Annotated in this window: 43 protein-coding genes and 11 pseudogenes (1 of these 54 running past the window's edge); 9 read left to right on the top strand and 45 right to left on the bottom strand. The window is 34.0% G+C overall.

What is annotated here, in order from left to right:
- From AC1DKZ_RS25395 to AC1DKZ_RS25315, 17 genes and pseudogenes are all read right to left on the bottom strand, one after another.
- Nucleotides 1-682, bottom strand: the 5' portion of a protein-coding gene (locus AC1DKZ_RS25395) for a methyl-accepting chemotaxis protein (protein ID WP_476997304.1). The gene continues 137 nt to the left of window position 1, outside the view; the window shows 682 of its 819 coding nt (coding positions 1-682); its start codon is at nucleotides 680-682; its stop codon lies beyond the left edge, outside the window.
- Between the two features lie 150 nt (nucleotides 683-832).
- Nucleotides 833-877 (bottom strand): annotated as a pseudogene (locus AC1DKZ_RS25390) (hypothetical protein); the annotation flags it as partial.
- A complete protein-coding gene (locus tag AC1DKZ_RS25385; RefSeq protein ID WP_476997295.1) occupies nucleotides 874-1,845 on the bottom strand; it encodes a cache domain-containing sensor histidine kinase in 972 nt (323 codons plus the stop codon). The pseudogene AC1DKZ_RS25390 and the gene AC1DKZ_RS25385, both read right to left, overlap by 4 nt.
- Before the next feature lie 296 nt (nucleotides 1,846-2,141).
- Nucleotides 2,142-2,870, bottom strand: coding sequence for a C39 family peptidase (locus AC1DKZ_RS25380; RefSeq protein WP_431182338.1), 729 nt, complete (start codon nucleotides 2,868-2,870; stop codon nucleotides 2,142-2,144).
- 43 nt (nucleotides 2,871-2,913) lie between these two features.
- A complete protein-coding gene (locus AC1DKZ_RS25375) occupies nucleotides 2,914-3,735 on the bottom strand; it encodes a transporter (protein ID WP_219300281.1) in 822 nt (273 codons plus the stop codon).
- Between the two features lie 236 nt (nucleotides 3,736-3,971).
- Nucleotides 3,972-5,222, bottom strand: coding sequence for a sensor histidine kinase (locus AC1DKZ_RS25370; RefSeq protein ID WP_476997294.1), 1,251 nt, complete (start codon nucleotides 5,220-5,222; stop codon nucleotides 3,972-3,974).
- The gene (locus tag AC1DKZ_RS25365) at nucleotides 5,219-5,890 is read right to left on the bottom strand and encodes a response regulator transcription factor (protein ID WP_113937945.1); all 672 of its coding nucleotides are present in this window, start codon (nucleotides 5,888-5,890) and stop codon (nucleotides 5,219-5,221) included. The genes AC1DKZ_RS25370 and AC1DKZ_RS25365 overlap by 4 nt, the downstream gene beginning before the upstream one ends.
- A gap of 212 nt (nucleotides 5,891-6,102) precedes the next feature.
- A complete protein-coding gene (locus AC1DKZ_RS25360; RefSeq protein WP_219300285.1) occupies nucleotides 6,103-6,807 on the bottom strand; it encodes a metallophosphoesterase family protein in 705 nt (234 codons plus the stop codon).
- A gap of 419 nt (nucleotides 6,808-7,226) precedes the next feature.
- Nucleotides 7,227-8,603 carry an ABC transporter substrate-binding protein gene (locus AC1DKZ_RS25355; RefSeq protein ID WP_404448655.1) on the bottom strand — a complete coding sequence of 459 codons (1,377 nt, stop codon included), beginning with the start codon at nucleotides 8,601-8,603 and terminating at the stop codon, nucleotides 7,227-7,229.
- 27 nt (nucleotides 8,604-8,630) lie between these two features.
- Nucleotides 8,631-9,452 carry a carbohydrate ABC transporter permease gene (locus AC1DKZ_RS25350; protein WP_113937864.1) on the bottom strand — a complete coding sequence of 274 codons (822 nt, stop codon included), beginning with the start codon at nucleotides 9,450-9,452 and terminating at the stop codon, nucleotides 8,631-8,633.
- A pseudogene (locus AC1DKZ_RS25345) lies at nucleotides 9,449-10,382 on the bottom strand (carbohydrate ABC transporter permease). The gene AC1DKZ_RS25350 and the pseudogene AC1DKZ_RS25345 overlap by 4 nt, the downstream one beginning before the upstream one ends.
- Entirely contained in the window at nucleotides 10,382-11,479 is a 1,098-nt protein-coding gene (locus tag AC1DKZ_RS25340) for an ABC transporter ATP-binding protein (RefSeq protein ID WP_476997293.1), read from the bottom strand. Before AC1DKZ_RS25340 ends, AC1DKZ_RS25345 begins: the two are co-directional and overlap by 1 nt.
- A pseudogene (locus AC1DKZ_RS25335) lies at nucleotides 11,476-12,041 on the bottom strand (glycerol-3-phosphate responsive antiterminator). Before AC1DKZ_RS25335 ends, AC1DKZ_RS25340 begins: the two are co-directional and overlap by 4 nt.
- 307 nt (nucleotides 12,042-12,348) lie before the next feature.
- The gene (locus AC1DKZ_RS25330; protein ID WP_404448661.1) at nucleotides 12,349-13,029 is read right to left on the bottom strand and encodes a GNAT family N-acetyltransferase; all 681 of its coding nucleotides are present in this window, start codon (nucleotides 13,027-13,029) and stop codon (nucleotides 12,349-12,351) included.
- A gap of 170 nt (nucleotides 13,030-13,199) precedes the next feature.
- On the bottom strand, nucleotides 13,200-14,072 hold the full coding sequence (locus tag AC1DKZ_RS25325; protein ID WP_002029673.1) for an ankyrin repeat domain-containing protein: 873 nt from the start codon (nucleotides 14,070-14,072) through the stop codon (nucleotides 13,200-13,202).
- 289 nt (nucleotides 14,073-14,361) lie between these two features.
- Nucleotides 14,362-14,865, bottom strand: coding sequence for a nitrous oxide reductase accessory protein NosL (locus AC1DKZ_RS25320; RefSeq protein WP_044444442.1), 504 nt, complete (start codon nucleotides 14,863-14,865; stop codon nucleotides 14,362-14,364).
- A 136-nt stretch (nucleotides 14,866-15,001) separates the two neighbouring features.
- Nucleotides 15,002-15,256, bottom strand: a complete 255-nt coding sequence (locus AC1DKZ_RS25315) for a hypothetical protein (protein ID WP_088038393.1) — start codon at nucleotides 15,254-15,256, stop codon at nucleotides 15,002-15,004.
- A 254-nt stretch (nucleotides 15,257-15,510) separates the two neighbouring features.
- Here AC1DKZ_RS25315 and AC1DKZ_RS25310 point away from each other — a divergent pair, with 254 nt between their 5' ends.
- The gene (locus AC1DKZ_RS25310; RefSeq protein WP_044444440.1) at nucleotides 15,511-16,815 is read left to right on the top strand and encodes a CitMHS family transporter; all 1,305 of its coding nucleotides are present in this window, start codon (nucleotides 15,511-15,513) and stop codon (nucleotides 16,813-16,815) included.
- Nucleotides 16,816-16,884: 69 nt separating this feature from the next.
- On the opposite strand, the gene AC1DKZ_RS25305 is transcribed toward AC1DKZ_RS25310, so the two are convergent.
- From AC1DKZ_RS25305 to colA, 7 genes and pseudogenes are all read right to left on the bottom strand, one after another.
- Nucleotides 16,885-17,577 (bottom strand): response regulator, encoded by a 693-nt coding sequence (locus AC1DKZ_RS25305; protein WP_016101865.1) that lies wholly within the window; start codon nucleotides 17,575-17,577, stop codon nucleotides 16,885-16,887.
- Entirely contained in the window at nucleotides 17,577-19,187 is a 1,611-nt protein-coding gene (locus AC1DKZ_RS25300) for an ATP-binding protein (protein ID WP_431182336.1), read from the bottom strand. Before AC1DKZ_RS25300 ends, AC1DKZ_RS25305 begins: the two co-directional genes overlap by 1 nt.
- Nucleotides 19,188-19,495: 308 nt before the next feature.
- Nucleotides 19,496-20,314: a methyl-accepting chemotaxis protein gene (locus AC1DKZ_RS25295; RefSeq protein WP_369811976.1), complete on the bottom strand. Its 819-nt coding sequence runs from the start codon at nucleotides 20,312-20,314 to the stop codon at nucleotides 19,496-19,498.
- 120 nt (nucleotides 20,315-20,434) lie between these two features.
- Nucleotides 20,435-21,472 (bottom strand): annotated as a pseudogene (locus AC1DKZ_RS25290) (HAMP domain-containing protein); the annotation flags it as partial.
- Between the two features lie 262 nt (nucleotides 21,473-21,734).
- Nucleotides 21,735-23,309: a flotillin family protein gene (locus tag AC1DKZ_RS25285; RefSeq protein WP_088038384.1), complete on the bottom strand. Its 1,575-nt coding sequence runs from the start codon at nucleotides 23,307-23,309 to the stop codon at nucleotides 21,735-21,737.
- 12 nt (nucleotides 23,310-23,321) lie between these two features.
- On the bottom strand, nucleotides 23,322-23,870 hold the full coding sequence (locus AC1DKZ_RS25280; protein WP_088038382.1) for an NfeD family protein: 549 nt from the start codon (nucleotides 23,868-23,870) through the stop codon (nucleotides 23,322-23,324).
- Nucleotides 23,871-24,116: 246 nt separating this feature from the next.
- Nucleotides 24,117-27,014, bottom strand: coding sequence for a collagenase ColA (gene colA, locus AC1DKZ_RS25275; protein ID WP_476997292.1), 2,898 nt, complete (start codon nucleotides 27,012-27,014; stop codon nucleotides 24,117-24,119).
- A 270-nt stretch (nucleotides 27,015-27,284) separates the two neighbouring features.
- Between colA and opuD the strand changes: the two genes are divergently transcribed.
- Nucleotides 27,285-28,835: a glycine betaine transporter OpuD gene (gene opuD / locus AC1DKZ_RS25270; protein ID WP_000591600.1), complete on the top strand. Its 1,551-nt coding sequence runs from the start codon at nucleotides 27,285-27,287 to the stop codon at nucleotides 28,833-28,835.
- Nucleotides 28,836-28,965: 130 nt separating this feature from the next.
- On the opposite strand, the pseudogene AC1DKZ_RS25265 reads toward opuD, so the two are convergent.
- The 3 pseudogenes from AC1DKZ_RS25265 to AC1DKZ_RS25255 form a co-directional block, all read right to left on the bottom strand.
- Nucleotides 28,966-29,829, bottom strand: a pseudogene (locus AC1DKZ_RS25265) (GNAT family N-acetyltransferase).
- 156 nt (nucleotides 29,830-29,985) lie between these two features.
- A pseudogene (locus AC1DKZ_RS25260) lies at nucleotides 29,986-32,931 on the bottom strand (leucine-rich repeat domain-containing protein).
- A gap of 128 nt (nucleotides 32,932-33,059) precedes the next feature.
- Nucleotides 33,060-33,212 (bottom strand): annotated as a pseudogene (locus AC1DKZ_RS25255) (sporulation protein YhbH); the annotation flags it as partial.
- Nucleotides 33,213-33,673: 461 nt separating this feature from the next.
- Between AC1DKZ_RS25255 and AC1DKZ_RS25250 the strand changes: the two are divergent.
- Nucleotides 33,674-34,441, top strand: a complete 768-nt coding sequence (locus tag AC1DKZ_RS25250) for a polysaccharide deacetylase family protein (RefSeq protein ID WP_476997291.1) — start codon at nucleotides 33,674-33,676, stop codon at nucleotides 34,439-34,441.
- A gap of 131 nt (nucleotides 34,442-34,572) precedes the next feature.
- Here AC1DKZ_RS25250 and AC1DKZ_RS25245 read toward each other — a convergent pair whose 3' ends face one another.
- Complete coding sequence (locus AC1DKZ_RS25245) at nucleotides 34,573-34,785, bottom strand: alpha/beta-type small acid-soluble spore protein (RefSeq protein ID WP_078177088.1); 213 nt, start codon at nucleotides 34,783-34,785, stop codon at nucleotides 34,573-34,575.
- Nucleotides 34,786-35,067: 282 nt separating this feature from the next.
- Here AC1DKZ_RS25245 and AC1DKZ_RS25240 point away from each other — a divergent pair, with 282 nt between their 5' ends.
- Nucleotides 35,068-35,562 carry a YndM family protein gene (locus tag AC1DKZ_RS25240; RefSeq protein ID WP_476997290.1) on the top strand — a complete coding sequence of 165 codons (495 nt, stop codon included), beginning with the start codon at nucleotides 35,068-35,070 and terminating at the stop codon, nucleotides 35,560-35,562.
- Between the two features lie 28 nt (nucleotides 35,563-35,590).
- Here AC1DKZ_RS25240 and AC1DKZ_RS25235 read toward each other — a convergent pair whose 3' ends face one another.
- The 3 genes from AC1DKZ_RS25235 to AC1DKZ_RS25225 all read right to left on the bottom strand — a co-directional run bounded on the left by AC1DKZ_RS25235 (nucleotide 35,591) and on the right by AC1DKZ_RS25225 (nucleotide 37,412).
- Entirely contained in the window at nucleotides 35,591-36,106 is a 516-nt protein-coding gene (locus AC1DKZ_RS25235) for a DUF3231 family protein (protein ID WP_476997289.1), read from the bottom strand.
- A 303-nt stretch (nucleotides 36,107-36,409) separates the two neighbouring features.
- Complete coding sequence (locus tag AC1DKZ_RS25230; RefSeq protein WP_002130371.1) at nucleotides 36,410-36,622, bottom strand: alpha/beta-type small acid-soluble spore protein; 213 nt, start codon at nucleotides 36,620-36,622, stop codon at nucleotides 36,410-36,412.
- Nucleotides 36,623-36,848: 226 nt separating this feature from the next.
- Entirely contained in the window at nucleotides 36,849-37,412 is a 564-nt protein-coding gene (locus AC1DKZ_RS25225) for a spore coat protein (protein WP_088099767.1), read from the bottom strand.
- 129 nt (nucleotides 37,413-37,541) lie between these two features.
- Here AC1DKZ_RS25225 and ku point away from each other — a divergent pair.
- Nucleotides 37,542-38,365, top strand: a pseudogene (gene ku, locus AC1DKZ_RS25220) (non-homologous end joining protein Ku).
- 21 nt (nucleotides 38,366-38,386) lie between these two features.
- Here the strand turns inward: ku and AC1DKZ_RS25215 are convergent.
- The 6 genes and pseudogenes from AC1DKZ_RS25215 to AC1DKZ_RS25190 form a co-directional block, all read right to left on the bottom strand.
- Nucleotides 38,387-39,166, bottom strand: a complete 780-nt coding sequence (locus AC1DKZ_RS25215; protein ID WP_476997288.1) for a DUF2935 domain-containing protein — start codon at nucleotides 39,164-39,166, stop codon at nucleotides 38,387-38,389.
- 995 nt (nucleotides 39,167-40,161) lie between these two features.
- Entirely contained in the window at nucleotides 40,162-40,821 is a 660-nt protein-coding gene (locus AC1DKZ_RS25210) for a hypothetical protein (protein ID WP_476997287.1), read from the bottom strand.
- Nucleotides 40,822-41,055: 234 nt separating this feature from the next.
- Nucleotides 41,056-41,346: pseudogene (locus AC1DKZ_RS25205) on the bottom strand (recombinase family protein); the annotation flags it as partial.
- A 450-nt stretch (nucleotides 41,347-41,796) separates the two neighbouring features.
- Complete coding sequence (locus AC1DKZ_RS25200) at nucleotides 41,797-43,365, bottom strand: recombinase family protein (protein WP_476997286.1); 1,569 nt, start codon at nucleotides 43,363-43,365, stop codon at nucleotides 41,797-41,799.
- Nucleotides 43,362-44,816 carry a recombinase family protein gene (locus AC1DKZ_RS25195; RefSeq protein WP_476997285.1) on the bottom strand — a complete coding sequence of 485 codons (1,455 nt, stop codon included), beginning with the start codon at nucleotides 44,814-44,816 and terminating at the stop codon, nucleotides 43,362-43,364. Before AC1DKZ_RS25195 ends, AC1DKZ_RS25200 begins: the two co-directional genes overlap by 4 nt.
- Nucleotides 44,817-44,871: 55 nt before the next feature.
- Entirely contained in the window at nucleotides 44,872-45,003 is a 132-nt protein-coding gene (locus AC1DKZ_RS25190) for a hypothetical protein (RefSeq protein WP_020063003.1), read from the bottom strand.
- Nucleotides 45,004-45,043: 40 nt separating this feature from the next.
- On the opposite strand from AC1DKZ_RS25190, the gene AC1DKZ_RS25185 reads away from it, so the two are divergent.
- Entirely contained in the window at nucleotides 45,044-45,421 is a 378-nt protein-coding gene (locus AC1DKZ_RS25185; RefSeq protein WP_390219721.1) for a helix-turn-helix domain-containing protein, read from the top strand.
- A 94-nt stretch (nucleotides 45,422-45,515) separates the two neighbouring features.
- Here AC1DKZ_RS25185 and AC1DKZ_RS25180 read toward each other — a convergent pair whose 3' ends face one another.
- Nucleotides 45,516-45,683, bottom strand: coding sequence for a hypothetical protein (locus AC1DKZ_RS25180; protein ID WP_476997284.1), 168 nt, complete (start codon nucleotides 45,681-45,683; stop codon nucleotides 45,516-45,518).
- Nucleotides 45,684-45,805: 122 nt separating this feature from the next.
- Here AC1DKZ_RS25180 and AC1DKZ_RS25175 point away from each other — a divergent pair, with 122 nt between their 5' ends.
- Together AC1DKZ_RS25175 and AC1DKZ_RS25170 are read left to right on the top strand one after the other, a co-directional pair.
- Nucleotides 45,806-47,353 carry a recombinase family protein gene (locus tag AC1DKZ_RS25175; RefSeq protein WP_476997283.1) on the top strand — a complete coding sequence of 516 codons (1,548 nt, stop codon included), beginning with the start codon at nucleotides 45,806-45,808 and terminating at the stop codon, nucleotides 47,351-47,353.
- 286 nt (nucleotides 47,354-47,639) lie between these two features.
- On the top strand, nucleotides 47,640-47,843 hold the full coding sequence (locus AC1DKZ_RS25170) for a DUF1657 domain-containing protein (protein ID WP_476997282.1): 204 nt from the start codon (nucleotides 47,640-47,642) through the stop codon (nucleotides 47,841-47,843).
- Between the two features lie 557 nt (nucleotides 47,844-48,400).
- Here AC1DKZ_RS25170 and AC1DKZ_RS25165 read toward each other — a convergent pair.
- From AC1DKZ_RS25165 to AC1DKZ_RS25140, 6 genes and pseudogenes are all read right to left on the bottom strand, one after another.
- Nucleotides 48,401-49,622: pseudogene (locus AC1DKZ_RS25165) on the bottom strand (phospholipase D-like domain-containing protein).
- Between the two features lie 352 nt (nucleotides 49,623-49,974).
- Nucleotides 49,975-51,395: pseudogene (locus AC1DKZ_RS25160) on the bottom strand (IS4 family transposase).
- A 428-nt stretch (nucleotides 51,396-51,823) separates the two neighbouring features.
- Nucleotides 51,824-52,354, bottom strand: coding sequence for a YsnF/AvaK domain-containing protein (locus AC1DKZ_RS25155; RefSeq protein ID WP_088035507.1), 531 nt, complete (start codon nucleotides 52,352-52,354; stop codon nucleotides 51,824-51,826).
- A 78-nt stretch (nucleotides 52,355-52,432) separates the two neighbouring features.
- Entirely contained in the window at nucleotides 52,433-52,909 is a 477-nt protein-coding gene (locus AC1DKZ_RS25150; RefSeq protein ID WP_016119337.1) for a YsnF/AvaK domain-containing protein, read from the bottom strand.
- A gap of 687 nt (nucleotides 52,910-53,596) precedes the next feature.
- Complete coding sequence (locus AC1DKZ_RS25145) at nucleotides 53,597-54,058, bottom strand: hypothetical protein (RefSeq protein WP_283750765.1); 462 nt, start codon at nucleotides 54,056-54,058, stop codon at nucleotides 53,597-53,599.
- Nucleotides 54,058-54,252, bottom strand: a complete 195-nt coding sequence (locus tag AC1DKZ_RS25140) for a helix-turn-helix transcriptional regulator (RefSeq protein WP_000956453.1) — start codon at nucleotides 54,250-54,252, stop codon at nucleotides 54,058-54,060. Before AC1DKZ_RS25140 ends, AC1DKZ_RS25145 begins: the two co-directional genes overlap by 1 nt.
- Nucleotides 54,253-54,452: 200 nt before the next feature.
- On the opposite strand from AC1DKZ_RS25140, the gene AC1DKZ_RS25135 reads away from it, so the two are divergent.
- The gene (locus tag AC1DKZ_RS25135) at nucleotides 54,453-55,883 is read left to right on the top strand and encodes an IS4 family transposase (protein WP_429686129.1); all 1,431 of its coding nucleotides are present in this window, start codon (nucleotides 54,453-54,455) and stop codon (nucleotides 55,881-55,883) included.
- 677 nt (nucleotides 55,884-56,560) lie between these two features.
- On the opposite strand, the gene AC1DKZ_RS25130 is transcribed toward AC1DKZ_RS25135, so the two are convergent.
- Nucleotides 56,561-57,671 (bottom strand): serine hydrolase domain-containing protein (locus AC1DKZ_RS25130; protein WP_476997281.1); only part of this gene is annotated, 1,111 nt, incomplete at its 5' end.

Below are 57,671 nucleotides of genomic sequence, written 5' to 3'. Positions count from 1 at the left end.
TTTCTTCTGCAGCCGCTGCAATTTCATCAATAGCGTTTGTCACTTCATTTGCATCTCCAGCGATTCTCTTCGTTGTTTCTACCATTTGATTAACTTGAGAAACAATATGAGTAGTAGAACTTAAAATTTCTGTAAAACTTACTTTCGTTTTCGTTACAACATCTAAGCCCTGCTGAACTTCCCCACTCACATTATCCATTGCCTTAACAGTATGTTCAATATCAGCCTTAATTTCTGCAATTAAATTTGCAATCTCTCCAGATGATTCTCCTGATTGCTCTGCTAACTTTCTTACTTCATCTGCTACAATAGCAAAGCCTCGGCCCTGTTCCCCTGCTCTTGCTGCCTCAATAGCCGCATTTAAAGCTAATAAGTTCGTTTGAGTAGCAATGGTTTGAATTGCTTCAGAAATAGCTCCTACCTGCTTTGATTTCTCATCAAGAAGTTTAATAATAGCATCTGACTGGGATACCGACCTAGAAATAGACTGCATTTGTTTTGCGGTTTGTTCAACCAATTCTTCTCCCTCTTCAGCTCTTTCTCTCGCATGTAATGAGGAGATGGAAATTGACTCCGCGCTTCCAGTTACATTTTGAATTGCTGTATTTACTTGTTGTAATGTAGCCGCACCTTCTTCAACACCTTGGCTTTGTGATTCAGCCCCACCTGATACTTGTTCCATTGCAATTGTAATTTGATCTGTCGCATCATTCGCTTGCTGTACGCTCGCTGTTAATTCTTCTGCCGATGCTGCAACATGTTCTGCTGAAAAGCTAATTTGGGTAATCACATCTTGTAAAGAGGTAGACATTTCATTAAATGAATCCCCTAATTTTCCTATATCATCCTTGGAGTAAATAGTAATTTTTTCTGTCAAATCCCCTTACTAATTTTATGTGCCGATTCAGCTATTTTTCGTAATGGCCTTGTAATAGAATTTGTAATGAAATAAATTAATACACTACCAAATGCAATAGCGATAGCAATGACAATCAAAGTTTTATAAAACACTAGATTCGCAGCTTGGGTAATTTCTTCGTCAAACATAACTCCAACTATCTTCCATCCTGTTTTCTCATTTGTTGCAAAGATTAAATTCTTTCTATCAGCTTGTTCTGTATAAGATACATTTCCTTGTTTGTCTTCATAAATTGGTTTAATCCAAGGCTCAGTAACCTTTGAACCTGGTTTTCTAGATGGATGACTAACAATTTGCTTATTTTGATATGAAATAACTGCATAGCCTTTTTCACCAATGTTAATCATTTTTGAAACCTTTAGGATGTTATCCAAATTCAAGTTAATCCCTATAACACCTTTACCATCTTTTACTTCCTTAACAATTGTCACTACCATATTTTTTGTAGATGCTGATTGATACGGTGCAGTAACAATTACCTTTCCTTTATTTTCATGCGCTTCTTTATACCACGATCTATCTGTTGGATTATAGCCATCAGACATTTGAATAAATGGTTCTCTTATAAACTTTCCCGTCTGCGTTCCAATATAAATACCTTCTACTTCTGGATGAAGCTTTATATATTGTGCTAACTTCGTTCTTACTATTTCTTCTTGTCCATTTGGATATGTATCCTCTGTTAAGATTTCTGCAAAGTACGTCGCATCAACAAATTTCTCTTCTATATTTTGAGAAATAACAGTATTTAAAACTGAAATATTCTCCTTTGCTTTATCTGTCATTTGATGTTCAAAATTCGTTTTGGCAGTTTGATATGAAACACCACCGATAATAAGTCCTGGTATAGTTAAAATAATAAAAAATGAAATGATTAATTTTTTCTTGATACTCATACTTTTAACCCAATTGAATATATTTTGCATAATAAGCCTCCTTTATGTAATAGAACACTTGTGTAATTTTATACAATCAACATGTATAAAACAATATATAATGATAACATGTAATTTTTTCGTCAATTATGCATTTTTACATATTCACTGCTTCTAGGTATTTTAATGATAAAAATAAAAGAACTTTAGCATTATATATGGCTAAAGTTCTCTTGTTTCTTAACAACTTTTATTCAAAAAAACACATCCTACAAAATTCCTCTTATAATTCCTTAAATCTCTATCCTTCACCTTATAGCTATATTGTTAAAACTCTCCGTCCTAATTTATTTAGAGCTCTTTATATAACTAATTGCCTGACTCCCCATCTGTACCCACGCCTTTTCAAAATCTTCTCTCGATACACTGATATTCGGGCTTTCATTAAGTGGATCTCGAATATATACAGATTCCTTATCATACCCAATAAGTACAACACAATGTTCATTATAAGTAATAGAAACATCTCCACCATTTGTTTCCCATATAGTGAATTCCTCCTCATCTAGTGGGGCATATGTTGCATTTGTAATCATGACTACCGGTTGTCCTGATTTTACACTCTTATAAATTTCTTCTATACTTTTTCCTGTTAAATCTATAGCTTCATTCGGTAAATATTTTTTTGCTAATTGAAAAAGCGGTCCATGATATACACCGTATCCCGATTCAGAAAACGTATAAATGTTCCCCACAAATCCTTCATTCGGATTTCCTCTTACACCATCGTCTAAAAAATCTACCTTTTTGATGTCACTCGCTAATTTCATCTTATCTATAGAAACACCCGCATATTGTAACATCATCGCTAAACTTGTTACTTCGCAGCCTCTATCTAACTCTGGTAATTGCTGAATTAAAGGCACATTTGATAACATGACTTTTTCATCGTTATTACTAAACTCTATTCGTTTTTGACTTTGTATACTTGATAATAGTAATCCCTTTACTTTCTCCACATACTCTGTAATCCCATTTGTATATGCACCCCATACCCCTATACATAGTACGGACATACATATATACCACTTCCATTTTCGTATCACTCTCACGCCCTTTTTAATTCGTTAAATACGAATAAAACGCATCAGCATCTGTTTGAATCATCGGTACAAATTTTAATTCATTTCCTTTTTCAGGTTGTTCTCGTTTTATTTTTTCCGCTAGCTCTTGAATGCCTATATTCGTTCTATCCATATTAAGCTCATCTGCCATTTCTACTACTTTTTGTTCATTAATTTCTCTTAATACTTGATATATATCTTTGCCGTATAAATCAATATGATATTTTTTTGCTTCTCCCTGCACTTTTTGTTCGTACACTTCTTGTGCTAAATCTTCCATCTCTTTTCCTTTTTGAGAAATACCTAACTTTCCTGCTTCTTCTCTTACTTTCGTTCCATAGATTTCTTCCGCAATGTCTTCTATTTCTTTTCCATTTGTCGAAATACCTAATTTATCCGCTTCATCATTAATTTTAATCGTATTAATTTGAGTAATCAAATTCACAATCGATGTATTATCTATAGATATGCCTAGTTTTGACGCTTCTTGCTTCACTTTTGTTTCATAGATTTCTTCTGAAAGAGTTCCGACATCTTTTCCTTCTGCCGAAATACCTAATTGTTCTGCTTCTCTTCCTACCTCAGTCTCATGAATTTCTTTTTCTAACGTAATTTGTTCTTTCCCATCCGTTTCAATGCCTAACTTTTCCGCTTTTTCTTCCGTATGCATTGCATGTATTTTCCCATCATTTAATTGTTCTTTACTACGCTGCGTGTAATCTGTCTTTCCTTTTGTCATCCCAGAAGGAGAGGCCCCCCCTAATATACTTAAACTCATTACTCCAATAATGAATACCGTCATCATTTTCTTTTTCAATACTTCTTCCTCCTTCTCACGCTTTCTGTTTCCATCTTTCCCATAATTTTTTTAATACTATACATCAACTTCATCACCGTTAAAAATAACAGTATGATTCATCTAATTCATCCAAAAATATCTACTCCAACATCTCTTTCTATTACAAGTTTCCATGATGTAATACATGATACAAGTTGTTTCTTAACTTTCCCTTAAAAAAAGACGACCTTGTAAAAACAAGATCGTCTTCTCACTTATATTCTTTGGTTTTTAGGGAAAATCACTTCAAAACAAGTTCCTTCTTCCCATTTGCTCTCCACCGATATTTTCCCATAATGCTTTTCTACAATCCAATTAGCGATTGAAAGACCTAACCCAGCTCCTTCTGACATACTTCTTGCTTTATCTCCTTGATAAAAACGATCAAATAACTTTGGAATATCCACTTCTTTAACTCCTATCCCGTTATCCTTCACTTGTATGCGAATCGAACTACTCGTTTGCATACAAGTAATTTGAATATGTCCACCTTCATTCGTATACTTCATTGCATTATCTAGCAATATGACCATCAATTGATGAATTCTCTCTCTATCGCCAATAAACGATATGTCACGTTCTACTTTTAATATCATCTCTTTTTCTTGATAAGAAGCAATCTCTTTATATGGATCTACTATTTCTTCTAACAATTTATCCACTTCAAATGTTTTCTTATCCATCTCGATTTGATTAGAATCCGAACGTGCTAACAATAATAAATTGTTAACTAGTTTTGATAGCCGTCTACATTCCTTTGAAATTGTAGAAATATCCATCGCCTTTTCTTCTATCGTCGCAGATGGTGACTGGAATAATACATCTGTTTTTGATTGAATAACCGCAAGTGGTGTTCTTAATTCATGCGATGCGTCCGAAACGAACTGCTGCTGTTTCTCCCATGAATTTTGAATCGGTATGAGTGCTCTACCCGCTAGGAAAAAGCCGATTCCTATTGCACATAGACTTCCTATGCTGCAACCTATAACGAGAATTAAAAATAAAGTATTTATCATTTCTTTTTCGGCTGTTGTATCACGTACGATTTGCACAATTTGTCCGTCATCCTGAAACGCTAATGTTCTGAAATAATGCCCCTTTACTTCTATATCCTGAAGAACTCCTAATTTCTTTGGCGCAAAAGCTGGAATATTCTCTGTAAAAATAGAGAAAAATCTAGGGTTTTTCTCATCCATTGAGATTGTATTTCCCTTCCAGAACAACTTCATGACTCTTGGATCCCCAATTTGAATATTTTTCATGCCTCCCTTTGGAGGATTCTTAGATTTAACCCCATCTTTATATTCAATTATTTTTTCAAATGATTTATCTACTGCACCATAAATTCGATTATATGTGTATAAATAAATTATACTGCCTAATACCCCAATTAATACGATAAAAACTAATGAATTTACTATAGTCAAACGAATGCGTGTTTTTTGAAACATACTTCCCTTTTTCATTGTTCTTTTAATATATATCCAATACCACGAACAGTTTGAATATCTTTCTGATAACCGAATGGTTCTAATTTTTTACGTAAATGATGAACATACACTTCTACTATGGCTACTGTTGTATCCGAATCAAATCCCCAAACACGATCGAAAATTTGTTCACGCATTAAAATCTTCCCGCTATTTTGAATGAGATACTCTAGTAGCTCGTATTGTTTTAATGTCAGCTTAATACCTTGTCCATCTACTTGAATGTCTTTATCTTTTCCGAACAATTCAATTCCTTTATAGCGAATGGTCTGCTGTGTTGTTAAACTACCACTTCTGCGTAGTAATGCACGAATTCTCGCTTTTAATTCAGGGGCCTGAAACGGTTTAACAATATAATCATCTCCACCAAAGTCCAACCCTTTCACTCGATCTTCTAAAGAATCCCTCGCTGTCAAAAACAGGACTGGTGTTTCAATCTTTTCATCACGTATTTTTTGAATCACTTCAAAACCGTCCATTTCTGGCATCATCACATCAAGCAAAATGGCATCATATATATTCTGTAAAGCTAGAAATAATCCATCTTCTCCATTCAATGCTGTATCTACTTCAAATTCATCGCGTAAAATTTGTACGATAGACTCTAATAACGAGGCATTATCTTCTACTACAAGTAAGCGCATATTCTCACCTTCCACAATCTATTTCAACTCTCTTTATTATTGCATCTCTTCTCTTCATAACGAAATAATGTAATCATATTATGTAATTTCATTTTCAACTATTTCCTTCTAAAGTTTTGCTCGATATAAAATTTTGAACCTTTATTATAAAGGCTCTTTCTTAAATTTTGCTTAATAAAAAATTGAAAGAAATAAGATTCCTCTTATCTCTTTCAATTTTTTACTACATATACCTTTTTACTTGGCAACTCCAAACAATTTAACTGACCACCATACACAGCCCCGCCATCAATTCCAATAATACGATTACTACCAAAATACACTCCGCAATTCTCACTACCATGAAGCGTTTTTGTTTCCGTATGGCCAAATACAACAACCTTTTCGCCGCTATATCCATTATGAAATTCATTACGGATCCACATTAATGTATATGGTTCAGATTCAGAAACTCGGTTCATCGGCTCAACACCAGCATGTACAAAGATATACTCTTCTGTTTCAATGTAATGATCTAATTCTTGAATAAACGTTACATGTTCCTCTAATATATGAGATTGTAAAATCGGTTTTTGGAAGTTTTCCTCATTAACCGCAATGTCTTCTTCTACAAATCCATAGCTATATAACGTTTTATCTCCACCATTCCTTTTTACCCAATGGTTCCATGAACGTTCCTCATCAGTCGTTAACGCCTTGATCATCATATCTTCATGATTGCCCTTTAGAACGAGGGCTCCCTCTTCTTTTAACTCTTTTACCTTTTCAATTACTGCACGCGCATTTGGACCACGATCTACATAATCCCCTAATAAAATCAATTGATCCTGTCTTGCATCGTATTGAGCTTCTTCCAATAACTGTTCGAACTTTTCTATTTCTCCATGAATATCACTAATAACAAGTATTCTCTTCATTTCTTCTCCTTCTTTCTAAACCATTCTCTTTCTAATTATAGATTAAAATGAAGGAAATTTCTGAATACTAATCCGAAATAGCATTTATTACAAATAAAACTATTATCCTTACAACACTGTAAGTCTCTTGTCATCCAATTCGATAGTTGCAATCACTATATTTCTTTATACTAAAAGTAAGAAATGAAACAAAAAACAAGGAGAGATGAGATATGAAAAAAGTGATGGAAGTTGTAGTAGCAGTGGCAGAGGTTTTCGTAAATGGTAAACAAGTTGCAATGGAGTTAAACAAATAATGAAAAGGACAAGATTCTTTCTAGACCCTTTACTCATATAAAATAGATAAGAATTCATCATTTCTTTGATCCCTTATCTCCTTATAAAGAAAGCCGTATCCCTCATAAGGATACGGCTTTCTCTTATTTTTGATTCGTACGAGCTGAAATACTAATTGCTCTATCTGTTGTTTTTGCAGCTTCATCTAACGCTTCTTTACTATTTTTCCCGTCATACATTGCTTCTAATGCTTTTACAACTGCATCTCTTGATTCTGGGAATACACTAATTAATGCACCTTGAGTTGCTGGAGATTGCTTCGTTGCTTGTAATTGCTCTACCGTTACTTTTAACTGCGGATACTTTTCATACTGCTCTTTTACTAACGGCTCATTATATGCATCTGGATTAATTGAGAAATATCCTGTTGCAGTATGCCATTTTGCTTGTACATCTGGCTTCGTTAAATATTTCATAAAGTCCCAAGCACCTTGCTGCGTTTCTTCTGAAACCATATTCGTCATCCATAATGATGCACCGCCAATAACAACACCATTTTGTTTCGAATCTTCTGGATACGGAATATACGAAACGCCTACATTAAACTTAGATGCATCAATTAAATCACGAACACCAGCTGAAGAATCTAAATACATAGCAACTTGTCCAGACTGAAACGCAGCACGAATATCATCCCAACTTGCTCCATACTTTCCAAGTGCACCAGCTTTATTTAGTTCATCTAACATTCCAAATACTTTCTGTCCTTCTTTACCGTTAAATACCGCTTTCTTTGCAGCATCTTTACGGCCGTTTTCGTTGTCTACATATAAAGCACCTTGTGTCGCTAACAATTCTTCAAAGAACCAACCATAATTCAGCATTGAAAATCCATACTGTTTTACATTTCCACCTTCTTTAATCGTTAACTTTTTCGCCGCTTCTTTTAATTCTGCATATGTTTTCGGAGCTTTCTCTGGATCTAATCCAGCCTTTGCGAAAGCATCTTTATTATAAATTAATACTGGTGTAGATGAATTAAACGGCATAGAATACATTTTTTCATCAACTGAATAATAGTTCGTAATTGCTTTTTCTAATTTTGATGTATCGTACTTATCTTTTTTAATCCAGCTATCGATAGGCGTAATCTTTTTGCTATCAATCATATACTTCGTTGTAATTTCACTCGATTGAACAAGAGCTGGCGCTTCTTTCGTTGCAGACATCGTTTTAAATTTCGTTAAAGACTCTTCGTATGTTCCTTGGAACTCTGCCTTTATCTCGTATTTATTCTGCGACTTATTATAGTCTGCAACAAGCCCATCTAGTACACCTTGTGTTTTTCCACCCATTGCATGCCAGAAACGGATTACAGTTTTATCACCATTCTTTTCAACAGGAGCTACTTTTGCCTGTGCTTCAGGTTTCCCCTCTGTTTTACTATTTGAACAAGCTGCGCCGGTTAATGCCATTGTGGCTGCCATTAAAAGAGCAGCACTTTTTTTCAATAAACTCATCTCAATCCCACCTTTTCCTATGTATGCTTATTTAATTGCACCTTTTGTTAATCCTTTTTGTAATTGCTTTTGCCCTAAAAATAATAAAATCAATGTTGGAATGACGATAACCGTAACACCGGCCATTACACTGCCCCAATCAGTTGCAACTTCTTGAGATTGAAGCTGCTTTACACCAATTTGAACCGTTCTTACTTTTTCATCAGTGGTTACTAAAAGCGGCCACAAATACATATTCCACGTTGTTAAAAAGCTATATACTCCAAGAGTAATAAAACTCGTTTTACAATACGGCATTACTACGCTGAATAAAAACCTTACATTTCCAATACCTTCAATAAAAGCAGCTTCTTTCAGTTCATTCGGAAGCGTCATAAAATGTTGACGTAGTAAGAAAATACCGAAAGCTGTTGCAAAAAACGGCACCGTCATCCCAGCAAAACTATTAATCCATCCGAAGTTTTGAATCGTTAAAAAGTTCGGTACCATCGTTGCTTCCCACGGAATAAGCATTGTTGAAATAAACAAGAAGAAAATTAAGTTTCTACCTTTAAACTGAAGAAAAACAAAAGCATAAGCTGCTAAACTGGATACGATAAGTTGTCCAAGCATAACAACTGTCGATACAATTAAACTGTTATATAAGTATGTAAAAAGAGGTACTTTTTGAAAAATATTAATGAAATTATCAAAAGTAAATTGAGTTGGAAATAACCTTCTCATTTGAATATCGTCTGGTGTCATAAAGCTTATTAAAAACGCATACAGTACAGGAAAAAACACCATTACTGCACTAATAATGAGCAGCATGTATAATAGGAAATTTTGTTTCCACTGTTTAACGATCATTTATAATGCACCTTTCTCTCAGCAAACTTAAATTGAAGTAATGTAGCAATGAAAATGAAAATAAATAATACCATAGCTTGTGCACTTGCTGTTCCAAATTGATGATTCACAAATGCCTCTTTATAAATTGAATACACAATTAAATTCGTTGCATCATTCGGTCCACCGTGCGTTAAAATATCAATTTGTCCAAAGCTTTGGAACGCACTAATTAACGTTACTGTCACGATAAAGAATAAAGTTGGTGATAGCATCGGTAATGTGACGCGGCGAAGCTTATATAAATAACTAGCACCATCTATAGATGCACTCTCATATAAAGACGTATCAATATTTTGTAAACCACCTAATATAACTAAAAATGCAAATCCTGTATTCACCCAAACCGTTGTAACCGATACAGAAAACAGTGCCCATTCTGGACTCGTTAACCATGCGATTGCAGGAAGATTCATAGAGGCTAATATATTATTAAATAACCCTACACTTGGATGAAATAAAAATAGCCAAATCACTGCGCTAGCAGCTACTGATATTCCCATCGTTGAAGAAAACAGTACTCGGAATAACCCGATCCCTCTTACTTTTTCATTTGCAATTAATGCAAGAAATAAGGCGAATACAATGCTAGTAGGCACTGTATATAAAAACAAATAATAAAGTTGACTTTATACTTTTGTAGAAAGCAGGATCCGAAAATAAATATTGATAATTTTCTAAGCCAACGAAAAGATTAGCTTCTCCGTGTATATCTGTTAAATAAAAGCTATAGTAGATCGTCCTAAACAATGGATAGAAAAGAAAAATTGAAAATAACAAAATAGATGGCGCCAAAAACAATAATCCTATTCTTAAATCTTTCGTTCTGCCCCATAAATGCTTCTTTTTTGACACTGTTGTTTGAACTGGTAACTTACCTACTTCAATCATTATTTCGCCACCACTTTCAACTCTTCTTCAGCTACCACTTTTAATCTTTCATTCGTATTTTGGTGAAAGAAGCATAGTTTTTCTTGCGAGAATAATAATTTTACTTTGTCACCTTTGTTCAGGAGTAACTGTCCGATGACTTTCGCACTCCAAGTTGTTCCATTTACCGCAAAGTTTAATATAGATTCATTCCCTAATACTTCTACAGATTGCAGCGTAACTTCTTGTCCTTCCTCAGACAGTGCAATATGCTCAGGACGCATGCCGATTCGAATTATTCCTTCTGGTAATTGCTTTAACTGTCCAATAGATAATGGAATTTGCAATTGCCCTATATGTAATATGCCTTTTTCTTTATCCACTTCCCCATCATTTATATTCATAGAAGGAGAACCTATAAAACTTGCAACAAATTCGTTTGCTGGTTCGTTATATATATCAAGCGGTGTTCCAACTTGTTGTATAGTTCCTTTATTTAAAACCATAATACGATCTCCCATAGTCATTGCTTCTATTTGATCGTGAGTAACGTAAATCATCGTAATTCCTAATCGTTGCTGAATTTCTCTAATTTCAATCCTCATCTGTGCACGTAATTTCGCATCTAAATTCGAAAGTGGTTCATCCATTAAACAAATCGGTGCTTGACTGACGATGGCCCTAGCAAGTGCAACACGCTGTCTTTGCCCACCTGATAGTTGCCCAGGCTTCATTTTGACATATTCCTTCAACCCTACCATCTCAACAGCTTCCATCAATCGTTTTTGTCGTTCTTCTTTCTGTACTTTTCTTACCTTAAGTCCAAATAAAATATTTTCTTCTACAGATAAATGTGGGTATAACGCATAATTTTGAAATACCATTGATAGATTACGGTCTTTCGGCTCTAAATCATTTGCAACACGTTCATTAATAATTAAATCTCCCGAAGAAATTTCTTCTAAACCAGCCAGCATTCGTAATAATGTACTTTTTCCACATCCCGAAGGTCCAACTAAAACAAAAAATTCTCCTCTTTTAATATGAACTGATACGTCTTTAACTGCTGTCTCTTCCGCATTTTTATATACCTTTGAAACATTTTTCAATTCAATCACAAGGTTGCACTCCTTTTTTCTTCTTGTATCCACACTTCATAATGACTCGTTGAAATTGCACTTGCTCCTGCACGAATTGCGATTTCTGCATCCTCTCGCGTTTGAATCAGCCCACCTGCAATAATAGGGAATTTTATTTCCTCCGCTAGCTGTTTAATAATAGAAGGCATAATGCCAGGCATAATCTCTACTGCATTCGGTTTAGTCGTTTTACAATTTTCAATTGATTTTGTAAGAGATAAAGTATCAACAATAAAAATGCGTTGAATCGTTTTCAATCCAATTTTATTGGCATTTCGAATTGTCGATCCCTTTGTCGAAATAATACCTTGTGCTCCGATAACATCTTGAATATATAAAAGTGCTTCCTCTGTGTTCGTATTTAAGCCTTGTATAAAATCACAATGAAGAATACATCGTGTCCATGTTTCTGTAGTTCATATACACGCTCTGGTAACTCCAGCATTGAACCAGTCATAAGAAAAACTGTTTTCGGTAATTTTTTGTATGTTTTGTACCCTTTCCAATCCTTTATCATCGCAATATAAGGTTCTTTAAACATTTATTCCACCTAGCTTTTCTATTTTTATCCAAACTAAAAACACCTACTTACATAGAACACCTTTCTCCTTATTTGAACTCTAGGGAATAGAGCACACTTAAGAAAGCGGCACGTTATATGTAAGCGGGTGTTCTCAAATGTTCTCTACCCTAGTTATTATGTTACCTTTACTATATTACGCATTTATTAAGTCAGTTTTGATAAATTGTTAATTAGATGTTAATCGAATGTTAATATTCACCATATTACTTTTACAATAATCTAGATATGCGAATAAACTCCAACAGCAAACAACTGTGTTTAAAATTTAAGTGATATGCAAATTCATTCCATAATTAATCAATTCTAGTTTTCTTGCCACTGCTTGCGAAGCAAAGTTATCCCAAGAAGTACTATAAAGCGGAATGCGCTTTTCCTCTTGTATTGATAGTGCCCAGGCTGTAACGACATCAGCACCATATCCATTCCCTTGAAACTCCACTAAAGTTTCCACACTTGCCTCAGCAGCTACGGGCGTACTTCTGGCACTGCAACATATAGAAACTACCTTTTCATTTTTTACAATTGCAAAATAAGGTTGCCTCCATTCCATCTGTTCTATTAGATTAGAAAAATTTTCTCGCAAAAGCTCTTTATTCTTCTCTGTTATTTGTATTGTTCTAGTTGGCTTATGTAAATTATTAGGGAACATGAAAGCAGGACCCACCCAAATATTCTCCACCGTTCTCTCTTCATTTAATACTTTAATGATCTTTGCTATCTCAATGTGATTTGAGCATTCTCGAATTAATTTCTCAATCTTACTTATCATTTCACCATGCAGTTTATAATGATACCTCGTTATATTCCCTTCACGAGTTCTGCTAAGAAAAAAACGTGGTGCTTTCAGATTTCCATTTTCATTTACACACTTTATTCTTCCTACTTGATTATGAACAAATAAAACTTCTGCCTGAATTGCTATTAACTCAAGTTCTGAAAATCGCATTTATACCCTCCTTAATTACTATTTGTAGCCTTCTCGATATAGCATCCATCCATTTTTTCAAAACAAAAATCCCATTTAAATACACATTACTGAATCCATCATACTAAAATGACTTCTTCATTCTGTCTATCTAAATGGGATTATTTCGTGCTTTTTATTTCTTCAGCTTGTTATTCCGCCAGTTGTGGTTGCGGCTGTACTACTTCATTCGCTCCAGCTATCCTCAACATATTCGCAATATCTTTAAAACCTCTTTTTTCAGCATATTGCAGCGGCGTAATATTTTCCTTATTGGCCATATTTACATCTGCCCCGTGGTCAATAAGCATTTGAATTACTTTCTTATGACTTTCACTACCATTTCCTAATACAATTGCTTCTAATAAAGCTGTTCCACCACGTTCATTCTTATAATTCACATCAATATCTGTATGCTCTAATAATTCTTTAACAACCTCTACATGGCCACGCTCAGATGCAGAAATAAGTGCTGTTCCACCTGACTTAGTCGTTTCCTTCGTATTAACTCCTGCATTAATTAATACTTTTACAATATCCGTATATCCTTCTCTACTTGCATAAAGAAATGGATTGCTTTGTTTTTCGTCTTGAATTTCAATATCAGCACCCGCATCAATTAATGCTTTAACTGTCTCTACATGATTTTGATACGTCGCTGCAAGGACAGGCGTTTCTCCGTTGTCACCTTCTACATTGATATTCGCTCCATCTTGGATCAGCTTCATAGCTGTTTCTGTGTCTCCAAGCGTCGCAGAAAGTAGCAACTGTTTGTCCATTAAATTTATACTTTTTTCTTCTTTAGATTCTTCCTGTTCTTTATGCTTCTCTTTTTTCTTTTCGTTTTTCACATGAACCGGTTTTGATTCTGGCTCTTCTTGCTTATCGCAAGCCACTACCGTCATTAAAAGTCCTAATAACATACATAATAAAATTTTTTGTTTTCTCACAACTACAGCTCCTATGAAAGATAATGTTTTCTTAACCATTCCTCCATCACATACAATAACTCTTCTTGAGTACATTTATCCATAAGCCCTTTAGATTCCTTCTTTAATCGGATTATCTTAAACTTATACTATGTTTCTCAACCTATTGGAATGATACGCCTGATGGCCTCATCATTAACATTATGAAGCAATTAGTTTAGCACGTTTTTACCGCATTTGTATACATTTCTAAAAAGTACATAAATGATTGCTTTAGGTTACTATATTCCATTGTAACCGTTCTTCTAAAATTTTTACACCTTTTCTATATTTGCACCTGAGTAATAATAGAAAAAGACAACTATATAGTTGTCTTTTTCTATTATTAATGATGCCCACCGTGATTCCCTGTTTTCGGTTTTCCCATCATCTCTTTATTCATTTCCCATTTATGCTCTGATAACTCTTTATACGAAAGAACTTTCCCCTTATAGTTAGATACAAAACTCTCTGCATCTTTTTTATTTTTAAATGAAATGACATTATAAGCCATCGGTGTCGTTATTGTTTTATCATATACGTAAGTAGCATCTTCCAACGAAACCCAATCTTTCGAATCATAATCTCGAACAAATTTTTCTTTCGTCTTTTCACCTGAATTGATCTCCATCCATTTATACATGCAACCAATATCATCAAACTTTAATGCTTTTCCATTTTCTAAAATAATTTCGGTTGCGAATTGATTATCGATTACCCCAATTTGGCAAATGTCACACTTATCATTTTTCTCATTAATCGCAACAGCTGTTAGTTCTTTTTTCCCACATCCTACTATCGTAAATATGAAACATAAACATATAGCAAGTACGACATATTTTACTTTCATCAATATTCCTCCCTAGAAACCGTATACTCCACGAAAAGAATACCAAAAGGTTGTGTGAGATTTGTGAAAAAACAATGTTCTTTTTGTAATATATGGAACAAAAAAGAGATGTGCAGTTACTTCTACACATCTCTCATCATTCACAACCAGTAATTAACAAATCATCTTCTAACTTAACTAATAATGTATCCGTATCAATTTCCTGTCCAACTTCTACATTTACTAATCTTATATTTCCACTGATCCCTACCCCGATTTTCTCAAGCTCACCATCGTACTTTCGAATCATCATTAATTTTTCCCATTCATATACGTAAGAGAATTCATTAATAAAAATCTCCTCTACTTTTCCTTTACATGAACTATAAATTTCTTCTATTCTTGTTTCCATTCAAAATCTACTCCCTACTTCACGCTTCGCTATTTCCATCTTATTCTATCATTCTTGCATACAGGCATTTATCTTTTTAAAAATTCAAAATTACCCTGTGAACAAAATGATCAAAATAAAGATTATGCTTCTAATGATGTTATTTTTCAAATTATTTACCATTCCAATTGAACCTTTTATTATAAACAAAAAACCTTTTATCTGAATTTTTATTTTATTTTGAAAGCGTAATCATTTTTTGAGGGGGAGATTACATGGTAGCATTACTCGGATTTACAATGGTATTTGTCTTTATGTTTTTGATTATGACGAAACGTATGTCTGCATTAGTAGCATTAATATTAGTTCCAATTATTTTCGCATTAATTGGTGGCTTTTATGCCAATATGGGCCCGATGATGTTAGAAGGAATTCAAAAGCTAGCACCTACTGGTATTATGCTTATGTTCGCCATTTTATATTTCGGAATTATGATTGATAGCGGTTTATTTGATCCTGTTATTAGTAAAATTTTAAAATTTGTAAAAGGTGATCCTTTAAAAATTGTTGTTGGTACAGCTATTCTTACTATTATCGTTTCATTAGATGGGGACGGAACAACAACATATATGATTACAGTTTCCGCAATGTATCCACTATATAAACGTCTTGGAATGAATCCACTTATATTAGCTGGGGTTGTTATGTTAGGAGCAGGTGTTACAAATCTTACACCTTGGGGTGGACCAACTGCCCGGGTTATGAGTGCTCTTGGACTTGATGCATCAGAGCTCTTCACACCACTTATACCAGGAATGATTGCTGGTGCAATTTGGGTAGTTTTCGTTGCCTATTATCTTGGAAAAAAAGAAAGAAAACGTTTAGGAATTATGGATGTACAATATTTAAAACAAATGCAAACAATGGATGAGCAAGCTGCGACAGTTGAAGCTGCCGTGCATAAACGCCCTAAACTTCTATGGATTAACTTTTTATTGACCGCTACATTACTTGTCTGTCTCATACTAGAAGTTATGCCGCTACCTGTTCTATTTACAGTCGCTTTTGCTATTGCTGTTATGATTAACTATCCTAACTTAGAACAGCAAAAAGAGCGTATTGCGTCTCACGCTGGAAACGTATTAGCGGTTGTTTCTCTCGTCTTTGCTGCTGGAATTTTCACAGGTATTCTATCTGGAACAAAAATGGTAGATGCAATGGCTCAAAGTGTCGTTACTCTTATACCAGATGCACTTGGCCCCCAACTTCCAATTATTACAGCTCTTCTTAGTATGCCGTTCACATTTTTCATGTCTAATGATGCCTTTTACTTCGGTGTATTACCTATTTTAACGAAAGCTGCTGCCGCTTACGGAATTAGTGCAGCAGAAATGGGACGTGCTTCGTTACTCGGTCAACCTGTTCACTTACTGAGTCCCCTCGTTGCTTCCACTTATTTATTAGTCGGAATGGCCAAGGTTGATTTTGGTGAACACCAACGATTCACTTTACTTTGGGCTGTTGGAACGACAATGGTTATGTTGATTACTGGAATTGTAATTGGAATTATTCCAATATAAGATGAAACTAGAAAAAACAGTAGAGGAAATGTAATAATCCTCTACTGTTTTTATTGTTGTAAAAATCCCCTATGAAGAAACGCGGAAATACCTTCTTTCTGGCCTTCCCACACTTCCATATATAAGCTCCGCATGCACTTTCTTTCCAGAGATCAAATACTCTAAATAGCGCCTAGCAGTTGATCGGCTTACACCTACCATTGAACTTAGTATCTCTGCAGTAATTCCCTCTTCATTAATAGTTAGCATATGCTTTTTTATTTTTGCTAACGTTAAAGGATCGATTCCTTTTGGCGCATATTCTATTGGATTTGCCTGCACCCCTCTTTGGGACCATAGATGTTCAATCTGTTCTGAAGATAATTGAGCATTTTTCTTTAACTTCGTAATCTTCTTTTGATAACCTTCTAAACTTGTTTTAAACCGATCAAATGTAAGTGGCTTTACGATATAATCTGTTACCCCGCCTCGTAAAGCATGCCACACTACATCCGTCTCTGATGCGGCTGTAATCATAATAATATCTGTATCATGCAAATTATGCCTAATATATGTGACGAGTTCTGTCCCTTGCATGTCAGGTAAATATACATCTAGTAAAACGAGTTGTGGCTTTACAAACTCTAGCCATTCTTTCGCCTGTTCCCCAGTCGTTGCTGTTCCAATTACTTTAAACCCCTCAATTTTTTCAGTAAAACGACGATGAATTTCCGCAATCCGAATATCATCTTCTACAATCAATACTTCAATCCCCTCATTCATTACAATTCGCCTCTCTCTTTCGGTAATGCAATGATAAATAAAGCACCACCTAAATCCCCTTTTTCAATCGCAATACTCCCGTTTAAATCTTCTACTAACTCTTTCACTTTTGCTAATCCATACCCACGTTTTTCGCCCACTTTCGTCGAAAAACCTTTATAGAATATACTTGTAATTATTTCATCATGAACACCTTGTCCTGAATCTTCTACTTCAATTAATATTTCTTCCCCAATGTCTGTTACAAACATTCTTACTTTCTTATCATGATCTTGATTTCTTTCAATTGCTTCAAATGCATTCGTGATCAAATTCCCTAAAATAGAAACAACGTAATTACTCTCAATATGCGGACTTAACTCTTCTAAACTACTTTCCCGATCTAACATAAAATCAATCTTCAACTCTCGCGCCCTATTATAAAATCCAATTAAAATCCCACCTAACCATGGATTTTGAATTCGTTTCATAATAAATTGAACGAACTCTTGATATACTGCCGTTTCCTTATGAATAAGCTCTAAAGCATCTTCATAAGACTCTAATTGAATAAGCCCTGAAAGCGTATACAATAAGTTGTTATATTCGTGCGTTTGCGCCCGCAATGCCTCTGTATACTGCCGTGTTTGAGATAATTCCGCTGTTAATTGATCCATCTCAGATTTCAAGCGCAAGCTGGATACTACACCAGTTACTTTATTATTAACTTTAATAGGTAGGCGATTGGCAATAACATCCTGCCCTTTTATATTTAATTGGCGATCAAATTGTTCTTCTCCGGTTTGAAGCACATCCAGTATCGATGAATTAGGAATAACATCTAAAATAAATTCTCCCATTATATTTTGTTGTTTATCTAAAGAAAGGATATCGTATGCCGCTTGATTTACTAAACTAACCATTCCATTTTTATCGATTACTACAATCCCTTCACGTACAGATTGAATAACTGTACTATGCTCCTCGTATAAAGATGAAATTTCTTCTGGCTCCATTCCAAACATCATCCGCTTAATACTTTTTGCTAAATATACAGAGCCCATTATCCCAATTAACAGACCTGTTATTGTAATCCAAAACACACGCTTTCCATACACTTCTATCGCTCCATGAATATCATCCATTGAAAAACCAACAGATACTACACCAATAATTTCATTATCCTGATTACGAATCGGGACTTTTCCGCGTAGTGAAGGCCCTAATGATCCCGTTGCTTTCGAAACATAAGATTCCCCTTCTAATAGAACCCCTTCATTATCTCCGCCAACCATTCTCTCTCCTATTTTATCTCGCTTAGGATGCGCATAACGAATACCATCTTTATTTCCAACTACAATAAAGTCAGCATCTGTTTCGATTCGAATTTTTTCTGCAATTGGCTGAATAATAGAAGCTGGATTTTCTTTTTGAAAAGCTTCCTGGATTTCCGGTATAGCAGCAACTGTTTTCGCAACATGCAACGCTCTTTTTCCGATTTGGTCTTCTACCGTTTCAGATAATATGTAGTAAAATAAATAACTCGTTAACAGAAGCACAGCAAGAATAAGTGTACTAATAGTTAATGTAATTCTCGGTTGTAGTTTCAATTTCTTCAATTTCAAAATCATTCCCCTAACATGGCTAAAGATAGAATTTAAAGAAAATACAGTCTTTTTAATTATCACCTTTTATCATAACACGGTTACTATATATTTCTTTATCTTTATCTTCATAAAGTGAAACTTTAATCAGTGGGGGTTTTGTTCATCCCCCACTGATTATTAGCCTTCACCAATCGGGCATCTACGGGCCGCCCGACTCCCACCTAACTTCTTTGCTCCAGCCGAATTATGAGGTGGGAGTTTTACTGCCCACAAATAGCGGGATAAAAAAAGAAACGAAGTAAAATTACTACCTCGTTTCTTAATGCTTGTTATTACACTTTAAATTTACCAATCATCTCTTGTAATTCTTCAGCCATTCGCGATAAGTGAACTGCTGCTGAATTTATTTCTTCTACTGAAGCTACTTGTTCTTCAGAGGAGCCAGCAATATTTTGAACGCTTGCTGCATTTTCTTCAATCGTTGCTGCAATTTCATTAATAGATGCACTTACTTGTTTTGTATCTATCGTCATTCGCTTCGCTACATCTACCATACTATCAATTTGTACAACTGTATCATTTGTAGATTTCAATATTTCTACAAAGCTTTGCTTCGCCTCATTTGCAACTACAAGCCCTGATTGTACCTCTGTCCCAACTTGATTCATAGAACTTACAGTTTCTTTTATATCAAATTGTATCTCTTTCACTAACTTTCCAATTTCCGTAGAAGACTGTCCCGATTGTTCCGCTAGTTTACGTACTTCATCTGCTACAATTGCAAAACCTCTTCCTTGCTCTCCAGCTCTTGCAGCCTCAATTGCAGCATTTAATGCTAATAAGTTTGTCTGCTGTGCAATATGTTGAATCACTTCTAGAATAGCTCCAATTTGCTTCGACTTATCATCTAATAAAGAAATGACTTTGTCTGACTGTGACACAGATTCATGAATTAATTGCATTTGATTCACAGTTTGTTCAACTAACTTTCCACCATCTTCAGCTTTTTGCTTCGTATACATAGATGCTGTGGACACTAATGAAGAGCTATCCGCAACACGCTGAATTCCTTCTGTAACTTCTTCTAACAAAGTCGCTCCTTCTTCAACTTCCCGCGTTTGTATTTCTGCCCCACTCGATACTTGTTCCATCGCCCTTGTAATTTGTTCCGTCGCTTCACTTGCTTGCTTCATACTAGCTGTTAATTCTTCCGAAGAAGCTGCTACATGACCAGCTGAAGTATTAATATTTGAAATTACATCATGTAATGATGCCGCCATCTCATTAAAGCTTTCACCTAACTGACCAATTTCATCTCTTGAACGAACAGTAATTGACTCCGTTAAGTCACCTTCGCTAATTTTCCTCGCTGATATAACAAGTTGTTTTAACGGTTTAATAATAGATGCGATTATGAAGTAAATTACAATCCCACCAATTATTAATGAGATACCAATAACAGTTAATGTTTTATAGAAAATAGGTTCAGCCGCTTCAATTATTTCTTTTGAAGGCATAATTCCTGCTATTTTCCATCCGGTTTGCTTATTTGTTTTAAAAGTGATATTGCGATCCTCGCCATCTAATGAAAATTGAAAATCACCTGTTTCTTGTTTATACAGTTCCTTTTCAAGTTTCTCTTCTACCTTTTCCCCTGGCTTCAGCATTGGATGTGCTACTACATTTTTATCCTGATCAAAAATTGCAACATACCCTTCTTTACCGATATTAACCATTTTCGAAGTATTTACAATATCATTTATAATTAAATCAATACCGAGAACACCACTTTTATCCTCATTTTGTTTTGCTATTGTAACAACAATATTTCCTGTCGTTTTTGATTTATATGGAGCCGTAATAATTACTTCTCCACTTTTTTTCACTGCCTCTTTATACCAATCTCTTTCTGCCGGATTATACCCTTCTGGCATTTGAATTGCCGGTGATTGAATAAATTGCCCATTACTAGATCCAGTATATATTGCTTCCATTTCTGGATGTAATTTATTATATTCTTCTAATTTATTTTGCACGTTTTGAAGCTGATCTGCTTGATAACTCGCTCCAGTGAATAATTTTGTAAAATATGCTGCGTCTACTTTCTTACTATCTAACTCTTTATTAATTACATTATTTAAAACCTTCACGTTATCTTTTGCTGATTGCAAAATTGTCTCATTAAAATTTTTCTTCGCCTGCTGATAAGACGTCCAACCAATTACAATACTTGGAAGAATTAAAATAATAATAAATGATACAAGTAATTTTGTTTTTAAGCTTCTACTCCTTAATTTTCCTTGAAACATATTCCTACCCCTCCATACCGTTTTAAATGCAATCATTTTACATTTAATCCCTTTATACAAATCATACGATTTAAATGCATTGATGAGACCCTCTTTCTTTTTTCCCTCATCTTTCTCTACATTTAAAGTATTGTTACATACCTTTTTCATTCTATAGAATTTAAATAATTAAAACAATATATAAAAATGTATATTATTCTAAATATTACATTTCACGAAAGAACCTCTAGTATCCCATTTACTAGAGGTTCTTTCCACCTTACTATTTTTTATCTTTTTCTATTTCTTTTTTCCCATCTTCTACTACAGATACAACAGGTTTATCGTTTGATATTTGCTGCACGGCACCTTTTCCAGCGAATCCTTCTAGTAATTCTTTTAAATCAATACCAGAAGAAGCTTTTAAAGTTTCTTGCATTGTTGCCATTAAATCGGTCGCATACCCTGCAACTTTCCCGGCGCCGCTATTCTTTCCACCACCGCCTGTATCAACGACTGTAATTTTATCAATGTTGCTAAGCGGACTCGCAATTTCTTTCGCATAACTTGGAAGCATTTTAAGAACCATATCCATAATCGCGGCTTGCCCATATAATTCAAATGCTTCTGCAATTTTTTGTTTCGCTTCTGCTTCTGCTAAACCTTTTAACCTAATAACATCTGCTTCCGCTGTACCTTGCGCCTTTTGTACTTCCGCTTTCGCTTGACCTTGCGCTTTTTCAATTTCTGCTTTTGCTAAACCTTCTACACGTACTTCTTCTGCACGTGCTCTTGCTTCTGCTTCAATTTTATATTGATCCGCATCTGCTTTTTTCATTTGTTTTACTTTTTCCGCTTCAGCTGATTGTTCAACAGCATAGCGATCTGCATCTGCCTTTTTCTTTACTTCTGCATCGTATTGCTTTTCACGACGCGCAATCTCTTTTTCTTCTAACTCAATTTGCTTTTCACGCTCAATGATTTTAACTCGCATTTGCTCTTCTGTAACACCTTGTTGTGCTTTCGCTTGTTGTAATTCATAAGAAAGATCTGCATCTGCACGAGCTTGTTCTTGGTCTCTCTTATAAGATTGTACTTTTAATTCCTTATGTTTTTCAGCTTCAGCGATTTGTGCATCACGTTGATATTCCGCTTCTTTTGCTTCTTTCTCAGCACGAGCTTTTTCAATTCGTGCCTCTTTTTCACGCTCTGCATTTGCAACTGTTGCATCACGCTTAACCATTGCAATTTGCGGCTGACCAAGTGCATCTAAGTAACCGTTTTTATCCATTATTTCTTTAATTGTAAAGGAAACGATGCGAAGTCCCATCTTCTTCAAATCAGTAGAAGCCACTTCATGCACCTTTTGTGCGAATTGCTCTCTATTACTATAAGCATCTTCTACTGTCATAGAAGATAAAATAGCACGTAGATGCCCTTCTAAAACTTCTTTTGCTTCTACTTTTAACTCTTCCGTTTCTTTTCCTAAATATTGTTCAGCTGCTGTAGAAACTTCTTCAATTGTCGATCCTACTTTAATAATAGAAACACCGTTTACTGTAATCGGTACACCTTGTTTCGTATACGTATCACGTGTTCCAACTTCTAATTTGTAGTTTAATAAGCTAAGAAGTTCTGCCCGTTGCATAATTGGAACAACGAAAGTACCACCACCGCGGATAATCTTAATCTTCTTTCCATCATCAGTGGTAACGACATTCTTTCCACCACCAAGCCAGTTCCCCGTTACAATTAATGCTTCGTCCGGGCCAACTGTACGATACTTCGTAATAAATACTAAAATGAGTAGAAGTAAAATTGCGAGTAAAACTCCACCGATAATTAATGGAATCGTCATGTAAATTCCCCCTTATAATTTTGGTTTTTTTAAAGAATAAGCAATGTTTTGTACAAGTAAAACACCATCTTGAACTCCCTCAATAATGACCTCGGTTCCTTGTGAAATATCTTTTTTCCCAATTGTTTTCGCTGGTATTGCATTACTTCCAAATTGAGATGAGATTAATACTTCACCAAACCCTTCTGTAGGAATTGTCGTAATGACTTCCCCCTTGCAACCAATGAATTCATCCATACGTTGCACAGTATTTTGTTCCGCTTCTGCAATTGGTTTTAAAATTAGTATTTTCATTATGAAAACACCGATAAAAGATATAGCAAATGAGGACCCGAAAATAACGAGACTATTATAAGAATATAAATATTCTCCTATATAACTAAATCCACATAACATTGCAAAAAAACTAAGTAATAAAGTTACAACGGATACAGATCCTCCACCAAAGCTAAATATTGATTCAAATATATCTCCAAAGAAGATATAAATGACAGTAAGTATAGTTGCAATTATGAATCCGTATAAATAAATTGTTTCAAGTGGATAACCAAACAAGACCATTTCTTATCCCCCTTTCTTAAACAATCCCTTTTTTGTTATGTGTATGCCCCACCTCTTTCAAAAAATATTAATCTTAATTTTCAGTTATTTATTTTTTAAAGAAAAACCTGTAAGATAGGTCTCTAAAAAAGAACAGGAGAAACCTATTGTGACAGGCTCCTCCTAGTAAATAACCGATATATTGTATATCTATATAATATACTATTTTCCACAAAAAGTAAAGTTAAACATACATTGGAAGAGTACTTATTTTACTGATAATGTGTATGTTCCATCACCATTATCATATTTATATACATACAAGTAATACTTACCTGGTTTTGCATTAAATTTTGCTTCTATATGATTTCCATTAGCTTGACCGTAAGCTGCGTAATTTTGCATATCTGATTCATGGTGAAGTACCCATGTCATCCCGATTCCATACTCATTTAAAACAGAAATATCGATATCTTTCGCTGATGCGACATTAAATGTATAAACATCGGTGTGATCCCCACCGATAAGGCTACCTTTTATAGTAGTGTTTAACCCAATACGATTTGCTTCTTCTGGACGATTATTTGGTTCTGATTCTGTTACACTTCCATCTTTAATTGTAACAGTTGTTTCGCTTCTACTCTCTTTTCCTTTATCATCTTTTACTACTAACGCCACTTTATAAGTTCCTTCTCTTTCATATGCATGTACTGGATTAACTTCTTTACTTGTTCTGCCGTCTCCAAAATCCCATAAATAAGAAACGATTTTTCCATCTTCGTCTTTTGATCCATCACTTTTGAATTGAATTCCTTCTTTTACAAACCCATTATAAGGTCCGTTTACATTAACCGTCGGAGCTTTATTTTCTCCGTCATCTTTTGCGATACCGTGGAAGACTACATCATATTCAAATTGATTAGAGCTATTCACACGGTAATTGACGAAATATGCTGTAACAGTTTTGTAGCCACTCCATTCTTTTTGCGCCAATTGTTCTAAAGCTTCATTTACTCTTTTACTCATTGCTTTCCAGTCTTCTGACTCACCTTTTGTTACACTACCTGTAAATGTACCTTCTAATGTAAATGTATTAAAGAATTGAGATGTATGCTTTGTCATTTTTGTATCTTTCATAGACAACGTTTCACTAATTTCTTTCTTCACTTCTGTTAGTGCTTTTGGTGCATGTTCAGCTAAATAATCATCTGCTACTTCCGGCACATTGTACTTATCTTGATTATCAATTAGCTGCTGCATATACTCTTGATACTCTTTATTTAACTTAGAATCTTTACTTAAAGTCTCACGATACGTATCATAATTTCCCACATCATTCGCACGAATTAAATCTTGAATTTTATCAAACGTTTCAAATTGATGAGTATATAAGTAAGACTGCAATGCGAACGAGTAGTTATAGAAATCCCAAGAACCATATTTAGCAAATAGTGTACGCTCTGCTGTATAACGGCTTGCAGGGTCAGATGATAATCCACTAATGATGCTCTTTCTTGGTACAACGTTATTTGTACGAGTAGATCCTGCGAAAAATTCTGCATTCCCTTCTTGGAACCAAGTTAATCTTTCATTTTGATACATATCTCCTCTTCCAAATAAACCAGGAACTTCATATCTCCCTTGAAGATAATGAGTAAACTCATGACGGAATAACTCTTCTAAACTATAAATACTTTGCTCTGGCGTACGCTCATATGTAAAGAATGTCCCTGTCTCTTCAATATAAATTCCACCGTTGTTTGTTTCATATCCATACAATTGTCTATTTAACTGGTATTCGTCTGGAGTATTATAGATTACTATCGTTAATACGTCGTCTGCATTACCTTGTTCTAAAGCTTTGTCATTTCCGATCACACGGTGATATTGCGCTTTTACTTCCTTCGCAGCCCAATATAATCTCTTAATTTTTTCTTCTGACACTTTATCCCCAGTTTTAAATACAATAGATCCATCATCGAATGTATACGTTTTTGGTAAGTATTGCTCTTTTCCTTCTTTACGTATCTTCTCTAAATCTACCGTATTCCCGCTATAATCTTTCCCGTTATAGTTTGTTGTAATTTGTTCTACTGCAACAAAATACGGTTCACTTAAACGTGGATACATATGCATTGCTTGTGTAACAACTTCTAATCCTTTATTTGGATTGCTATGAAACTTACCTAAACGACTAGCAAAATAAATTCCATTATTAACGAGCCATTTATTTTCTGGCGTTACGTCATTTAGAAGAGCAATACGATTTATTTCATTAATAAACCCATCTACTTTTCCATACCACATCGTTTCATTCGCTTCTTTACGAGCCTCATTTAAGTAAGACTGTATATCATAATCAATGCCTTGCATCATATCGTATACAGCTTGTCCTTTCATACGATCGTCTACATATGCATTAAAATTATCATTATATTGTTTTAAAATATTCGATGCGTATTGCACCGTTTCAACATCACTTGATGCATTACTAATTAATTTTCCGTATGCAGATACGACTGTATCTTGCTCATTTGTTCCAAGCTTAAAGTTGGGATTTTTCGCAATAGCTTTTAACGCTGGTAAACATTTGTCCTGGAAACTTCTTTCATTTAAGTCGCTTAATTCATTATTATAAAATGCAAGATAAAAAGCTGAACGTAACACTTCAGTAAACGTTTGAATTCCTTTTGAATCATCTTTCGTAAATGTACTACCTCTATGAGCTAATTCGTCTATAATTACTTGCATTTTTCCGTTATCTTTATAAAAGGCTTTTGCATCTTCATTAAACTGGAATAAGTCTGTAATTTGGTGCCACTTAATACTGCCTAACGTTTCAATTAATTCTTGATCATTCATTTTGTTTAAATCAGCCATTGAATAGCTTTCTTTAGCTTGCTTTACTGCCGAGTTCTTCGTAATAGATGCTGGTCGCTGTGAAAAATCTCCTACTTTTAAACGTTCTTGAAACGATAATGTTTCATCAACTTTCGAAATATGCCCAACTTCATCTACTGGTTTTTCAATTCCAACCGGCTTCGTTTTCAACACATTATACGGTACTTTTTCTTCCGCTGATGCATGAGTTTGAAGTGCCCCTAACGATAGAGCCATTGTACTAATACTAAGCATAACTTTATTAATCTTTGATTTCTTGTTCATATCCTTGTCCCCCTATTTAAATATTCCATCCAAGAATTTAACATAAAATCCAGATACAGAAATATAAAATGCAATATTTCATATTATTTCTTCCTACATTTTGTACATATCGTGAACGCCCTTGCCTTTATCTAACCTCCAATGATTATGAATCTATAGCGATTAAACTGTCCTTTTACACACGATAAAAAAACGAATTTTTTGACAATTAAACCTTTAATTGTTATGATTAATATAATTGTTAACTTTATTAAATAAAGGTGGGATTCTATGATAAAAAAAGAGAACAGTGTATTCTATATCTCCATCTTGCTAACAACATTATTCATCATATGGGGAATTACCCCGGCAAGTTGGATACAAGGCTATGATTTACAAAGCGTTACATCTTCTTTAAACTCATTCATTCTCAATAAATTTGGATGGTTTTACTCTCTACTTATGACCTCAATGCTTATTTTAGCTACTTATTTAGCATTTTCTAAGTATGGATCTATTCGTCTTAGTAAAGATGGAGAAAAACCAAAGTATAGTTATCCATCTTGGCTATCCATGTTGTTTGGGGCAGGAATGGGAATTGGACTCCTCTTTTACGGAATTACTGAACCGATTTCACATTTTACAGATCCATTAACAGGAAAAGCAGGCACAGAAGAAAGCGCCAAGCTCGCTATGCAATATTCATTTTTCCACTGGGGACTCTTTCCGTGGTCACTATACGCGATGGTTGCTTTAACAATTGCATATTTCACGTTCCGCAAACAAAAAGGTAGCACAATTGGTGCTACAGTTACTCCATTATTTAATCGATCGAAAAATTCTCCTATCGGAAAAACAGTCGATATTTTAGCTGTTTTAGCCACAGTATTCGGGATTGTGCCATCTGTTGGGATCGGTGCTCAACAAATCGCCGGAGGATTAAGCTATTTATTCCCTTCTATTCATAACACTTTACTTACACAGCTCGTACTTATCGCCATCTTCGCTGTTTTATATTTAACAAGTGCACAAACTGGCTTAGATCGTGGGATTAAATATTTGAGTAACTTAAATTTCTCTCTTGCAGGTATTTTACTCGTCTCCTTTTTACTTTTAGGACCAACTGTATTTATTATGAAATATTTCACATCTACACTCGGTTCTTATATTGGGGCTTTACCTAGTATGGGATTAAATTTAGGAGCATTTAATGAAAAATCTTCTTCTTGGATTGAAAACTGGACTATTTTTTATTGGGGATGGTGGATTTCTTGGTCTCCATTCGTTGGCACATTCATCGCCCGTATTTCTAAAGGGCGCACAATAAAAGAATTTATTTTTGGAGTTGTATTAGTTCCAACTCTTATCTGTACATTTTGGTTTGCAGTATTTGGCGGTACCGCTATCCATATGGAAATGTTCCAATCGCTTGGAATAGCTGATGAAATCGCAAAAAATGGTACAGAGATTGGATTATTTGCTGTTATTTCACACCTACCATTCTCTACATTTTTAACAATTATCGGGTTAATTTTAGTAGCCACATTTTTCGTTACTTCTGCCGACTCGGCAACATTTGTTGTTTCAATGCAAACGAGTAACGGAAGCTTATCACCGAAAAACAGTTTAAAACTTATATGGGGATTAACAATCGCGATAATTGCAGCTATTTTATTACAAGCAGGAGGACTAAATGCACTACAAATTGCAGCTATAATTGCAGCTCTACCATTTTCTATCGTAGTCGTCCTTATGGTTACTTCGCTCTTTAAAGAGCTGAGAAAGGAAGATGTTAATTCGCAAACAAAAGAAGTTCCACAAAAGATAAAAAAGGTTATGTAACAATTAGCACCTCTTCTAAATGGGGGTATTCGCTCCTCAGATTAGTCCTGAATCCGTTATTACTGAGAGCGGCAAAGTAAATTAAATAAAACCCATTCGTATGAAATATAATTTTCATACGAATGGGTTTTTACTCTATTATATAGTGCTGTAAACATGCTTTCTCCTCAAAACCTACTTTCTTGTACAACTTCATCGCACGAACATTATTCGTATTCAAACATAGTTCTATCTCTCTCATCCCTTGAAAGGAGAAAATATACTGAATTGCACCTTGTAATAACCGCTCTCCAACACCTTTTCTTCTACTATTTTCAGTGGTTGCAATAAATTCTATATTCGCTTCTTGAAACTCCGGATTTACTTCAATATATACATAACCTTCTAACTTATCATTCTTCATACTTACAAATAATTTATTCGTATCACTTAAACGTTTGATAATTTCATTTCCTTCATAATATGTATTAGGGAAAACATTATTGTGTAAAGTAATAAACTACTCAAATACTTTTGGTAAAGCTTCTTCTACATTACATATAATACGTTGTCCCGCAATATTATTTAAAATGAGAATACTATGTCGATCTTGTTCTTTAGCATGTAAATCCTTCATTAAGCGGGCACAATTATTATTTTCCACATGATAAAAACCATAAAATTTCTCAATATGAAAAGGCACCTTTTCTATAAGTTCCTTCCACATATGTAAAGTAACTTCTTCCCAATTCTCTGCAATAATAAAAGGCCCCCATATTTCTGCACATTTTTTTACTTCATCCACATCAAATCCTAATACACCTATTATTTTATTATTTTCATAAGTAATAACAAAAGATTGTTTCCAGCCTATATCAGAAAAATCATGGGTAATTGTCTGTAATAACTCCTCTTTCTCATCTCCACAATAACCAACATGATGCGTAGCATCTTTATTTACAGTTGCAATAAATGATGCCACTTCTTCGATTTTCAAAATAGAACTAACATGCATAACCTCTCCTCCTTCTCTAATACATTTACACTTTCCTCATTTATATCCTTCTAAAAAAAGACATCATCATAAGCATATTTCAAAATGAAATCGCCATGATAATGTCTTCTCAAAAACTCATATAATCACTTTACATTATAATAAGATAAAACGTTTTTATTTCTTAAATAATCTCTTTCTAAATACAAACATACTCAGTGCTGAAAGAACTAATGCTACGCCTGAAAGTAACGTTGATGTATTCGCTTGTCCACCTGTTGCTCCTAGCGACTTCTTACTTTCTTCTTGTTTATTAACAACTGGTTTATTTTCTTTCATGCTTTGATTCTCTACTACTTTTTCTGTCACAACCTGATTATTCACGTTTTGTTCTTGAACTACTGTGGCTTGATTTATTTCTTCTTTCGATTTTTCAATCTCTCGTGCTACTTCTTTTTCTTTCGCCCCTTCAACTTCTGTTGTTGGCTCTTTCACTTCTTGCGAGCCTTCAGCTTCTTTTGCTGGTTCTTTTGATTCTTCAACTTCTTTTGCAGGCTCTTTCACTTCTTCTTTTGGTCCTTCAACTTCTTTTGCAGGCTCTTTTACTTCTTCTTTTGATCCTTCAACTTCTTTTGCTGGTTCTTTTACTTCTTCTTTTGATCCTTCAACTTCTTTTGTCGGTTCTTTCACTTCTTCTTTCGTTTCTTCAACTTCTTTTGCTGGCTCTTTTACTTCTTCTTTCGTTTCTTCAACTTCTTTTTCCGGTTCTTTCACTTCTTCTTTCGCTTCCTCAACTTCTTTTTCCGGTTCTTTCACTTCTTCTTTTTCAACTATATTCTGGATTACTGTTCCGTTAAAGCTTATACTAGTTTCATCCGAATCTAAATCAAATTTATATACCTTTTCACCTGGAGTACTCCATTTCATTACTCCGTTATTAAACGTTCCACCCTCACTTGTTAGTTTAATATTCTCAATAGTTTCCCCTTCTAAATCATATACCGGAACTTGAATTTCTTCATTTACTTTCGCTTCATTTAAAATGATTTTTTGTCTTCCGGCATCAATTGAAAACCATTGACCTAATTGTATTAACGGTCTTACATCACGAATCTCATTTCCATCTAATTTTAAACTGAGTAGGTCTAACATTGAACCAAGAACTGATACATCTTTAATATGATTATCCGCAAGGTTTAACCACTGTAAATTTTCCAGTGAAGATAACGGCGTTATATCTTCAATTTTATTATGAGATACATTCACGTCTTTCAATTGTTTCAAGTTTGAAATGAACTCAATATTTTTCAACCCTACTCCTTCTAAAGTGAGGTTTTCTAAGTTCGTCATATATTCTAAACCAGTTAGATCTTTTATCTCTTTTCCTTTTTCTTTAAGTATCTCTAATGTTTTAATCTGCAATAAATCTTCTTTTGTTATAGGGGCATTTAGATTCTCTCTACCAAAATTCTTTTTATTAATATGTTGTTGTAAATTTTTATCAAGAATTACATTTTTACTTTCTGTTTGTTTTTCAACTATACTTTGTATAACCGTCCCATTAAATCTTATTTTACTTTCAGCAGAATTCGTATCTAGTTTAAATTCATATGTTTTTTCTCCAGGGCTATTCCATTTTATAAACCCGTTATTCAGAGTAGCCTCTTCACTTTTCACATTAATATTTTGAAGTGTTTCTCCTTTAAGATTGTATATTGGAATTTTTATTTCTTCATCCACGCTTGCTTCATCTAAAAAGATTTTTTGTCTTTGAATATCGATATACATTCTTTTTCCTAATTCTTGGACAGGTCTAACATCACGAATTTCATTCGAACCCAGCTTTAAATCATATAAACCTGTTAATTGACTAAGTGGTGTTATATCTGAAATATAGTTTTCCTCTAAATTAAGTGATTGTACAGTAGATAATCTTAATAAAGGTTCGATGTTTTTTAATTCATTTTTAGAAAGGTCTAACTCCACTAACTTTTTCATTGAGGTAATATGCTCGATATTAGTAAGTCCATTGTTACTTAAAGATAAATTCTTCACATTTTTCAATTGCTCAATCCCAGCAAGATTAGCATTACTAATTTGATTATTTGCTACAGTCAAAGTCCTTAAAGTCGTTACTGTAAATAATGGTTTAATATCTTTTATATAATTGCTATTTAAATCTAACATTTTAATCTTCTTCATTTGACTCAATGGGCTTAAATCTGAAATTTTATTGTTTCTCAAACTTAAAATCTCAACATGCTCTAACTCAGCCAAAGGTCCAATATCTTCGAGTTCACCATAAGTTATACTTAATGATTTTAATTGTCTCAACTTCGAGATAAACTGTATATTTTTTAACTTAACTTCTTCCAACGTTAAGTTTTCTAAGTTCGTCATATATTCTAGACCGCTTACGTCTTTTATTCCTTTACTTTTTGCCTCAACAACTATTAAAGATTTAACTTTTAATAAATCTTCCTTAGTTATTGGCGTATTTAGATTCTCTCTATTCAAGTTATATTTATTAATATGCATTTACAATTGCTTATCTACTATTACATTTCCATCTTGTTGATCCACTTTATCCTCTTTATTTTCCTTTTGATCTTTTGGAACATTGTTTTCTAGATTTAACGCATTTACTTCAAACTGCACCTGGTACTTATTATCATAGGCCATTGTCGGAATATAAATATGCATTTGCATATTATATCTTTTTCCTAATTCTCCAACTTCAAATTGAATAACCTTCGTCCCATTTTTCTTTTTATCCTCTGATATGACTTTTACATCATGGAATACACCAGGAATATCAATATCCTCTGTTTTCAAGTATTCGAAGAAATCACTATCACTTAACGTTGCCGTTACAATTTCCTTCCCATTCTCAATGGTTAATTTAGGATCTTTTATATAAACAGCTGCCATAGACTCTTCATTCGTTTTATCTTTATACGCTTTAATAACAGCATCATATGTACCATCTTCTAAAGCATGTCCAGTTTTGTTCGCCTCAATTGCTACAGCTGCTAAAGCAGGCGTTGAATACGTAGCAAATGGAAGCGATAACGCCGCAGCGATAATCATCGCATTTATATGTTTTCTTTTATTTCTTTCCAACTTTACATCTCCTCCAAAATATATAAATCAAAATGTAATCATTTCTCGAATAAATGATAATGATTTTCATTATCATTGTCAACTAAAAAAATAAAAAGTTTACAAAAAAATAATCCCTTTAAAAGGGATTATGCCATTTTTTCTCCTGATTCTTCTTTAAAAAAGCTCTTCATCGCATGAAATACATCTGCTTTTTGCTTTAAAATATAATATCTGAAATTCTCGTCTTTAATATTTTTATATGCTGACATAAGCGTACTGTGGCGGTTGTACTGGTTTAGTTAGCCGGGATGTAACCAAATTTAATATATTCTGTTCCCAAAACTCACTTGTAACTTTATTATTTTCACCTCAAGAAATCCATTCCCCTTTAAAGAGGTGTTGTATTTTAGACTCAATAATCATTAATCCCTCATGGGGGCACCATATCAAAAAAAGAAAATTGTACGTTTAGACACATTCTCAGATAATCCCCTGCACGTTAAGTGCTGGCAACCGAGATATGATAAAATGGTTAATCTAAAAAGTAGAGGGTTTACAATATGAGAAGTGTGCCATTAAAGGAGAGTGTATACGATGAATAGCGTCAATGTAAAATTGAATCCTCAACTGATGAGAAAATGATAGTTCTAACCTTCAACTCTTGCCACTTTCCTCTTTCTATTTTTTAATTACTTATTAAATAATTTGATAATAACTACATAAACTAAACACATTTGTATCTCATGGGAGTGTATTATTCGTGAAAAAAATTTGGATAGTCCTCATTCTTTTAATCATTTCTTTTTGTTTCACACAAATAACCATATATGCTTTTACGGATAGTCGTAAGGCATATGAAAAAACAGGGAAGGTAATTTGGGAAGTAAATACAACGAAAAAAATAGTTGCAATAACATTTGATGATGGGCCTCATCCTGTTTTCACCCCACAAATACTTGATATTTTAGCTAAATACAATGCGAAAGCAACCTTTTTCGTAGCAGGTAATAAAGTTAAAAGGTTTCCTGCTATTTTAAAAAGGCAAGTAAAAGAAGGACACGAAATTGCTAATCATACTTATAATCATATTTATGATAAAAATATTACCGCCGCTAAATTAACTGCAGAATTAGATCAAACGGATAAAATTATCAAGCAAATCACTGGCTATAAACCAACTCTCTATCGTCCAGTTGGAGGCCTTCACAATAATTTAATTATTAATACAGCTATACAGAATGGGAAACTTGTTATTCTATGGTCATGGCATCAGGATCCTCAGGATTGGAGAAATCCAGCAGCTAGCAAAATTTCTAAATATATAACAAAAGGTATTAAACCCGGCAATATCATTCTACTCCATGATTGGAATGGGAGCGAATTTTCTCAGACATCTGAGACAGTTGAAGCATTAGAAAGTATCATGAGATATTTATACAGAAACGATTATGAATGTGTAACAGTATCTGAAATGCTCTATCGTTCCATAAAAATAATTCCCTCCCCCTTTAATCCTTTTTATCAGTGAATCTAGGCTTATTTACGAAAATTTATGAGAATTTTCTAGAGTTTAATATTTTTAGTAACTTTACATACTAGAAATTATAATGAAAAAGGAGAGACGATGTGTCTCTCCTTTTTATCCATGCATATTTAAAGTTAGCGATTAATTCCACCACCAAGTTGTTGTTCAGCCATTGCTACTAGACGTTTTGTGATTTCACCACCAACAGAACCGTTTGAACGAGCTGTTGCGTCTGCACCAAGTTGTACACCAAATTCTTGAGCGATTTCATATTTCATTTGATCGATTGCATTCTCTGCACCGTGAACTAATAGTTCATTACGACTTCCGCTATTATTGTTTGCCATATTGTATCACCTCCTATGTTTTTAATATGCTAAAAAGCAACTAAAAATATATATTCCTTTTTTTGGTATTATTTTTCCAGCTTATTAAAGCATAAATAATACATATATTTCACAAAATAGTATTGTGTAGGAGAGCGAAATAAAAAGTGCTTGCCATAGGAGTATCATGTATGAAACAGACCTCCAGAACACGATGAAACGGGTTGTGCTTTATGAAGGCACAGCCCGTTTTTATTAAGGCGTTTTTTCTTACATACTGATTAAAGAATTGGAGGAATACAGATGAAACATATTGTTGCCTTATTAATTAAATATACCGCTATTAGTGCTGTATTATTGATGATACTAGGGATTTTTCAGGGTATTTCGATTCCTAGAATATTGTTTATTTCATTATTAATTACTGGAGTATCCTATTTAATAGGAGATTTATTTATTTTACCTAAGTATGGAAACATGGTGGCTACCATTGCTGATGTTGGTTTGAGTTTTGTAGGAGTTTGGGCATTAACATACTTTTTAACAAATATAAATTTAACTCGTAATATTGGAGCATCTGCTTTTTTTGCAGCTTTGCTAATTGGTGTGGCAGAAATATTCTTTCATATCTATATGAAGAAAGTTGTTTTACATGCGGATGAGGGTTCACGAGAATCCACTACTATTGGTCACGATAAATATGCTATGGAGATTTCTGACGAGTATGTAGATTATTCTAGAATAAAAAGAGAAAGTACATCTAGAAAAGTAGAAGATGGAACTGATAAATTGAAATAAAAAGTGGCCCTTGGCCACTTTTTTATCGTTAAGCTTGTTCAGAATTTCGAACATGTAATGGTGGAGGAACTATCCACCCCTTCTTCTTGCTTAAACGTAGTAATGTTACTCCCGCTTGTGCTTTCTTCATGTGAATTTGTCCAAAAAGCATGCCTACATCTTCTCGAAGGCATTTTCCCATAACTTGGCTACAAGTTACTAGTCCTGCTGCAAGAGCTGCTGCAACGGCTGCTGCGATTTCTGCATCGTTGATGCGTGCACCAGGAGGAATGTCTTCAATAGAAGCAACCGGCCTTTCTGGAGGTGCTGGTGGTAAAGCCACTCCATTTACCTTTAAAAGGGTTTTTAGCTCTTCTATTTCAGTGGTCATATCATTCTCAATTAAGTTTTGTAAAAACTTCTTTAAATCTTCATCACCTGTGTGATTCATAAATACTTGATGTCCGGCAACAGCTCCTTGTGTGGCAAGAAGATAACTCCAAATATCAAATACCTCTCCATAATGTAAAGGTTCATTTTGAGGGTTTCCACTTAATACACCCATTTTAAAAAGCCTCCCTTTCGAAAATATCATCATAAGTATATTTTTCAATATTGAAAATAAATTTTTAAGTATGTTTTTTCCTACAAAATATTTTTTATCATGCATGGGAAACACCTTCCCAACAATGTATGTTTGTAGTCTAGTAAAGAAATTTGCAAATAAAATACTCAAAGATTATTAAGTAAGATTATCAATAATCTTTGAGTGAGAAATCGCTTACTATAAGGGTTTATTTTTTAACGAATGAACAAAGGAAATTGATTTTAATATCAGCTATATTTTACACTCATTTATTAATTGAACTTAGCGATTAACTCCACCGCCAAGTTGTTGTTCAGCCATTGCAACTAAACGTTTTGTGATTTCGCCACCAACAGAACCGTTTGCACGAGCTGTTGTGTCTGCACCAAGTTGTACACCAAACTCTTGTGCAATCTCATACTTCATTTGATCAATTGCATTCTCAGCACCTTGAACTAATATTTCATTACGACTTCCGCTATTTGTGTTTGCCATATTGTATCACCTCCTATATTTTTAATATGCTACGAATCATGGAAAAATAGTTATTCCTTTTTATGGTAAAAAACCACTTTAATTATGTATAAATTATTGAATCTCTTCCTAAAAGACGAATAAAAAATAAAGCTGAGCAGAGTAAGAATAATTAATCTGTTCAGCTTTATCCAGTACCATCTAATTAATATATATTTTTAAAATTTGCCGCTTACTATTTCTTATATTATTGTAATGGTTGATTAACAGGCTGATAAATACTTGCTATAGCTTTTATTTCAGATTCTGGTGCTGGAGATAGAGGATAGTAACCCTTTTTCACCATGTATTGCCAAATATCATATGCATGTCTACTACTATTTAAAAAAGCTTTTTCTAAAAAAGACCTCAAATTTGGATTTGCACACTCTAATACAGCCCCAGCATAATTTAGTGCAGCCGATTTTTGATTTAAGAGATATCCCGTAGCAATTGCTCGATCGTTCGGAGGTGCTCCATTTATACTAGGTGCAACAGGAGGATATTGTTCAATAGGTGCTTTTAAATAAGAAACCAATACTGGATTTAACTTAGAGGGCTGAAAACGCTCAATATCGGGCGTACTCTGGCTTTGGACAAATTCTACTTTTAAATTATAATCTTCCACATGGAGCGGAAAATGTTGCTGTAATAATTGTTTTAATTCTAAATCTTGTGCTTGCTGAATGTATGTACTCATCGTATTAATTGTATTGTAACAACCAGCAATTAATTCACTTAAATCACGTAACTCATGTGTAGCTAATTGCATTTTGAACCCTCCTTTTCAAAGTTTTTTTAGTCTCTCCCAAAATATAAAAAATATAAGAAATGCATATGAATTTTCTTATTACTCATACTAAAATTATTCATTTTCTATTTATGAAAGGAGAAGTTTCAAATGCACACAGTATGGAAAGGCTCTCTTTCACTTGGATTATTAAACATTGGCATTAGGCTATATAGTGCTGTAGAAGAAAAAGATATTAAATTTTTAAGTCTTCATAAGGAATGCCTTACTCCCATTAAATATAAAAAGATTGCTCCTGATTGTACGGATACTGAAGTAAGCGATGAAGACGTTGTAAAAGCTTATGAATACGCGCCACATAAATATATAATTGTTGAAGATAAAGAATTAGACACACTACAAAAAAACATGAACCTCGATTAATTCGCCTTTCATCCTTTATCCAAAATGATGAAATTGATGAAATTTTTTTCGATCGTTCTTATTTTATGGGTCCTACCGTTGGTAATGAAAAGACATATTTGTTATTAAAAGAAGCTTTGGGCCGAACAAATAAACTTGGTCTTATTCATATTACTATCCGTAAGAAACAACATCTAGCTATTATTCGTAGCTTTCAAGAAGGCCTTATTTTACAGACTATTCATTATCCTGATGAGATTCGTAATATAAAAAACATGCCCGGTCTTCCAAAGAATGAAGAGTACCCGATTCACAAACAAGAATTAACTACAGCAATGAATCTAATTCATCATCTAACCAATTCATTTAAACCAGAACAATATGTAGATGAATATAAAGAAGCACTTACTGATTTTATAGAAGAAAAAATTGAACAAAAAGAAAAGAATGAAACCATATATCCTGCTACAAACATTATCAATATTATAGAAACATTAAATGCTAGCATTGAACAAGTAAAAGAGCAAAAAGACAAGAAAAAAGAAGGAATAAACGAACAGAAAGCCACATAATTGTGGCTTTTTTATCTACTCTTAAAGAGGATTACACTTTGGCATTTCTAAACCAGATGATTGTGCTAATTTTAATAAATAATAGCATTCCTCTCTTGCCATGTGGTCTGCCATTCTCGCAGATAATGAGCCTAATATTTGCTCAGATAATTCTAATTCTTCTACTTCATGAAGAAAATGCGAAAATAATTTCAGTTCTAATGAAACATCTTTCGTAAATCTCTTCAATGCTGGAAAATGGTTGAGCTCTGTACGTAAATATCCCGTCATTTCAACAGCTTTTAAATAGAACTGCTCAAAATGTTTCGCGTACATCTCACTCTTCTCTTTCAATCGTTTCTCTACAAGATCTAATTCACCTGAAATTGAACCAGCATGACCGGCCGCATCTGTTAACCAAACCAGATGATAATGTAATTCATGAAAAACAGGTGGCACCTCTCCTTTTATTAAATATTCTAATACTGTTATATACTCTTCTACTTCATTTACCATATGATTAATGAAAGTTGGGGTAAAGTGGATAACAATCTTTCCTTCCAATTGCTTTTGTATAATACTCAACTTGAATTTTCGGATCTCTTCTGCCGATTGTTTAGCATCTTTTGCGAATTCGATTAAACTAACTGTATTAATAAGACTTAAATATTTATTAAATTTTCCTACAAAATATATGGCTCTCTGAATGTCTTCAGTCTCTTTTGGGGCTAAAGCATCTAAAAGAAACTGTGCATGATCCTCAAGAACTCTCAACCAAAATTTATGTTCAAACAATGCATTTTCTTCATAAGTTTGATTCATTCTACGTCTCCTCCTTACTAACTTGGTTTTCATACTGATTAATACTAATGAAGGGTGTAAAATATGAATTTGAGCTAGTTTTTTTATTCAAGAAGGTAAATGATTTAATTGTAGTGTATGAATACTTAATGTTTACTATTAATTAGATGAAACTTGTTCAAGAGCTATGTTACGAAATTATTCCGTTGTTAGTTAATTTATCAAGATATGTGTAGCTACCTCCATACAGCTATATAATTGTATGATTGCTGTACTTATGACCTGTTGGCTAATCTATGCATATCAAGTAACTAATCCTCGTGCGTGATACCTATATTTTAAGCTAATGTATGTAACAGGAGAGTTTCTATACATGAAAACAGGACAAGCCATATTGCTTGTCCCATCAGGAGTAATTCATGAGGATTTTTAAAATGTCCAAACGACTCATATTGGTAAAATGAATCATTGTTAGTTTATGTAAAAGAAATGTAATTATACAAGGCAGTAATAGCAGATACCTTCTTTAATTCTCTGCTATTACTACTTTGTATAAAGGAGGAGAATCCTGAAATTCCATTGCTGGTAGCTTATAAAGGGAATATACAAAACTTCCTTTCGTTATATAAAAAGTTAATAATTTGGCAGACAACATTTTAAGTTGTCTGCCTGTGGGTTTCAAGAGCTTGATTGGAAAACTAATTGTTTTCCAAGAGTGAAGCCGCTAGTTAAATCAGCTTAGAAATAGTTTATGTAGAAATTATAAAAATATGTAAACAACAATAAAATTCTCATTCTACAAATAGTACAGAGCACTAAATAAAGGTGCTCTGTACTAAATAAGCGCTATTAATAAAAACATTCCATATGATAATACATCTGACTGATTACAATATGAAAACATGGGAACAAATTTTTTTCAATGTTAATAATAGCTAACAAAAAGAAATTGGAGTTTGCTTATTGTTATATAAGATACGTAAAATTGGTTGTTTTTTGGCTTGCTCGATATGCTTTTAATGAAATTGTGGTCCTTGTTGATTATCCATTTGTTGCCCTTGCTGGTTACCCATCTGTTGTCCTTGTTGGTTACCCATTTGTTGCCCTTGTTGGTTACCCATCTGTTGCCCTTGCTGGTTACCCATCTGTTGTCCTTGTTGGTTACCCATCTGTTGTCCTTGTTGGTTACCCATCTGTTGCCCTTGCTGGTTACCCATTTGTTGCCCTTGCTGGTTACCCATTTGTTGCCCTTGTTGACCCATTTGTTTAATTTGTTGCTGAGCCTGATATATAGCTTGATTGATTTGATTTAATGTTTGATTTGATTGAAGATGCTGTAAGCCTTGATTCAAAGTTTGGATAGCCTGTTGAATAGTTTGTTGTAATTGCTGATCCGCTTGTTGCATTTGTTGTTGAGACTGTTGACTAAATTGTTGAAGTTGTTGCATCAATTGATCAGCTTGTTGAAGACCTTGCTGACTTTGCAGTCCTTGTTGTTGTTGTCCTTGTTGTTGTTGTCCTTGTTGTTGTTGTCCTTGTGAAGATTGAGACATTTGAGACAAAGCTTGTTGTAAATGTTGCACTTGGTGGTGAATTGCACTTAATTCTTGTGAAATTTCTGTATCCGCTGCCTTACGTGCTACAGCTTCAATTTTCTTTTCTGTTCTCTTGTCCATTTAAAAATCCTCCTTTGGTACCCACATTCTAAGTAGGAACATTTTTATCATGTACAAAAGCTTATTTTCAATACTTAAAAATGTATTTTTAACACAGATTTTCTTCTACTCAGAATTGAATTCGAATACTATTGATTCACTTCTATCAAAATTCCCAATAGCTACTGCTTTAGTGAGGTGGATTTCAGCATTCTTACAATTGGTAACAAATTAGGATTTTCTATAAGTGAGAGGCTAATTTGCTTCTTCATATTCTTTCATTATTTTATAAAACGTGTTTTTCTTTAATTTTAACATTTCCATAAACATAACAGCTGTTATTTCTCCACTCTTCCATTTTGAATGAGTTTCTTCTATTATATTTATTTGTTGTTTACTTAGCGTCGAAAGGTTCACCTGAGGACGGACTAAGTGTTTTCCCTTAGATTTAGCTACCGCAATTCCCTCTGCCTGTCTTTGATGAATTTTTTTACGTTCTTGATCCGCAACATAAGACAACAAAGATAAAAATTGATCTTCCATCAAGCTAAGATTTTGAGAAACCTCCCATAACAAAAATTTTACCTTTTCACAGTTATTCATAAGAGTTCGGCTCATTTTTTCTTTTTTGGGGTCTTTATTTTTCTTAGGTTGATGGGTATGAATAATGCCCCCTCATGCCTCCTTACAGGAAGAATGATAAGACATTTTTTATTTACCCAATTACCGATCTCTCAAATGTTTTAAATAGTTACCTATCCCCTAATCACCGAGTATGTTTATTTCTCTAAATCACTGTCCATAATAATAAATAAAGACAAACCCTTTATCCTTAAGATACAAGCTCTTTCTCAAGAGTATCAAACTCGGTGATTAGGGTAGAGTGGTATACCACTCCCTCCTAATCACCGAGTAACAAAAGAATTTCCATCTACGGTTCAACCCAAATACCGATACATCAATAACGAAAAAACAGCCACCAATGTGATAGCTGTTTTACAAAATCAAGCTGATTTGATTTTTCACATCACGTTTTGAAAAATCAGTTCGTAACTGTAATGAAATATCATATTCATTATGCTTTTTATTTTCTTTAATGGATACAGATTGAATGAGAGGTAATAAAAATCGTCTTTTATCCATATCGCTTATTTCTTGAAGCTTGACATCATCTTGAAATACTTCATTCAAAGTATGTAACCATGTTTCTTTATTTTTTTCAATTTTTTCTTTGAGAGTAATTTGCTGTTTAAAGTCGTTCATTTGTTGTATGATTCCATCTAATTTTCGCTGTACATCCGAGCGATAAATCGCTAAAGACTTCAAAAAACGTTTATCATCGTTATTTTTCATACGCTGTTTGAGCTCTTCTGTAATATTGTGAAGTTTGATGGTGCAGTTTTCGAAGAGATGCTGATGCTTTTGAATATTGTTATTCAACTCTTGTATCTCATACTGAATTTTTTGTTCTATCGCATGATATACATTGTGAAATCCACTTATTTTCACATCAGTAAGTGTTTGATTCACTACTTTATCATGAAGGAGATCTGCATCTATTCTTAATTTGCAGTTATTACAAAAATAAATTTTCCCTCCATACTTTTTATTTGTAGAACTTACTGTTTGTTGATTCTTTGTTTTCATTAGTTCCTGGCACTTTTCACAAGAAAGCAACCCTTGTAGCAGAAAACTTGTTTTGTAATGTTTAGGAATCATGTTGCCATTACGTTTTTCGGAATAAATACGCCAACATGCTTCCCATATCGTTCGTGAAATGATTGGTTTCACATAGTGATTGGGTGCTTCAATCCAAATATCCCTTGCATTTTGCTTACCATCTGTTTGTCGTTGCCATGATAATAAGCCACAATAAAAAGGATTAAGTACAATCGCCTTTACATTCTCTTTCCCCCAGTCCTTTCCGCGGCGGGAACCGTTAGGGAGCGTATTAGCAATGTGCTGAAACCCATGACCATTTAAATATAAGTTGAATATTTCTTTTACATAGCAAAGCTCTTCAGGGTGTTCAATAAACTGCCCACTATTCTTATCATATGTGTAACCAAATGGCGGCTTACCACCAAGCCATTTCCCTTGTTTTGCTTTGTTTTCTAGGCCTGATCGTGTTCTTGCGATAATGGTGTCAACTTCATATTTAGTAAAACCATCCTCCATAAGTTGCACAATTAAATCATTATCAGTATTGTACACACTTTCGGTCGAACTAATAATAATGGGAATGGCAAGTGTCTTCATGACAATACGAATGGTTTGATGTTCAAGAGGATCCCTAGCAAGGCGATCACTTTTATAAACAATGACAAAATCAAATTCTTTTCTTTTTGCCGCTTCAAACATGTTTTCAAGTTCTTTTCTACTAGTTATTTTATTTTTTCGAGCGGAAACAGCCTTATCAAGAAAAGAATGAGTATGAATGCAATCATATCTGCGAATCACTTCCATAACTGAGTTCAATTGCATATCCATGTCCTGTTTATCAGTAGAATGTCGCCCGTAAAAAGCAGCCTTCATATTTGGCTTTAAAATATGAGAGAGCTTCATGGTGTCAGCACCTCTTGAGTTCGTAAGAATGGGTGTTTAAAAACTATTTCGCAGTTCTTTCCGTCAGTTTTGACTTGCTGTATTAAATCTTGAAAAAAGGAACCTAGCTGTAGATTCTCCTTTATCTTGTCATAGGATAACGACATAGAGGATTGATAATTACTTACCTTTTCACGTAGTTGCTTTACATCATTTAATTCCTGTATTACCTGTTCTTTTTGTTTTTTATATTTTGCAAGCTCATCATACAGCGCCATAATTTCAATTTCCTTTTGTTCCTTATAAGGTGCATCAGTATCCTGATACCACATATCTACTTTAGCAATCAATTTTTCATTAATAAGTTGGATTTTCTCTTCAATGGTTTGTATTTTCTGTTTCACTTGTTTTTTTGCATTTTGTTCATATCGATCGAATAGTTCATGAAAACGGGAAGTAAGTAAGCTATCAAAATATTCCTTACAGCGTTCGAAGACTAATGGTTCAATTGTACTCTTCAGAACATAAATCGAAGAATGATTTAAACATTTATACTTTAAATCCCCCTTTTTTCTAGCCTTTACTTTTTGTAATGATTCATTACATTTCGAACAAGTTAATAATTCTTGTAATGGAAATAGTACTTGTTCAAATACGTAATCTTGATGAGTCTTTGAAGGAGATAAAATAGTGACGATACTACAAGCCTTTTCCCATATATCCTTATCAACAATAGACAGTTTTTCATATTTACTAGTGACATCTTCACCAAAAATATTCATAGTACGTAATCCAATATATGTAGGATTGAATACGATTTTCCTAATATCAGACGAAGTCCAAGGCTTACCATTTTCCTTTAATCCCAATACACTACACAATTCTTTCAGAGATTCATACTTTTCCGCTACAAGTTCTTGAAAAATCATTTTTACTACTTGTATTTGTTCATTTATTAGTTCGACTTCTTTTGTTTCTTTATTCCATTTGTATCCATATGGGAGACGTCCAGGATTCTTTCCACTTTGGAAATTAGCTTTTAATGTTTGCTTTAAGCGTTCAATAATTTGTTCACCTTCACGTTGAGCCATACCGGCCATAATTAACTCAAGATACTCACCAATCGGTGTATAGTACATTGGTGGCTCATTCGGTGCAGTTAAAATAACATTTATCTTCTTGCTTCTTAGTATTTGATAAATTTCATAATACTCCATTACATTGCGGGCTAGTCGATCTCGTTTAAATAAAAATAAATTTGTTACATTGTTATTCTTGATATCTTTTAATAATTTCTGTAAAGCTGGACGTTTTTTCAAGCTAACTTTTCTAGCTGATACCGCTTCATCAATATACTCTTCATCGATAATCAATGCCATATCAATGGAGCGAGTAAGAACTGAATTTTGTTGCATTTCGATTGAGTTTTCTTGTGAATCAATTGAACTTCTATAATATGCAACGTTCTTCAATTCAGGACCTCCTCTCATGATGTTCTATTTACACTGTATGTATAAAAAAGAATTGCTAGTCCTTTTCGACAGCTTTTGTTAATTCTTTTTTAACAATTTCTATATAAGCTTCAAACCATTTTTGAGCTGATTCTGGATCATGAATATAACTGACAGATATAATTTTAATTTCTTTTTTCTTTTTCATTACTTCTATTCCTTTCAAAAAATCATTGGAGGTTAATGTTATGATACATGAGCTTGGAAAACACATTCGTACACTTCGTACTCAAAAAGGAATTGGATTAAACACTTTTGCAAAACAACTTGGTGTATCACCAGCTTATTTAAGTAATCTTGAAACCGGAAAGACAGATACCATTCAACTTTCACTATTACAAAAACTGCAAGATGAACTTCACCTCATTACAATGGATAATTCTTTATTAATTCAAGATGAAATAAAATATAGAATTGCCCGCGCGAGCACCCTATTACATAACTTGATACAACAAGATAAAGCATTGGGATATTACTTATTAGAAACCTTAGAAAAAGGTATTGATCTATCTCAAGTTTCACTTACTTTCCATAACAATGATCAAGATTATTATTTACAGAACTAGAAAAGCTATTCATCATTAAAAACAACTATTTATTTTAATGAATAATTTAATCAAAAAAGAAGAGCATATCTCTTAAGGAAAGAGAATGCTCTTTTTATTTTTCATCTTCTTGGCAACTTACTGCCGCTTCAAATATAGATCTTAAAATTGGATTTTTCTTTTCCCACTCTTGTTGAAACCATTCTTTTTGTTCTTCTTTTCCCATTAATGCAAGTGATGAATGAATAATGACTTTTGTATTACCAAATTGAAATTCTTTCATCATATCCCCCCTTGCATTATATGTATGCATGACAAGAAAAAAGACGAACTATCATTTTCATAGGACAAGTTAGCCATACATATCTATAACAATAATACTAGACAAGCTGGTAGGTGAAACGAATGTATCGTCCAGAAGAACTTGATGTATTCATCTATTTACGTAAAAGTCGAAAAGATCTTGAAGAAGAAAAAAAAGCGATGGAACATGGACAACATTACGATACGCTTGAACGCCATCGAACTCAATTATTAGAACTCGCTCATAAAGAGCATCATAATATAATTGATATTTTTGAAGAGGTTGTTTCGGGTGAATATATATCTGAAAGACCAATGATGCAAAAATTACTTCGTGAAGTAGAAACTGGCATGGCTGATGCTGTATTAGTAATGGATCTAGATCGCCTCGGTCGTGGTGATATGGTGGATCAGGGAACGATTTATCGTGTATTTCGCTATTCAGAAACATTCATTATTACACCAACAGAAGTCATTAACCCAAATGATGAAAATCAAGAGTTAACATTTAGTATCAAATCTTTAATTGCTCGAGAAGAATTAAAAACAATTGTGAAACGTATGCAGCGTGGTAGAAGAGCTTCTGCCAAAGAAGGAAAATCCATCTCGCGTGTTCCACCTTACGGATACTTACGAGATAATACTTTAAAACTTTATCCTGATCCTGAAAAAAGTTGGGTAGTATCTAAAATTTTTGAAAGCATGGCTGGCGGAATGGGCAGACAGGCAATCGCACAAGAATTAGACAGATTAAGTATTTCGCCTCCAGAAGGCGAATACTGGAACCCTTCAACTATCTCATCCATTATTAAAAATGAAGTATATCTCGGTCACATCATTTGGGGAAAGATACGCTATACAAAACAAAATGGTAAGTATATACGAAAAAAAGCACAAAAAGAACAATGGCAACGACACAATCACGCTCACTCTCCACTTGTATCAGAAGAATTATTTCAAAAAGCTAACATGGCTCATAGTAAACGTTGGAGACCTCCTACAATAAAAACAAAAAAACTTTCTAATCCATTGGCTGGAATCTTACTATGTGAACTATGCGGACATTCCATGCTTTATCAACCACGAAAAGATCGGCCTAATCCTCAAGTTCGTTGCGTTCAACCATCCTGTAAAGGTATTCAAAAAGGAGCATCCTTATCACTTGTTGAACAGCGCATACTTGATGGATTAAAACAAATTATTGAAAGCTTTGAGATACAAGAAAACATGGTACAAAAAAAGAAATCGAGCAATAATATTCATTTACAACAGAAAGCTCTAGAAAAGAAAGAACAACAAATAAATGATCTACAAAAACAAAAAAGCAATCTCCATGATTTTTTAGAAAAAGGTGTATATGATGTTGACACATTCTTAGAGAGACAAAAATCTATTGCTGTACGATTGAAGACTACCCAAGAGTCAATTAAAGAGCTTAAACATGAAATTAAAAAGATATTAGAAAAAGAAAAACATATACATGAATTTGTTCCGAGAACCAAAAATATTTTAGAAGCTTATTATGCAACGAATGATATAGAGAAGAAAAATCACCTTCTCAAATCGGTGCTTGAGAAAGTGACTTATTTACGGAAAAAAGAGTGGAAAAGAAAAGATGAGTTTGTAGTGGAATTATATACTAAAATATAACTCTCAAAATCAACAATATACGATGACTCCTATCCAAAATACTTATAAAAGGGGGAGCACCCCATCACCATCAAGCTAAGAAAAGCAAATACCCCAAAACGAAAAAATTGTCATCTCCAGGAGAAAATGTACAATTTTTTTGTTTTGGGGCATAATAAAATTCTTAAGTTGGTGGCTGTGTGGCACTACTCCTTCTATAAAATCAACCAATACTTAGAAATTATATTTTTTGTAGAAAATAGCTATTCTAAATAGTGAATTCATAATGATAAGGAGGAATTTAATTATGACAGTAATTACTAAGCTTAAGCAAACTATTTCTGGATTAAAAAGTGCTCAAGCATGTTTAGAAGGATTTGTTCTTGATACTGACAATCAGCAAGCAAAACAACTGTATCAAAATGCAGCTCAGCAAGCACAGACAATTATTGATTCTTTAGAACCACGTGTTCAGGAGATTCTACAAGATGAGCCTCAGTACAATCAATAAAACGCAGTAATCTTCAGATTTTTTGCAGAGGTCTTATCATAGTTAGATTTATATATCTGGGGTTCTGCCGTATGCCCATCAAGTTAAGAAATTGGTTGTTCCTCAAAACGAAAAAATCGAGCTAAATTCTCATAAATAACTGGAAAATAATAAAATTTTCGTTTTGGGGATACTTCAAAATACTAGCGTGATGGATATGTGGTGCTACTCCATAAACAAAAGAAATCCCTCTAAACTAATTAGAAGGGTTTCTTTTTTGTTCAGCTTAGATACATTCTATGTAGAATCATTGAGATACACTAATTCACTACAATTTATGTTATTTTTTAAATACTCCAAAGTAAACTTCCGAACATTAGTTTACATTCAAATCCTCATAAACATTAGGTTTACCCCAATTTTCCTAATATCCTCAAAATTAGGAAGAAAAGTATACATTTAAAATATGATAAAGTGAAACTTTAATCAGTGGAGGTTTTATTCATCCCCCACTGGTTATTAGCCTTCACCAATCGGGCTTTTACGGGCAGTTTACCTCCCACCTAACTCCTTTGTTTTTACAAATAATACTCAAACATTTTTGCAACCTTTTCTTTCATTTTTTCCTTTATAGATAATTGATTGACGTCAGAGGATGTTACTCGCTTTGAATTTTGTAAGTCTACATTAATGACTGGCTTTATTTTAGAAATATAGACAGGGTCATGGATATAACAGTTCATTTCTTCATTTAAATGAAACGAGCGCGAATCAAAATTCGCGGTCCCAACCATCAATACGTTTTCATCAATCAAGAATGCTTTACCGTGTAACACTCCCTTTTTATAACCATATACTTCCATCCCTTGTTTTAATGCTTTTCGGATATATGGGTACGCTGCTTCTTTAACTAACAGTGCATCCGAATGAGGTGAGAACAGAATTTTGACACGAACTCCCCTCTTTCTTGCATCTACTAATGCATTCCAAATAGTTTTGTCTTTTGGTATAAAATAAGGTGTTACTATAATGATGAACTCTTTTGCTTGTTGAAACAACCTTGCATAATCTTGCCCAAGTTTTTCTCCGCTGTAATATGCAGTAAATCGATGCGAGGTTGTCCCCTTTTCCTTTGTCGCACTGTGTATCGGAATCGGCTTCTCTGAGTTTTTCTTCCAGTCTAAAACAAATTGGTGTTCTAGATCTTGAACTCCTTCTCCTCGTATTTGAAGGTGATAATCTCTCCAGTGACCGAGTTTTGCTTTTTCTCCTAAGTACTTCTTGCCAATATTAAATCCGCCAATGTACCCAATCCTTCCATCAATAACTGAAATACGACGATGATTTCGATGATCCAAAGAAGCAGAAAGATAAGGAAAAGCAGGCTTATTGTAATACGTAAAATGCACTCCTTTATTAACTAATAATTCTCTTTCCTTTTTCTTTAGTAAAATTCCTCCTAGCCTATCCACTGCATAGTATACTTCTACACCTTCCTGACTTTTTTGCCTCAACAAATCTAGAAACTGATGACTTACTTTATCATCAGCAATAGAGAAGAAGCTAATATGCACGTAATGTTTTGCTTTCTTTATATCTGAGAATAATTGATTGTTTAACTGTTTCCCATCTGTATACATATTAATATCACTTTGACGAATAGGGTATTGGCTAGGCTGTTGGGTAAATCTCCCACTTTTTTCAGCTACTGTTCTGTCAATTTCATCCCAAACAAACAAAACATACGCCGATAAATACAAAGAGGATTATCAAGAAAATTTTACCTATCTTTTTCAGCATATCTAATCTCCTTTATATATCATTGTTTTTTCTGTTAGTTTTTGTTATCGGGGCAAAATTATTCCATAGCCATCCATGAAGCTAGTCTTTACCATAGAACATGTAAGTAAATTACGTTCTTACATGGTAGATTTTCTATTCAAGTCAAGTTAACATACCTCCACTTATCGGTAGTATACGAAAAAGCCAACTTTTTATCTTTTTCAGATAGGGGTCCCGCCACATGCCCATCAAGCTAAGATTATATAAGTTTATTCTCACGTGAGATTATTTCTTTTTTCTAAAGGTCCAGTGTAAGTTCTTTAAATATTTGCATACTAAATAAACCCTATCGGGTTATAATTTTTTTAGATTACGCTACTTGATTGTGGGACATAGAAAAGTTGTATACGACGCCTAAGATATCAAAGACTGTTTTCTTCTCATACCTATGGGATTTTCGCCCATTTTTCTGTAGAAGATTGAACAAACGAAGTAGTATCTTTGATATCTCTTGAGTGTCTTTTTGTAAAGCTTGATAAAGAAGTGGAAAATAATCTTTGATGATATAAATCGCTTTATATTCACTCAACTCTCGTTTCTTCTTGGTGAGGAGTAATTGGCGCATTTGAAACATAGTGGAGGAACAAAGGAGGATACTAATTAACTGTCCGTATAAATGACACTCTAATCGTTCTAATTTTACAGAATTACAGTGATGAATACGAAAAAATGATTTCCATGTTTTAAAGATAAGTTCAATTTGCCACCGTAAAGAGTAAAAATCGTATACTTGTTCTTTTGGTAGGTATTCCGAAGGGATATTTGTAATGTAAAAGTTAATCGCACTAAGCCGTTTACTGCGTTCTTTATAGGTAATTTGCTTTTTGTGTTCTTTAGATGCTAAATCCTTTTGTCTACGTTTCATTTGCGTTTCAGTTAATTTATACAAAATTAGTCTTGCAGGAAGCTTTTGATACATTCCAATATAAATCTCAGGAATTTCATATGTTTCACCTGACTGTAATTGGTCAATGAATTGCTCCATATCTAATTGGATGTACTCAGAGTGCTTTTTTATTGTTCCATTTTGAAAGTATTCAGGCTCTTTATTCTTCTGATATATACGTGTATTGAGCTTTAATCTTGAAATAAAATAAGCATTACACTCTTTTATCGTATGTAAGTCTTTTAAATCGAAGTATCCTAAATCACGTATACATACATCGTTCGGTTGAAGGGACGTTAAACAAGTAGAACCATACGTTTTATCATTGTGCTTTCCTGATCCTACATGAACATGTAGAAACTGACCACTTAGTAAATCATACTCTAGTTGAATTTTCACGCCAGCATTTTGACCACTACCACCTGAACCTTGATATGTAGAAGTGAATTTATCTGGAATCTGAAAATGTGTAGAATCCAATACACGAATACGTCGAAAATAGTTTGTATACAAAGTTGGAATCTTGCTAGAAGAACCAGCTTGTTGGTGAAGTAAATATGCTATAAAAACAGAACAGCCTGGGAATTAAAACGTTGATTGAGTCCTTCTGGACTCATAGAAATGCCTGTGTTAGCTTCTAACTGACTACATAATTGTGTCAATGAAGTATGGGCTATGTTTCGACTTAACCAAATACATAGGGCCACTAAATCTTGTGCGCGGTATTTACTTTTTCGTTTCACAAATCCTACATTTTTAGCTAATTGCTCTAAAGCATCAGGTGACATATATCGCTGCAACTCTTTAGAAAACAATTCTAGTTCATTAGAAATAGATAAGTTCATATCAAAAACGCCATCCTTTCCTATGATTCTACAGAAAGAATAACGTTTTTTTCGTTTTATGGATACAATTTCTCTTTAGCTTGATGGTGATGTGGCGAGACCCCATATCAAGCAATATTTAGCGAATTTTCACCACAAATTATCTTTGTCTTCCTATTGGGGAGACGGTACCACTTCTTTGAAAGAGAAAAAACAGAAGATCTTGAGGTCTTATGTAGGCTGATGAGGCTCTAGAACATGAAAAAGTTCATTCGATTGTGTTTGATGAGTTACCTCCTCATTCGATTGTGATGCAGTTGACTGCAATAGTGTTATCAAATGCAGCGCTGTTGATTGTTGGAGGCGAAGGTGGTCTCGAAGGTTACGTAAAAGGAGTAGGGGTTGGTTAGCGCCTTCACCTATCCTACCCGAATAAGGCGGGAAATGGTTTAGTCCTTTGTTACAGAAGGCGGCTTTTTTATGACATCCGCATCATCACCTGTAACGTAAACTTGTGCTGTTTCTTTTTTTAGCTTTTCCTTTATTTGTTTTATTTCTTCTATTTGACGTTTTGTAACCAATACTTTATTTACTTGCACGGGGTGTTTGTTTATTTCAATTTCTTCTTCTTTCAGAGGAATTCGAAGTTCCTCCTCATTTCCTGCTTCTATTACTAATACTTCACGCTTAATAGGAACAGTGAACGTTTTCTGTTCTTCGACGACTTCTTTATGAACCTTTACCTCCCCTATTTGTACTCGTTTTTTTTTTATTTCCAGTTGCTCTTCTCGTAATTGAAGCGTTTTTTCTTTAATTTCATTTGTTTTTTTAGTCGGTTTGTCGATGTTCCTTCTCGAATTCATTGTATAACTAATGCCGCCTACGAGTGCTCCTATAACGAGTCCTGTTACGATTGTAAAACCTGTTACCCAACCGATTATGCTACCGATTATCACACCAATAGTAATATACTTTCCCATAGGACCTCCTGAAGTTCTTTTTTATATATGAGGATGGAAAGAAACCTACTTAACTAGAAGTTAAGTAGGTAGGCACAATTAGTCCTCTTTGATAATATCTGTATTACCATGCGATTCAACATCTGCAACTTCTTTACGAAGTACGTCGCGTACTTGTTCTATTTCTTGAACCGAACGTTTATGAGCAGAGACTTCACCAGTGACGACCGTATGCTTTTCTACATCAATTTTTTCAGCAGTTACTGGAATGTGAATCGTTTCTTCTTCTGTAATTGGTTCATCTGTTGGTTCGTGATCAACGGCTCTTTGTTCAATAACGACTTGATCATGTAAAACAGGGACATTCACTGATTGTTCTTCCTCAACAATGTCCTTATGAAGCGTCACATCACCAGTCTCCACACGGTGTTTGTCGATCTCCAATTCTTCAGCACGAAGATCAAGATGTACGTCTTCTGCTGCAAATTCTGTATCGGCAGAGCGATCTACTTCACGTACCTTTTTTCGAGTTTCCTTTTGAGTTCCTTCTTCGTTAAATAAATCAAAAAAGCCCATGATGAAAACCTCCTAAGGGATGTGTTTGGATCTTATAAGTACTAATGTTACCTGTGTGAGTGAAAATATGCGCTTGATTTGGTGCTTGTTTCTAAAAAGGCTTTACTTAGCCATTTGGTATTTACATCCAATTTTTTTATTAGGGATATTTAAAAAAAATCAGAGTCGTTAGCCTTCATGCCTTCATCCTCGATTAACGTGCCCTATCGTACTATAAGGGGTCACCATACATGCCCATCAACTTAAGAAAAATAAACGCCCTAAAACGAAAAAAATGAGCTGACTTCTCAAAGTAACTACCTATAGGGGTACCGTCACATCGCTATCAAGCTAAGGTTTTATTACACCATCAGAACGAAATTTTTAGGCTTTCCTGTAATGAAAAAGCTTATTTATCGTTTTGGGGGTGACTTGTTTTCTTAGGTTGATGGCAATGGGGTCCCGCCACATGCCCATCAACCTAAGGTTTTGGTGTCCCCCCACAACGATAAAAATAAACTTGGTTGCCATAAAAAACATCACGTTTTCATTCTGAAAGCATTATAGAAGTTTAACCTAATGATTATATAGCAGGTACTGATTATTAAAGAAAAAATGCAATCGGATTAATCGCTACATTAATAAAGATAATTCAAATAAAAAAACACCTTTCATTAATAACTAATGAAGGGTGTTTTTTTATTTGAATTATAGTTCATCTTCTTCAACTTTTGTACTGTTATACTTACTATATCCATATATACATAAGCCGAAGAATACTCCGCCCATACTATTTATAGTAAGTTCTCTCATGGTAATTGCTTCTCCAGAAGGTAAATATGTTAATAAAGTAAATACAACAAAGAAAATAAATCCTGAGAATATCGAATTACGAACTAACATTTTATTATTTGATGTATAACGTATATATATTTTTTTGATCCGCATCATCATAACGATATAAAATGATGTTGTTAATAAAATAATTAAGGCTAGAATGCCAAGTGATGTAATTTCTTTGTTTAAAATCAAATCATATAGCATAGCTCCAAAACAGATAAAAAGAGCTAACATCCCAGCGTTTGCCATTATTTCGAAGGCTGTATTTTGTTCTCTTTCATCAACAGAAGTACCTCTACCAAAAAGATATAATTTTAGTAACTTAGACATTAATCTTCCTCCCAAAATAAATCATTTAATGTAACACCTAAACTTTTGCAAATCTCAATACATAATTTCAAAGATGGGTTGTATTCGCCTTTTTCTATTAGACCGATTGTCTGTCTACTTACATTCGTTAATTTTGCTAATTCCCCCTGTGTCATACCCTTTTCAAGTCGAATTCGCTTTACTTTGGTAAGCATATTAGAAGCCTCCAATACATTTGTTTCTTTTGTAATATATATATTACATTCGTCATGTATATATGTCAATGGTTAGAAATTTTAACACCTTATATTTCCAGGGATATCCCTATACGAATCAATTTTATAAATTTGTATCTATAAAATGAAAAAAACGCTATTCTTTTTGTAGAAATATACAGGAAGGATGGCGTTTTTGTATGAATTTATCGATTTTAGATGAACTAGAATTGTTTTCTAAAGAATTACAACGATATATGTCACCACATGTTTTAGAACAGTTAGCTAGAGAGATAGGATTTGTTCAACGAAAAAGTAAATACCGTGCTCAAGATTTAGTGGCTCTATGTGTTTGGTTAAGCCAAAATATAGCTCATACTTCATTGACACAATTATGTAGTCGCTTAGAAACGAATACAGGTATTTCTATGAGTCCAGAAGGACTCAATCAACGATTTAATTCTCAGGCTGTGCAGTTTTTACAACAAATATTAACCTATTTACTCCACCAACAACTTTGTACATCTAGTAAGATTTCAACTTTATATACAAACCATTTTCGCAGTATTCGTGTATTGGATTCTACACATTTTCAGATTCCAGATAAATTTGCTTCTACATATCAAGGTTCAGGAGGTAGTGGTCATAGTGCTGGTGTGAAAATTCAACTAGAGTACGATTTACTTAGTGGCCAGTTTTTACATGTTCATGTAGGGTCTGGAAAGCACAATGATAAAACTTATGGTTCTACTTGCTTAACGTCTCTTCAACCGCACGATGTATGTATACGTGATTTAGGATATTTTGATTTGAAAGATCTGCATACGATAGACGAGTGTGGTGCTTATTTTATTTCACGATTAAAGCTCAATACTCGTATATATCAGAAGAATAGGGAGCCTGAATACTTTCAAAATGGAACAATAAAAAAGCATTCTGAGTACATTCAACTCGATATGGAGCAATTTATTGACCAATTACAGTCTGGTGAAACATATGAGATTCCTGAGATTTATATCGGAATGTATCAAAAACTTCCTGCAAGACTTATCTTATATAAATTAACTGAAACACAAATGAAACGTAGGCAAAAAGATTTAGCATCTAAAGAACATAAGAAACAAATCACCTATAAAGAACGCAGTAAGCGGCTTAGTGCAATAAACTTTTACATTACGAATATCCCTTCGGAATATCTACCGAAGGAACAAGTATACGATTTTTACTCCTTACGATGGCAAATTGAATTGATATTTAAAACATGGAAATCATTTTTTCGTATTCATCATTGTAATTCTGTAAAATTAGAACGGTTAGAGTGTCATTTATATGGGCAATTAATTAGTATCCTTCTTTGTTCCTCCACTATGTTTCAAATGCGTCACTTACTCCTCGTCAAAAAGAAACGAGAACTAAGTGAATATAAAGCGGTCTATATCATTAAAGATTACTACCTACTTATATATCAATCTCTACAACAAAACACCCAGGAACTATCAAAGACCTTCCTTCGTTTGTTCAATCTCTTACATAAAAATGGACGAAAGTCTCATCGATATGAGAAGAAAACAGTCTTTGATATATTGGGTGTCGTGTACAATTATTTCGTTACTCACAATCATGTAGCTTAATTAAAAAAATGAAACCTGTTAGGGTTTATTTGGTATGCAGATTTTTAGAAAGCTGATATCAACTCTTTAGAAAATAGAAAAAATCTAGTTGACGGACTTTTACTTAATCTTAGCTTGATGGCGATGGGGTCCCGCCAACATAACGCGAATTTCGTACGCTTAGGAATTTTATATTTAAAAAACTTGATTTCTCCGTACGTTAAGAAGGTTCCAGAAACGATATTTATTGTTTAGTATGATACTTTGTTTTTGGTAATGAGTTTTAGAACTAGATTTCAAACATAATTCAGTCAGTTTTGATAGATGTAAATAAAGTTCCTTAAACGACGAGTTTTGGAACAAATAATAAGATGTGTGCTTTTTTAACTTTGTTCAGCAATCGGGCCAGATTGTTGAATAACAGTCTTTTAAGAAATGTTATCTAACGACGCTTGTGCAAAAATAATATTGTTGTTTAATTTACAATAAAGTCATTTGAAAAATAATATTAGTTGTTTAAAAATCCTTATTCCACGAACGGAGCAGGTTAGTGAAAGCAATAGTAATTAGGTTTGACTGGGAAAATTGTCGATGATATTAAAAAAGACACCGAAGTGTCTTATGTTTTTCAAATTAAGCATACCAATAAATTGAAATTTAATTACTTAACATTATGTTTATCTTGGGAGCTAGGTATTTTATCGGTGAGTGTATACAAACCATGTAATGCTTGCTGTTAATAATGCTGACGAAATCAAAGCTGTAAGAACACTATATGTTTGCCAAATAAGTATCGTTGACCAATCGAAAGCACAGCACAGTATACCCAGGGCAATCGTAGCGATCAGGAAAATAACTGTTACGATTATTCTCTTTTTTGTCATTGGCTGCCGCTCATTCGTTTTCCTTCTGCGTAATCCTAAGAGAAATAGGAGAACGGCCAATAGGCAAAGAATAATAGTGATAGACGACAAAATGATATCCAAAAGCTGTGTGCCGCTTATTTCATATGACTGAGTTAGATTGCCGTCTAATATATCTTTAACTTTTAGTACCAGGTTTATATTGGTATTTGCGCCGTTGCTCAGCAAGCAGACGGCTGTTCGTTCATTTAGCAGTATGACTACTTCGGTTCTGAAATTTGGATTGCCCCCAGTGTGTTCTATAATCGTTTGGTCGGCGTTTACCGACCAGCCTGCCGCATAATACATATCGTTGACAGCCGAAACAGACATATCACCCCTATGTGATTTTTCGATAACCGTGTGAAATATTTCGGGTATGTCCTGCACAATACCCATCTGTATGCCCATCCAACGCGCCATATCTTTTGTATTAGAAATGATGTAGCCTGCGGGCTTATTCCCAGCATAATCCGGAGCTTTAAATGGAGTTGTCATAAAAAAGGAAGAACGGTAGCCCTGTGCCAACTGTCCAGTTGCTTGAGCATCTTCTTTATAAACATACGTCTGGTGAAGACCTAACGGCTGAAATACCTGTTCCCTCATAAAGTCTTCATAGCTTTGTCGCGACACAATCTCAATAACCAAACCCAATACATCATAATTAACGGTTCCATAGTTATACTGTTCACCGGGAGGGAACGCCAATTCAGCATCTACGAGCATTTCCACAGTCTTTTGTAACATATCCGGTGTATTGCCTTGTGGAATACTTTGAGTATGCCTAATATTTGTTAGACCACTGGTATGGTGAAGAAAGTTATTTAGTGTAAGGCTTTGCATATCAACAGGTTTCCCTTGATACTTTAACGTAAACCAAGGTAAATATTTTTGGACAGGGTCAGTC

The organism is Bacillus sp. 05T21 (assembly GCF_056396785.1).
Note: the sequence above shows the minus strand (reverse complement) of the source record. Positions and strands in the feature narration are given on the sequence as shown.

Excerpts from the sequence above, each read along its gene's own strand:
- AC1DKZ_RS25385 (WP_476997295.1), bottom strand. The coding sequence starts at position 1,845 with ATGCAAAATATATTCAATTGGGTTAAAAGTATGAGTATCAAGAAAAAA.
- AC1DKZ_RS25380 (WP_431182338.1), bottom strand. The coding sequence starts at position 2,870 with ATGTCCGTACTATGTATAGGGGTATGGGGTGCATATACAAATGGGATT.
- AC1DKZ_RS25370 (WP_476997294.1), bottom strand. The coding sequence starts at position 5,222 with ATGAAAAAGGGAAGTATGTTTCAAAAAACACGCATTCGTTTGACTATA.
- AC1DKZ_RS25365 (WP_113937945.1), bottom strand. The coding sequence starts at position 5,890 with ATGCGCTTACTTGTAGTAGAAGATAATGCCTCGTTATTAGAGTCTATC.
- AC1DKZ_RS25360 (WP_219300285.1), bottom strand. The coding sequence starts at position 6,807 with ATGAAGAGAATACTTGTTATTAGTGATATTCATGGAGAAATAGAAAAG.
- AC1DKZ_RS25355 (WP_404448655.1), bottom strand. The coding sequence starts at position 8,603 with ATGAGTTTATTGAAAAAAAGTGCTGCTCTTTTAATGGCAGCCACAATG.
- AC1DKZ_RS25350 (WP_113937864.1), bottom strand. The coding sequence starts at position 9,452 with ATGATCGTTAAACAGTGGAAACAAAATTTCCTATTATACATGCTGCTC.
- AC1DKZ_RS25330 (WP_404448661.1), bottom strand. The coding sequence starts at position 13,029 with ATGCGATTTTCAGAACTTGAGTTAATAGCAATTCAGGCAGAAGTTTTA.
- AC1DKZ_RS25325 (WP_002029673.1), bottom strand. The coding sequence starts at position 14,072 with ATGTACTCAAGAAGAGTTATTGTATGTGATGGAGGAATGGTTAAGAAA.
- AC1DKZ_RS25320 (WP_044444442.1), bottom strand. The coding sequence starts at position 14,865 with ATGAAAGTAAAATATGTCGTACTTGCTATATGTTTATGTTTCATATTT.
- AC1DKZ_RS25315 (WP_088038393.1), bottom strand. The coding sequence starts at position 15,256 with ATGGAAACAAGAATAGAAGAAATTTATAGTTCATGTAAAGGAAAAGTA.
- AC1DKZ_RS25310 (WP_044444440.1), top strand. The coding sequence starts at position 15,511 with ATGGTAGCATTACTCGGATTTACAATGGTATTTGTCTTTATGTTTTTG.
- AC1DKZ_RS25305 (WP_016101865.1), bottom strand. The coding sequence starts at position 17,577 with ATGAATGAGGGGATTGAAGTATTGATTGTAGAAGATGATATTCGGATT.
- AC1DKZ_RS25300 (WP_431182336.1), bottom strand. The coding sequence starts at position 19,187 with ATGATTTTGAAATTGAAGAAATTGAAACTACAACCGAGAATTACATTA.
- AC1DKZ_RS25295 (WP_369811976.1), bottom strand. The coding sequence starts at position 20,314 with ATGGAACAAGTATCGAGTGGGGCAGAAATACAAACGCGGGAAGTTGAA.
- AC1DKZ_RS25285 (WP_088038384.1), bottom strand. The coding sequence starts at position 23,309 with ATGACGATTCCATTAATTATCGGTGGAGTTTTACTCGCAATTTTACTT.
- AC1DKZ_RS25280 (WP_088038382.1), bottom strand. The coding sequence starts at position 23,870 with ATGGTCTTGTTTGGTTATCCACTTGAAACAATTTATTTATACGGATTC.
- colA (WP_476997292.1), bottom strand. The coding sequence starts at position 27,014 with ATGAACAAGAAATCAAAGATTAATAAAGTTATGCTTAGTATTAGTACA.
- opuD (WP_000591600.1), top strand. The coding sequence starts at position 27,285 with ATGATAAAAAAAGAGAACAGTGTATTCTATATCTCCATCTTGCTAACA.
- AC1DKZ_RS25245 (WP_078177088.1), bottom strand. The coding sequence starts at position 34,785 with ATGGCAAACAATAATAGCGGAAGTCGTAATGAACTATTAGTTCACGGT.
- AC1DKZ_RS25240 (WP_476997290.1), top strand. The coding sequence starts at position 35,068 with ATGAAACATATTGTTGCCTTATTAATTAAATATACCGCTATTAGTGCT.
- AC1DKZ_RS25235 (WP_476997289.1), bottom strand. The coding sequence starts at position 36,106 with ATGGGTGTATTAAGTGGAAACCCTCAAAATGAACCTTTACATTATGGA.
- AC1DKZ_RS25230 (WP_002130371.1), bottom strand. The coding sequence starts at position 36,622 with ATGGCAAACACAAATAGCGGAAGTCGTAATGAAATATTAGTTCAAGGT.
- AC1DKZ_RS25225 (WP_088099767.1), bottom strand. The coding sequence starts at position 37,412 with ATGCAATTAGCTACACATGAGTTACGTGATTTAAGTGAATTAATTGCT.
- AC1DKZ_RS25215 (WP_476997288.1), bottom strand. The coding sequence starts at position 39,166 with ATGAATCAAACTTATGAAGAAAATGCATTGTTTGAACATAAATTTTGG.
- AC1DKZ_RS25210 (WP_476997287.1), bottom strand. The coding sequence starts at position 40,821 with ATGGACAAGAGAACAGAAAAGAAAATTGAAGCTGTAGCACGTAAGGCA.
- AC1DKZ_RS25200 (WP_476997286.1), bottom strand. The coding sequence starts at position 43,365 with ATGAAGCTCTCTCATATTTTAAAGCCAAATATGAAGGCTGCTTTTTAC.
- AC1DKZ_RS25190 (WP_020063003.1), bottom strand. The coding sequence starts at position 45,003 with ATGAAAAAGAAAAAAGAAATTAAAATTATATCTGTCAGTTATATTCAT.
- AC1DKZ_RS25185 (WP_390219721.1), top strand. The coding sequence starts at position 45,044 with ATGATACATGAGCTTGGAAAACACATTCGTACACTTCGTACTCAAAAA.
- AC1DKZ_RS25180 (WP_476997284.1), bottom strand. The coding sequence starts at position 45,683 with ATGAAAGAATTTCAATTTGGTAATACAAAAGTCATTATTCATTCATCA.
- AC1DKZ_RS25175 (WP_476997283.1), top strand. The coding sequence starts at position 45,806 with ATGTATCGTCCAGAAGAACTTGATGTATTCATCTATTTACGTAAAAGT.
- AC1DKZ_RS25170 (WP_476997282.1), top strand. The coding sequence starts at position 47,640 with ATGACAGTAATTACTAAGCTTAAGCAAACTATTTCTGGATTAAAAAGT.
- AC1DKZ_RS25155 (WP_088035507.1), bottom strand. The coding sequence starts at position 52,354 with ATGGGAAAGTATATTACTATTGGTGTGATAATCGGTAGCATAATCGGT.
- AC1DKZ_RS25150 (WP_016119337.1), bottom strand. The coding sequence starts at position 52,909 with ATGGGCTTTTTTGATTTATTTAACGAAGAAGGAACTCAAAAGGAAACT.
- AC1DKZ_RS25145 (WP_283750765.1), bottom strand. The coding sequence starts at position 54,058 with ATGTCTAAGTTACTAAAATTATATCTTTTTGGTAGAGGTACTTCTGTT.
- AC1DKZ_RS25140 (WP_000956453.1), bottom strand. The coding sequence starts at position 54,252 with ATGCTTACCAAAGTAAAGCGAATTCGACTTGAAAAGGGTATGACACAG.
- AC1DKZ_RS25135 (WP_429686129.1), top strand. The coding sequence starts at position 54,453 with ATGAATTTATCGATTTTAGATGAACTAGAATTGTTTTCTAAAGAATTA.